At 72.0% G+C, this 57,671-nt stretch carries 46 protein-coding genes and 1 pseudogene (2 of these 47 only partly in view); 34 read left to right on the forward strand and 13 right to left on the reverse strand.

The window, feature by feature from the left end; translation table 11 throughout:
- Positions 1–770, forward strand: partial view of a penicillin-binding transpeptidase domain-containing protein gene (locus O0S08_RS20875; RefSeq protein WP_269040959.1) — the 3' portion only. Its footprint begins 130 nt before the window's first position; only the last 770 of its 900 coding nucleotides appear in the window; its start codon lies beyond the left edge, outside the window; it ends in the stop codon at positions 768–770.
- 124 nt (positions 771–894) lie between these two features.
- Here O0S08_RS20875 and O0S08_RS20880 read toward each other — a convergent pair whose 3' ends face one another.
- Genes O0S08_RS20880 through hxsA4 form a run of 3 tightly spaced genes read right to left on the reverse strand, consistent with a single transcriptional unit; the run spans position 895 to position 3,088 of the window.
- Positions 895–1,776 carry a hypothetical protein gene (locus O0S08_RS20880; protein WP_269040960.1) on the reverse strand — a complete coding sequence of 294 codons (882 nt, stop codon included), beginning with the start codon at positions 1,774–1,776 and terminating at the stop codon, positions 895–897.
- Between the two features lie 27 nt (positions 1,777–1,803).
- Positions 1,804–2,856, reverse strand: coding sequence for a radical SAM protein HxsC4 (hxsC4, locus tag O0S08_RS20885; RefSeq protein WP_269040961.1), 1,053 nt, complete (start codon positions 2,854–2,856; stop codon positions 1,804–1,806).
- Positions 2,825–3,088 carry a His-Xaa-Ser repeat protein HxsA4 gene (gene hxsA4 / locus O0S08_RS20890; RefSeq protein WP_100792712.1) on the reverse strand — a complete coding sequence of 88 codons (264 nt, stop codon included), beginning with the start codon at positions 3,086–3,088 and terminating at the stop codon, positions 2,825–2,827. Before hxsA4 ends, hxsC4 begins: the two co-directional genes overlap by 32 nt.
- A gap of 168 nt (positions 3,089–3,256) precedes the next feature.
- On the opposite strand from hxsA4, the gene O0S08_RS20895 reads away from it, so the two are divergent.
- From O0S08_RS20895 to O0S08_RS20905, 3 genes are all read left to right on the forward strand, one after another.
- Positions 3,257–4,177 (forward strand): hypothetical protein, encoded by a 921-nt coding sequence (locus tag O0S08_RS20895; RefSeq protein ID WP_269040962.1) that lies wholly within the window; start codon positions 3,257–3,259, stop codon positions 4,175–4,177.
- A 222-nt stretch (positions 4,178–4,399) separates the two neighbouring features.
- On the forward strand, positions 4,400–5,110 hold the full coding sequence (locus tag O0S08_RS20900; RefSeq protein ID WP_269040963.1) for an OmpA family protein: 711 nt from the start codon (positions 4,400–4,402) through the stop codon (positions 5,108–5,110).
- Between the two features lie 15 nt (positions 5,111–5,125).
- Positions 5,126–5,512, forward strand: a complete 387-nt coding sequence (locus O0S08_RS20905; RefSeq protein ID WP_269040964.1) for a hypothetical protein — start codon at positions 5,126–5,128, stop codon at positions 5,510–5,512.
- Positions 5,513–5,672: 160 nt separating this feature from the next.
- Here O0S08_RS20905 and O0S08_RS20910 read toward each other — a convergent pair whose 3' ends face one another.
- The 3 genes from O0S08_RS20910 to O0S08_RS20920 form a co-directional block, all read right to left on the reverse strand.
- A complete protein-coding gene (locus O0S08_RS20910; protein ID WP_269040965.1) occupies positions 5,673–8,933 on the reverse strand; it encodes an error-prone DNA polymerase in 3,261 nt (1,086 codons plus the stop codon).
- 10 nt (positions 8,934–8,943) lie between these two features.
- Complete coding sequence (locus O0S08_RS20915; RefSeq protein ID WP_269040966.1) at positions 8,944–10,575, reverse strand: Y-family DNA polymerase; 1,632 nt, start codon at positions 10,573–10,575, stop codon at positions 8,944–8,946.
- 476 nt (positions 10,576–11,051) lie between these two features.
- Entirely contained in the window at positions 11,052–11,801 is a 750-nt protein-coding gene (locus O0S08_RS20920; RefSeq protein ID WP_269040967.1) for a hypothetical protein, read from the reverse strand.
- 187 nt (positions 11,802–11,988) lie between these two features.
- On the opposite strand from O0S08_RS20920, the gene O0S08_RS20925 reads away from it, so the two are divergent.
- Together O0S08_RS20925 and O0S08_RS20930 are read left to right on the forward strand one after the other, a co-directional pair.
- Positions 11,989–12,900 carry a cation diffusion facilitator family transporter gene (locus O0S08_RS20925; RefSeq protein WP_269040968.1) on the forward strand — a complete coding sequence of 304 codons (912 nt, stop codon included), beginning with the start codon at positions 11,989–11,991 and terminating at the stop codon, positions 12,898–12,900.
- A gap of 1,242 nt (positions 12,901–14,142) precedes the next feature.
- A complete protein-coding gene (locus O0S08_RS20930) occupies positions 14,143–14,799 on the forward strand; it encodes a peroxiredoxin (protein ID WP_269040969.1) in 657 nt (218 codons plus the stop codon).
- Positions 14,800–14,898: 99 nt separating this feature from the next.
- Here the strand turns inward: O0S08_RS20930 and O0S08_RS20935 are convergent, their stop codons facing one another.
- Positions 14,899–16,047, reverse strand: a complete 1,149-nt coding sequence (locus O0S08_RS20935) for a DUF3570 domain-containing protein (RefSeq protein WP_269040970.1) — start codon at positions 16,045–16,047, stop codon at positions 14,899–14,901.
- Positions 16,032–16,256, reverse strand: coding sequence for a DUF4266 domain-containing protein (locus O0S08_RS20940; protein ID WP_269040971.1), 225 nt, complete (start codon positions 16,254–16,256; stop codon positions 16,032–16,034). The genes O0S08_RS20935 and O0S08_RS20940 overlap by 16 nt, the downstream gene beginning before the upstream one ends.
- A gap of 110 nt (positions 16,257–16,366) precedes the next feature.
- On the opposite strand from O0S08_RS20940, the gene cmk reads away from it, so the two are divergent.
- From cmk to O0S08_RS21045, 22 genes and pseudogenes are all read left to right on the forward strand, one after another.
- Complete coding sequence (gene cmk, locus O0S08_RS20945; RefSeq protein WP_269040972.1) at positions 16,367–17,077, forward strand: (d)CMP kinase; 711 nt, start codon at positions 16,367–16,369, stop codon at positions 17,075–17,077.
- A gap of 115 nt (positions 17,078–17,192) precedes the next feature.
- A complete protein-coding gene (locus O0S08_RS20950; RefSeq protein WP_269040973.1) occupies positions 17,193–18,905 on the forward strand; it encodes a 30S ribosomal protein S1 in 1,713 nt (570 codons plus the stop codon).
- Positions 18,906–19,105: 200 nt separating this feature from the next.
- Positions 19,106–19,633, forward strand: a complete 528-nt coding sequence (ribH, locus tag O0S08_RS20955; protein WP_276082610.1) for a 6,7-dimethyl-8-ribityllumazine synthase — start codon at positions 19,106–19,108, stop codon at positions 19,631–19,633.
- Positions 19,626–20,117 (forward strand): transcription antitermination protein NusB, encoded by a 492-nt coding sequence (locus O0S08_RS20960; RefSeq protein WP_269040974.1) that lies wholly within the window; start codon positions 19,626–19,628, stop codon positions 20,115–20,117. Before ribH ends, O0S08_RS20960 begins: the two co-directional genes overlap by 8 nt.
- 253 nt (positions 20,118–20,370) lie before the next feature.
- Entirely contained in the window at positions 20,371–20,754 is a 384-nt protein-coding gene (locus tag O0S08_RS20965) for a response regulator (protein WP_269040975.1), read from the forward strand.
- A pseudogene (locus O0S08_RS51290) lies at positions 20,751–21,848 on the forward strand (Hpt domain-containing protein); the annotation flags it as partial. The gene O0S08_RS20965 and the pseudogene O0S08_RS51290, both read left to right, overlap by 4 nt.
- Before the next feature lie 331 nt (positions 21,849–22,179).
- On the forward strand, positions 22,180–22,938 hold the full coding sequence (locus O0S08_RS51085; protein WP_276082611.1) for a chemotaxis protein CheA: 759 nt from the start codon (positions 22,180–22,182) through the stop codon (positions 22,936–22,938).
- Positions 22,928–23,494: a chemotaxis protein CheW gene (locus O0S08_RS20975; RefSeq protein WP_269040976.1), complete on the forward strand. Its 567-nt coding sequence runs from the start codon at positions 22,928–22,930 to the stop codon at positions 23,492–23,494. The genes O0S08_RS51085 and O0S08_RS20975 overlap by 11 nt, the downstream gene beginning before the upstream one ends.
- Complete coding sequence (locus tag O0S08_RS20980) at positions 23,491–24,108, forward strand: chemotaxis protein CheW (protein ID WP_269040977.1); 618 nt, start codon at positions 23,491–23,493, stop codon at positions 24,106–24,108. Before O0S08_RS20975 ends, O0S08_RS20980 begins: the two co-directional genes overlap by 4 nt.
- A 6-nt stretch (positions 24,109–24,114) precedes the next feature.
- Positions 24,115–24,837 (forward strand): response regulator transcription factor, encoded by a 723-nt coding sequence (locus tag O0S08_RS20985; RefSeq protein WP_269040978.1) that lies wholly within the window; start codon positions 24,115–24,117, stop codon positions 24,835–24,837.
- Entirely contained in the window at positions 24,834–26,870 is a 2,037-nt protein-coding gene (locus O0S08_RS20990) for a HEAT repeat domain-containing protein (protein ID WP_269040979.1), read from the forward strand. The genes O0S08_RS20985 and O0S08_RS20990 overlap by 4 nt, the downstream gene beginning before the upstream one ends.
- On the forward strand, positions 26,867–27,724 hold the full coding sequence (locus O0S08_RS20995; RefSeq protein ID WP_269040980.1) for a CheR family methyltransferase: 858 nt from the start codon (positions 26,867–26,869) through the stop codon (positions 27,722–27,724). Before O0S08_RS20990 ends, O0S08_RS20995 begins: the two co-directional genes overlap by 4 nt.
- Positions 27,725–27,734: 10 nt before the next feature.
- On the forward strand, positions 27,735–28,853 hold the full coding sequence (gene cheB, locus O0S08_RS21000; protein ID WP_269040981.1) for a chemotaxis-specific protein-glutamate methyltransferase CheB: 1,119 nt from the start codon (positions 27,735–27,737) through the stop codon (positions 28,851–28,853).
- 133 nt (positions 28,854–28,986) lie between these two features.
- Complete coding sequence (locus tag O0S08_RS21005) at positions 28,987–29,814, forward strand: GAF domain-containing protein (RefSeq protein WP_269040982.1); 828 nt, start codon at positions 28,987–28,989, stop codon at positions 29,812–29,814.
- A complete protein-coding gene (locus O0S08_RS21010) occupies positions 29,811–30,212 on the forward strand; it encodes a response regulator (protein ID WP_096334277.1) in 402 nt (133 codons plus the stop codon). The genes O0S08_RS21005 and O0S08_RS21010 overlap by 4 nt, the downstream gene beginning before the upstream one ends.
- On the forward strand, positions 30,209–31,204 hold the full coding sequence (gene xerD / locus O0S08_RS21015) for a site-specific tyrosine recombinase XerD (protein ID WP_269040983.1): 996 nt from the start codon (positions 30,209–30,211) through the stop codon (positions 31,202–31,204). Before O0S08_RS21010 ends, xerD begins: the two co-directional genes overlap by 4 nt.
- Positions 31,205–31,621: 417 nt before the next feature.
- Complete coding sequence (locus O0S08_RS21020; RefSeq protein WP_269040984.1) at positions 31,622–32,356, forward strand: site-2 protease family protein; 735 nt, start codon at positions 31,622–31,624, stop codon at positions 32,354–32,356.
- Positions 32,357–32,385: 29 nt separating this feature from the next.
- Entirely contained in the window at positions 32,386–36,243 is a 3,858-nt protein-coding gene (locus O0S08_RS21025) for a segregation/condensation protein A (RefSeq protein WP_269040985.1), read from the forward strand.
- A 163-nt stretch (positions 36,244–36,406) separates the two neighbouring features.
- Entirely contained in the window at positions 36,407–39,448 is a 3,042-nt protein-coding gene (scpB, locus tag O0S08_RS21030) for an SMC-Scp complex subunit ScpB (protein WP_269040986.1), read from the forward strand.
- Positions 39,449–40,459: 1,011 nt separating this feature from the next.
- A complete protein-coding gene (locus tag O0S08_RS21035; RefSeq protein WP_269040987.1) occupies positions 40,460–41,410 on the forward strand; it encodes a pseudouridine synthase in 951 nt (316 codons plus the stop codon).
- A 67-nt stretch (positions 41,411–41,477) separates the two neighbouring features.
- Positions 41,478–41,783: a 30S ribosomal protein S14 gene (gene rpsN, locus O0S08_RS21040; RefSeq protein ID WP_269040988.1), complete on the forward strand. Its 306-nt coding sequence runs from the start codon at positions 41,478–41,480 to the stop codon at positions 41,781–41,783.
- A gap of 25 nt (positions 41,784–41,808) precedes the next feature.
- Positions 41,809–42,159 (forward strand): type B 50S ribosomal protein L31, encoded by a 351-nt coding sequence (locus tag O0S08_RS21045; protein WP_269040989.1) that lies wholly within the window; start codon positions 41,809–41,811, stop codon positions 42,157–42,159.
- 451 nt (positions 42,160–42,610) lie between these two features.
- Here the strand turns inward: O0S08_RS21045 and O0S08_RS21050 are convergent, their stop codons facing one another.
- Complete coding sequence (locus O0S08_RS21050; RefSeq protein ID WP_269040990.1) at positions 42,611–43,591, reverse strand: beta-ketoacyl-ACP synthase III; 981 nt, start codon at positions 43,589–43,591, stop codon at positions 42,611–42,613.
- A 162-nt stretch (positions 43,592–43,753) separates the two neighbouring features.
- On the opposite strand from O0S08_RS21050, the gene O0S08_RS21055 reads away from it, so the two are divergent.
- The 5 genes from O0S08_RS21055 to O0S08_RS21075 all read left to right on the forward strand — a co-directional run bounded on the left by O0S08_RS21055 (position 43,754) and on the right by O0S08_RS21075 (position 49,768).
- Positions 43,754–45,442 (forward strand): tetratricopeptide repeat protein, encoded by a 1,689-nt coding sequence (locus O0S08_RS21055; protein ID WP_269040991.1) that lies wholly within the window; start codon positions 43,754–43,756, stop codon positions 45,440–45,442.
- 73 nt (positions 45,443–45,515) lie between these two features.
- A complete protein-coding gene (locus O0S08_RS21060) occupies positions 45,516–46,748 on the forward strand; it encodes an FHA domain-containing serine/threonine-protein kinase (RefSeq protein WP_269040992.1) in 1,233 nt (410 codons plus the stop codon).
- A 131-nt stretch (positions 46,749–46,879) separates the two neighbouring features.
- A complete protein-coding gene (locus tag O0S08_RS21065; protein WP_269040993.1) occupies positions 46,880–48,823 on the forward strand; it encodes a hypothetical protein in 1,944 nt (647 codons plus the stop codon).
- 164 nt (positions 48,824–48,987) lie between these two features.
- Entirely contained in the window at positions 48,988–49,407 is a 420-nt protein-coding gene (locus O0S08_RS21070) for a hypothetical protein (RefSeq protein ID WP_269040994.1), read from the forward strand.
- 7 nt (positions 49,408–49,414) lie between these two features.
- Positions 49,415–49,768, forward strand: a complete 354-nt coding sequence (locus O0S08_RS21075; protein ID WP_269040995.1) for a hypothetical protein — start codon at positions 49,415–49,417, stop codon at positions 49,766–49,768.
- A gap of 89 nt (positions 49,769–49,857) precedes the next feature.
- On the opposite strand, the gene O0S08_RS21080 is transcribed toward O0S08_RS21075, so the two are convergent.
- From O0S08_RS21080 to tilS, 3 genes are all read right to left on the reverse strand, one after another.
- Positions 49,858–50,943, reverse strand: a complete 1,086-nt coding sequence (locus O0S08_RS21080) for a hypothetical protein (protein ID WP_269040996.1) — start codon at positions 50,941–50,943, stop codon at positions 49,858–49,860.
- A 178-nt stretch (positions 50,944–51,121) separates the two neighbouring features.
- Positions 51,122–53,041: an ATP-dependent zinc metalloprotease FtsH gene (ftsH, locus tag O0S08_RS21085; protein WP_276082612.1), complete on the reverse strand. Its 1,920-nt coding sequence runs from the start codon at positions 53,039–53,041 to the stop codon at positions 51,122–51,124.
- Positions 53,042–53,171: 130 nt separating this feature from the next.
- Positions 53,172–54,200: a tRNA lysidine(34) synthetase TilS gene (gene tilS, locus O0S08_RS21090; protein WP_269040997.1), complete on the reverse strand. Its 1,029-nt coding sequence runs from the start codon at positions 54,198–54,200 to the stop codon at positions 53,172–53,174.
- Between the two features lie 29 nt (positions 54,201–54,229).
- Here tilS and O0S08_RS21095 point away from each other — a divergent pair, with 29 nt between their 5' ends.
- Entirely contained in the window at positions 54,230–55,975 is a 1,746-nt protein-coding gene (locus O0S08_RS21095) for a DUF6178 family protein (RefSeq protein WP_269040998.1), read from the forward strand.
- Between the two features lie 418 nt (positions 55,976–56,393).
- Here the strand turns inward: O0S08_RS21095 and O0S08_RS21100 are convergent, their stop codons facing one another.
- Positions 56,394–57,671 carry the 3' portion of a S1C family serine protease gene (locus O0S08_RS21100; protein WP_269040999.1) on the reverse strand. The gene runs 243 nt beyond the window's last position, so only the last 1,278 of its 1,521 coding nucleotides appear in the window; its start codon lies off the right edge, out of view; it ends in the stop codon at positions 56,394–56,396.

The raw sequence follows: 57,671 nt of genomic DNA on the forward strand, positions 1-57,671 counted from the left end.
CGGTGCCGCCGGTGGTGGAGCGCGTCGACGGGTCGGGGCGGGAGCTGTTCGCGGCGGCGCAGGTCGAGGGGGTGTTCGTCCTGCGCTCGCTGGCGACGGGCGAGCAGATCGTGACGGACGCGGCGCTCGCAGGGATCGGCGAGTTGCCGGCGTCGACGTTCAAGATCCCGAACGCGCTCATCGCCCTGGAGCGCGGAGTGCTGGCGGGGGCCGACGCGACGCTGAAGTGGGACGGCGTCGAGCGCGGGGGCTCGCCCGAGTGGAACCGCGATCACTCTCTGGCGTCGGCGCTGCGCGACTCGACGGTGTGGTTCTTCCAGGAGGTCGCGCGCCGGATCGGGCCGGAGGCGATGCAGGCGTCGCTGCGGGCGTTCGCCTACGGGAACGCGGACATCGGCGGGGGCATCGACAGCTTCTGGCTGAAGGGGCAGCTGCGGATCTCGCCGCGCGAGCAGGTCGAGTTCATGAGCCGGCTGCACCGCCGCGAGCTGCCGGTGGCGCGCGAGCACATGGCGCTGGTCGAGCACATGCTGACGCGGGCGCAAGCGCCCGGCTGGTCGTGGCGCGGCAAGACGGGGCTGACCGACCACGAGGGCCGGGCCGTCGGCTGGCTGGTCGGGCTGGCGGAACGCAGCGGCACGACCTGGGCCTACGCGCTGATGCTGCGCGCGCCGGAGACCGAGGTGGAGCGCCTGATCCCCCTGCGCGCCGAGCTGGCGCGGGCGCTGCTCGTCCGCCACGGCGCGCTGCCGCCGGAGGCAGCGCGGTAATCTATGGTTCTTGGGGCATGCGCTTCAGAGCATGTCCTTGCGGGCAGAATACAAACCGTCGACGGATGTTACCTTGGACATGTTCCTTGGGTCATGTCCTTGTGGGCATCCCATGTCGCCGGGCTCACGGAGCGCGAGGCGGGCGGGTGATATGGAAGCGGGGGCAGGTGTCGGCGTCGTTCCACAGCCACGCGCCGGGGCCGGCGGCGGACTCGCGCAGGCGGTCGTCGACGGCCCGCCACAGCTGATCGAGGTTCGCGGCCAGCAGGCAGGTCGGGGCGAACTGCGACGGGTCGACGAGGTCGCGCCAGATCTGCTGGCAGTAGGCGAGCAGGTCGTTCTCGTAGAAGCGGGCCAGCGGGGCCGGGACGAGCGGGCCGCGGTGCCAGCGGCGCAGGCCGCCGGCGAGCGCGCGGCCGAGGTCGAGGAGGAGGGCGCGCGGGACCAGGTGCGTGAGCAGCAGGTGCTTGGTCAGGTCGTGCTGGACGCCGAAGAAGTGGTAGTCGCGGCCGGCTCGCACCCGCCGCGGCTCGGGCACGCGCAGGCGGGCGGCCGCGTCGAGGGCGGCGTAGTAGACGCCGGCGCCGAGGGCGATCGGGACCTCGCCGCGTAGGTTGCCTTCGAGCCATGTCCGTTTGTTCATGGCGGAATAGGCAGCCCGGTAGTAGCGCGGCCTGGGGCCGAGCGCGGGCACCCGAGTGGTCAGGCTGGCGGGACCGGGGACGCCGTCGATGAAGCCGCGCGCGTCCCAGGTGAAGCCGAGCTGCCGCAAGTAGGCGCGCACGGCCGGGTGGCCGCCGAGGACGTCGACGCGGCCGACCACGACGGCGTGCGCGGGGATGTCGTGGGCGGGGAAGCGGAGCAGGAGGCCGTGGGCGTCGCGGGCGAGCGCCGGCGCGACGCCGAAGCGGCGGTGATAGGCGGCGCAGAACGGGCGCAGCAGGGCAGCCTCGGCGTCCGGACCCGCCGGCTCGGGCAGCGGCGCGGTGGCGGCGTCGAGGAGCATGCGCGACTCCGAAGCGGCGAGCGAGCGTCAGGGCACCGGGACGAATTCGTCCCAACCGTAGCGGCGGAGGTAGTTGCCCCACACGCCCTCGCACACGCGATCGTAGCGGCAGCCGCCGCACTCGGGCCGCTTGTGGCGGGCGCTGTCGTCGAGGTCCGCGCGGCGCACTGCGACGAGGCCACCGTCAGGGCCGGAGCGGCGCTCGGCCAGCCGCTCGGCGGGGATGAGGTCGGTGTGCACGGCCACCGGCGGCTCGAAGTGGACGTAGTCCTCGACGTACCCGCGGTTGTGATCGGGCAGGCGCGTGGTGGTGCACAGCGGGATGTCGACGAAGAACGCCTGCACCTGGCGCTCGCGCGCGGCGGCCGTGCGCAGGAAGGCCTCGGCGGCCGCGGCGATCTCGGTGTAGGTGGGGAACAGCTGGTCGAAGAAGGTGTTGGCGCGGCCGTTCGCCTGCATGACGTTGAAGACGACCTGGTCGACGCCGCGCTCGCGCAAGAACCCGTAGATGTCGTGGAGGTGCGGCAGGTTGCGCTTGGTGACGACGGTGCTGGTGTGCAGGGCGACGCCGAGGCGCTTGTAGCGGGCGATGGTGGCGATGCCGCCGACCGTCTGCTCGAAGCTGCCGGGCGTGCGGGTGAGGCCGTCGTGCAGCTTGGCGGTGTGGCCGTGGATGCTGACGTAGACCTTGTTGAGCCCGGCGGCCAGGAGGAGGCGCGCGTAGCGGTCGTAGCTGAGCGCGCGGCCGTTGGTCATCATGCTGATCTGGCGCGCACCTGCCTCTTTGGCCATCTTCACCCAGACGGGCAGCCGCTGGTTGGTGGTCGGCTCGCCGGAGGTGAAGCACACCTCCTCGAAGGCGTCGTGCTGGCCGAGGATCCAGCGCACGGTCTCGTCGGTGGTGGCGGAGTTGACGACGTAGCGGCCGTCGCGGTCCTCCTCCATGCAAAAGATGCAATTGTTGTTGCACACCGCGCCGGTCAGGATATGCACCCGCGGCGCCTTGCCGGCGATCCGCGCCTCGATCGCGCCGCCGGCGGGCGAGCGTTCACCAGGAGCCGTGGGAGCCGTGGGATCCATGCGAGCCGTGGGAGCCGTGCGAACCGTGGGAGCCGTGCGAACCGTGCGAGCCGTGCGACGCGTGGCCCGGATCGCCGGGCGCGAAGGTTGCCGCGGCGACGAGGTCGCCGCTCGGCACGCCCGTCTCGGCGTACTCCAGCGCCTTGTCCGAGATCTCACGATGTTCGGGTCCAAGCACGGCGCTGGCCTTCTTGCGAAAGGAGACGAGCTCGTCAGGATCAGGGGCGGCCATGGCTGCACCATAGCCGAACCTCCGTGCGCCTCGCAGCACGAACCAGTGAGCTCGCGCGGGGCCGGTGCGAAGCGGCGGTAGCACCAACCGAAACGGCTCCAGATGCGGCATCGCCGACAACTTGACACCGGCAGGTCCCCCCCGTAGCGTCCCAGAAAGGCTCTTCGCATGCAGATTCGGGTACTCTCTCTCGCGCTCCTGGTCGCCGCGGGCTTGATGTCCGGCTGCAGTGACGATTTCCAGCTGCCCAACAGCTCGGGCGTGCCGACGGCCCCCGACAACAGCTCGTCGACGACCGGCGAGACGCCGACGACTTCCACGAGCTCGGAAGGGACGACGGTCGCGGACACCACGACGACCGATCCCACGGTCCAGCCGACGAGCTCGACGACCGACCCGTCGGGCGGCGGCATGTGCAATCTCTACGACCAGGACTGCCCTGGCGACCAGAAGTGCACGGCCTACGCCAGCCCCAACACGTTCATCCCCGAGGGCATCAAGTGCGTGCCGGTGCCGGACAACCCGAAGTCCGCGGGCGAGCCGTGCAGCGTCGGCGGGGAGGGCCTCGGCGACGACAACTGCGCGCTCGGGACGGTCTGCCTCGACCTCGACTACGACGGGACGGGCTTCTGCCTGCCGTACTGCACCGGTGACTCGCAGAACCCGATGTGCGAGGGCAGCGACACCACCTGCGTGAAGCTGTTCTTCGGCTACGACTTCGGCAATTGCTTCAAGCAGTGCGATCCGCTGCTGCAGAACTGCGCCGAGGGCGAGGGCTGTTACATGGACGCGATCAAGGTCGGCAACACGAACTTCGTGTGCCTGCCGGTCGTGCAGGGCGGGGCAGAGGCGACCTTTCAGGACACATGCATCGGCTGGTCGTCGTGCGCGCCGGGCTTCGCCTGCGTGTTCGACTCGTTCGTGCCCGACTGCAGCTTCGCGTACTGCTGCACGCCCTGGTGCGACCTGTCCGAGGGCGACGCGTCGTGCGAGGCGCTCGACGAGAAGATGTCGTGCATCGCCTGGTACAGCGAGGGTCAGGCGCCGCCGGGGTTCGAGAACGTCGGGGTCTGCGGGATCCCGGAGTAGCCGTCCGGTCGAAATCGGGCGGAGTGCGCGCATTTTACGCTGAGAATTCAGCGTTTCGGCCTGGAAAAGCCCGAACGCGACGAATTCCGGGTTTTCGCGCGATCGTTGGCGAATTGGCGTGAGTCGGTAAAGCTGCCGTAAACTCACCGCCCGGGCCGTCCCGGCGGTGTATCAAAGCCGCCGGGGGCCACTGCGGCCCCCACGGAGGAGACTCAGATGCCAATGTCTCGGACAACTCGCCTCACCCTGCCGATGCTGCTCGCGCTGTTCGCGACGCAGCTCGCCGCCTGCGCGCCGACCGTGTTCGACGACGCGACGGCGCTGGCCGTAGTCGGGGATCCGCCGCCGCTGCCGCCGCCGCCGCCGCCGCCGCCACCACCCCCCGAGCCGGAGCCGGAGCCGCCCAAGCGCGTGGTGGTCGAGGACAACAAGATCTCGATCAACGAGAAGATCCAGTTCGACCTCGACAAGGCGACGATCCGCCCCGAATCGGACGGCCTGATGGCGGAGATCATCTCGGTCATCAAGGAGAACCCGCACATCAAGAAGATCGCCATCGAGGGCCACACCTCGAGCGAGGGCACCGACAAGCACAACCTCAAGCTGTCGGACCAGCGCGCCAAGGCGGTCATGGACTATCTCGTGAAGAAGGGCGAGCTGCCCAAGGAGATGTTCACGGCCAAGGGCTACGGCGAGACGCGCCTCATCGCCGACGAGTCGACGGAGGAGGGCAAGGAGAAGAACCGCCGCGTCGAGTTCAACATCGTCGAGCAGGACGTGACGAAGAAGAAGGTCGAGATCGACCCGAAGACCGGCCAGAAGAAGGTCGTCGAGGAGTCGACGTCGACCCTCGAGAACCCGTCGCCCGAGACGCCGAGCGATGGGGCCGCTGCGCCCGCGCCCGCGCCCGAGCCGGCCAAGGCCACCAAGTAGAAGGGAGCCACGAACATGCGCACTTCCACGATCCTCAGCTCCCTGTTCGTCGCCGCGATGGCCGTCGGTTGCTCCGGCGTCAAGCGCGACGCCGAGACCTACCGCGCCGACACCCGCTCGCTGCTCGAGACCAAGAACAGCGCGGTGAAGGCGTGCTACGACCAGCAGCTCGTCGACGACCAGAGCGTCAGCGGCGAGGTCCTGGTCCGCTTCAAGGTCGAGAAGAAGACCGGCCGGCTGTTCGAAGTCGCCGTCGACCCGGCCGGCACCCAGGCCCCCGAGTCCCTGCAGAACTGCATCGTCCGCGCCATCGACGGCCTGGTGCTCGACCCGGTCGACCGCCGCGAGGGCGTCGCCTCGTACAAGTACACCTTCAAGGCCAACCCGCCCCAGCAGCTCTGAGCGCCGTTCAGAGCGGATTTTCGCGGCCGTCGGGGCGTGCCCCGGCGGCCGCGTCGCGAGCGGGCTCGGTGGACGGAGCTCGCCAGGTTGTCTTATTGGACATGTCATGGAAGACATGCCCCTTGCATAAGGTCGCAAGGGACATGTCTAAATATCCATGTCAGCCGAGGGCGCCGCGGGGATCCCACAGGGCGTCGGCGATCAGGTGCAGCACGCCCTGCTCGCGCTGCAGGCGGCCGCTGACGCCGAGGATCTGGGCGGTGCGGCCGATCAGGCCGTAGCGCTCCCACACGCTGGCCCAGACGACGATGCTGAGCATGCCGGTCTCGTCCTCGAGGGTGTAGAAGGTGACGCCGCCGGCGGTCGGCGGGCGCTGGCGGCAGGTGACGGCGCCGACGTAGTCGACCGCGCTGCCGTTCGGCAGGCGAGCGACGGCGGCGGCGCCCTGGATGCCGAGCCGGCGCAGGGCCGGGCGCCACTCGGACAGCGGGTGGCCGCGCGTGCTGTGGTGCGTGCGGCGGTAGTCCCAGAGGACGGCCTCGCCGGCGGTCAGCGGGGTGAACAGCGTCTGCTGGGCCGGCGACGGGGCCGCCTCGGGCAGCGGCAGGGCGTCGCCGCGGGCGGCCGCGAGGCCGCGGACGCGCCAGATCGCGGCGCGGCGATCGAGGCCGAAGCCGACCAGCGCGCCGGCCTCGGCCAGGGCGTGCAGCGCGGCGGCCGACAGGCGGGTGCGGCGGGCGAACTCGTCGAGGCTGGCGTAAGGGCCAGGTGCGCCCTCGAGCGCGGCCCGGTCGAGCACGCCGAGGCCCTTGACGTAGCGCAGGCCCATGCGCAGCGCGGGCGATGAGCTGTCCTCCGGGTCATGCTCCAAAGTACAGTCCCAGGCGCTCTTGCGGACGTCGATCGGGCGGACCTCGACGTGGTGGCGCTGGGCGTCGGCGACCAGAGTGGACGGGTGATAGAAGCCCATCGGCTGGGCGTTGAGCAGGGAGCAGGTGAAGGCCGCGGGGTAGTGGCGGCGCAGCCAGGCGGTGGCGTAGGCGATCAGGGCGAACGAGGCGGCGTGGCTCTCGGGGAAGCCGTACTCGCCGAAGCCGCGGATCTGGGCGAACACCCGCTCGGCGAACTCGCGGTCGATGCCCTTCCTGGCCATGCGCTCGACGATCCGGTCGTGGTGCGGCTCGATGCGTCCGGGGCTGCGCCAGGCGGCCATGTCGCGGCGCAGCTGGTCGGCCTCGCCGGGGGTGTAGTCGGCGGCGAGCATGGCGAGGCGCATGACCTGCTCCTGGAACAGCGGCACGCCGAGGGTCTTGGCGAGCACGCGCTCGAGGCTCGGGTGCGGGTAGACGGTCGGCTCCTCGCCGCTGCGCCGCCGCAGGTAGGGGTGGACCATGTCGCCCTGGATCGGGCCGGGGCGGACGATGGCGACCTCGATGACGAGGTCGTAGAAGGTCCGCGGGCGCAGCCGCGGCAGCATCGCCATCTGCGCGCGGCTCTCGATCTGGAACACGCCGACGGTGTCGGCCTCGCACAGCATGTCGTAGGTCGCGGGGTCCTCGGCGGGGATGGTGGCCATCGACAGCTCGCGGCCGTGGTGGACGCGGATGAGCTCGAGGGCGCGGCGGACCTGCGCCAGCGCGCCGAGGCCGAGCAGGTCGACCTTGAACAGGCCGAGGTCCTCGACGTCGTTCTTGTCCCACTGCACGATGGTGCGCCCGACCATCGCCGCCGGCTCGATCGGACACAACGTGTCCACGGGGTCCTGTCCCAAGAGGAAGCCGCCGGGGTGGGTGGCTGCGTGGCGCGGGAAGTCGAGGAGCTCGCGCGAGAGGCGGAGCAGGTGGCCGTGGAGCGGGATGTCGGGGTCGATGCCGGCGGCCTTCAGCATGTCGACGTCGAACTCGGAGCCCCAGGCGCTCTGCAGCTTGGCGGCGCGGTCGAGCAGGTCGGGCGAGGCGCCGAGGGCCTTGCCGACGTCGCGGAGCGCCGAGCGCGGGCGGTAGCGGATGAACATCGCCACCATGGCGGCGTTGCGCCGGCCGTAGCGCTGGTAGACGTGCTGGATGACCTCCTCGCGCCGCTCGTGCTCGATGTCGAGGTCGATGTCGGGCGGCTCGGCGCGCTCGCGGCTGATGAAGCGCTCGAACAGCAGGTCCATGCGCACGGGGTCGATCGCGGTGATGCCGAGGCAGAAGCAGACGGCCGAATTGGCGGCGCTGCCGCGGCCCTGGCACAAGATCTGCTGCGAGCGGCAGAACTGCACCAGCTCCCACATGGTCAGGAAGTAGCCGCCGTAGTCGAGCTCGTCGATGAGGGCGAGCTCGCGGTCGAGCTGGGCGGCCATGGCCGGCGGGACCTCGCCGCGGTAGCGCTCGCGGGCGCCGCGGAAGGTCAGCTCGCGCAGCCACGCCGAGCCGGAGGTGCCGTCGGGCAGCTCGCCGCCGGGGTAGCGATAGCGCAGCTCGGCCAGCGAGAAGGTGCAGCGCTCGGCGACCTCGAGCGTGCGCGCGAGCGCGGCCGGGTCGTCGCGGAACAGCGCGGCCAGCTGGGCCGGCGACTTGAGGTCGTGCTCGGCGTTGGCCCGCAGCTGCGCGCCGGCCTGGGCCAGGCTGACGTTGCGGCGGACGCAGGTCAGGACGTCCTGCAGCGGGCGGCGGGCGACGTCGTGGTAGAGCACCTCGGTGCCGGCGACGACCGGGACCTCCAGGCGCTCGGCGACGGCGCGCAGGCGGGCCTCGAGCGGGGCCTCGGCCGCCACGCGGTGGCGGGCGACGAGGGCGTAGAGGCGGCCGGCGAACGACTCGCGCAGGGCCGGCAGCATGTCGGGGTCGAGCGCGAGGGCGACGAGCTCGCGGCCGTGCTCGGGCAGGTCGGCGAGGCGGACCCGACTGTGTCCCTTGGGACAGGACATGCGCCCGCGCGACAGCAGGCGGCACAGGTCGGCGTAGGCGGCCCGGGTCGGCGCGAACAGCAGCAGCGGGCGCCCGGGCGGCGGGGCGACGGGACGGGGCCGCTGGGCCGGGCGGCCGCGGCGATCCTGCTTGGGGGCCGGGGTTTTCTGCTGGCCTTTTGTACCTGTCGCCGAGGACATGCCCTTACGAGCATGCTCTTTTGAACCTTCTCGTTCGAACATGTCATGATGGACATGTTCTTCGGGATCGTCGGGGGCGGCCTCGGGGGCGACGCCGAGCAGGTCGTCGGGGTCGCCGATGGTGACCTGGGCGCCGCAGAGGACGGGGAAGCCCAGCTTCTGCGCGGCGACGTGGGCGCGCACGAGGCCGTAGACGCCGTCGCGGTCGGTCAGGGCGAGGGCCTGGAGGCCGTGGGCGTGGGCGGTCGAGACCAGCTCGTCGGGGTGCGAGGCGCCCTCGAGGAAGGAGAAGTTGCTCTTGACCCACAGAGCGGCGGCGCGGGCGGTCATCGGCGCGCTCTCAGTCGAGGATCCCGTGGATGTACCAGCGGTCGCGCGGGCGGTCGTAGAACAGCCAGGCGATGTCGCCGTGGGAAGTCTCGGCGAAGTAGTAGTCGCGCTCGACCTCGCGGGCCCACCAGCCGCCGCTCACCCGGTACGGCCCGGCCATGCGCACGACGGCGCCGCGGACCAGGCCGCTGGCGGCCAGCCAGTGCTCGTCAGCCTCGTCGCGGCGCGGCAGCGGGACCGGGCGCGGGAGCAGCCGCCGACACAGCGGCGGGGCGGCCAGGGCCTCGTGATGGTTGGCCGGAAGGTCATGGACGATCGGACATGTCACTTCGGACACGGGCTCCCAGGCGAAGCTGGCCTCGGGGAGGTGGGCGGAGCGGAGCGCGGCGCGGGTGACGGCCTGCTCGCCGAAGGCGGCGCGGACGCGGGCGAGGGCGCGGGCGGCGGCGGCGAGGTCGCGACCCCGACCGCGCAGGAGGGCCAGCTGCTCGGCGCGGGCGCGGGCGCCGAGGCCGACGAGGACGGCCCGCTTGACCGGCGCGGCGAGGGTGAGGCCGTCGAGGCGCAGGCGCAGGAGGTCGAGCAGCTGCAGCAGATCGTCGGGTTCGGCCTGCAGCGGGGCGGCCGGCTCGACGGTGGTGACTGCGGGGTCCTCGTGGTCGAGCTCGAGGGTGAGGCGGAGCTCGACGAGGGCGTCGCCGCCGGTGCAGACCTGACGCAAGAGACAGGCGAGGGGCTCCTTGAGCGCGAACAGCAGCCGCTCGCGGTCGTCGTCGGGCGGGTCGATCTCGAGCGCGACCTCGGGCGGATCTTCGGGCTGCGAGGGCCGCAGCGGGGCGTGCTCGCGGCCGGAGGCGCGGGCGTGGAGGGCGGCGGCGGCGCTGCCGAGGCGGGTCCGCACGTCGGCCGCGGGCAGGGCGAGGAAGCCGCCGAGGGTGGAGATCCCGAGCTTTTCGAGGGTGTCCTGAAGGACAGGCGAGAGGTCGAGCGCGGCGAGCGGGACCGCGCCGACGCGGGCGGCCTCCTCGGCCGGACTGGCGAGCACGAGCGGGGCGGTCAGCGAGCCGTGGCGGGCCAGGGCGAGGGTGTGGAAGCGGGTGAAGCCGACGGCGACGCCGGCGGCGTAACCGAGCGCCTCGAGGTCGCGCCGCAGGGCGCCGGCCCAGGTCGGGAGATCGCCCTGCAGCCGCTCGAGGCCGGACGGATCGAGCCAGAAGGCGCCGCGCGGATCGAGGCACGGCTCGACCCGCGGGGAGCGGCGCAGGAGGGCGCGCAGCAGCTCGTCGGCGGCCTCTTCGAGGATGTCCTCGGGGACAGGTTCTGCGTGGAGCTCGGGCACGAGGCTGCGAGCCGCGGCGCAGCGCATGCCGCGAGCGACGCCGCGGCGCCGCGCGGCCTGGCTGGCCCACAGGACCTCGGCCTGCGGCCCCTCGCGGCGGAGCACCGCCACCGGCGCGCCGCGCAGCTCGGGCCGCCGCCGCAGCAGGACCTGCAGCGGAAAGGCGGGCAGGTGCGCGCAGGCGAGGCGCGCGGGCGGAGCCGGAAGGAGGCTGTCCTCGGGGACATGTTCACGGGCGCGCGCGAGCCCGCCGCCCGCAGGCGGAGCGTCGAGGAAGAGCGCGGGCTGAGGGGGACGAGCCATGAGCGAGGCGCGAGCGACGAGGGCGCGCGAGGCGGAGGCAGCGAGGCGATTGCGAGAGGGCGAGGGCGGAGGCGGGGACGGCAGGCGAGGACGAGGTGCGAGCGAGATGCTGCGCGAACGTGAGCGGGTCCCGAGAGGGCGAGGCGATTGCGAGAGCGCGAGGGGCCGACGAGGCGGCGCGAGGCGAGACGAGGTGCGAGCGAGATGCGGCGCGAACGTGAGCGAGTCTCGAGCGGGCGCGAGGTGGCGAGGCGAGGCGATTGCGAGAGCGCGAGGGGGGCCGACGAGGCGGCGCGAGACGAGACGAGGTGCGAGCGAGATGAGGCGCGAACGTGAGCGAGAGGGCGCGACGACGAGGTGTGGAAGGAGAGCGGCGACGCGAGGCGAGGGCGAGGGCGGCGCGAACGAGTGCGCGAGAGCGAACGCTGGCAGCGCGAGCACGCGCGGAGCGCGGCGAGATCGCGAGGCCTCGCGCGTCAGGCCAGGCCCCAGGGGCCGCGGCGGAGCTCGCTGGCGGCGAGGCGCGGCGCGGCGCCCTTGTGCTTGAGGACGTCGGGGCGAACGGCGAACAGGCCGGCGGCGCGGCGCTCGCGACGGGGCTGGAGGCGCAGGCCGACCATCGGCCCGAGGGAGTCGCGGCGGGCCGAGCCGCGGGTCAGGAGGACGACGCGGCAGCCGTGCGCGCGCGCGAGGCCGGCCAGTCGAGCTTGCCAGGCGCTGCCGTACAGTCCGCGAGGACAGGTCCGAACGGGCATGCTCTCGGGGACAGGTCGATCGGCCGCCGGGATCTTGTCGCTCGCGTCCGCGCGGGGCGGCGGGGGGGCGCTGAGGTCGAGGACGCACAGGCCGTAGCCGCCCGAGCGCAGCAGCAGCTCGGCGGCGCGAGCGATGCCGGCGGGGCCGCGATCTTCGGGGATGTGGACGACGATCAGGGAGTCGAGGTCGACGCCGGAGTCGGCCAGATCGGGCGGGAACAGCGGGCCGCCGGCGGGCTGGATCCACACCGTGGTCTCGCCCTCGAGCTGAGCCTGACGGACGAGCGCGACGGCGGTGGTGAGGCGAGCGCCCGCGGCCCCGCCGGACACCTCGATCAGCTTGCCGGGCGCGGCCAGGGTGACGAAGGAGGCGGGCGAGGCGACGCTCTCGGCCGCCGCGGAAGCTGTCCCTTCGGCCAGCTCATCACCCGTCATCACCTCTTCGACCCCCCGCAACGCCACGACCGTCATGCGACAAAGTTACTGAACATCCAATCAGAATCAAAGAAATTTGTGTGTTCTGCATTACGCTCGGAACTGACCTGCGCGGATCGGAGCACTGCGCGAGGATGCGCAGCGCGGATGTGCTCGCGCGTACGATCTGCTCGAAGAGACAGGTGGAAAAGCGCGCGCGGCTGCGTGGTAAAACCGGCGGCCGATGGCAGGAGACAGCTCGACCGCGCACATCATCCAGTCGCTCGTCGCCAACTTGCTGATCGCAGTGGCGAAGGGCGTGGCGGCGGTGATCACGGGTTCGGGCGCGATGCTCGCCGAGACGCTGCACTCGCTGGCAGACTGCGGGAACCAGCTGCTGCTGTTGCTCGGCGTGCGCATGAGCCGGCGACCGCCGAACGAGAAGCATCCGCTCGGCCACGGCCGCTCGCTCTACTTCTGGTCGTTCATGGTGGCGCTGCTGCTGTTCTCGGGCGGCGGTGTGTTCTCGCTGTACGAGGGCATCCACAAGCTCGGCCACACGGACGAGGTGGAGAGCGTCGAGGTCGCTCTGGCGGTGCTGGCGCTGTCGCTGGCGATCGAGGGCTGGGCGACGCTGAAGAACATCGCCGAGATGAACAAGCGCCGCCGCGGCAAGCCGTTCTTCCAGTACCTGCGCGACAGCAAGGACTCCGACCTGGTGGTGGTGTTCGGCGAGAACGCGGCCGCGTGCCTCGGCCTCATCTTCGCGCTGCTGGCCCTGCTGCTGGCGAGCGTGACCGGCGATCCGCGCTGGGACGCGATCGGGACGCTGGCGATCGGCGCGGTCCTGATCGGCGTGGCGGTGTTCCTCGCCATCGAGGTGAAGTCGCTGCTGGTCGGCGAGGCCGCCGACCCCGAGATCGCGGCGGCCGCGGCGGCGCTCGCGGTCGAAGATCCGAAGATCACGCGGGTGCTGCGGCTCATCACGGTGCAGCAAGGCCCCGGCGAGGTGCTGGTCGCCGTCAAGCTCGGCTTCGCCGACGGGATGATGATCGAGCAGGTGGCCGGGACGATCAACGACTTCGAGGGGCGCCTGCGCGGCCGCTGCCCCGAAGTGAAGTGGTGCTTCGTCGAGCCGGACATCCCGCGCACGTGAGGCGCCGAGTGTCGGCTTCCTCGGGCTCCGGGTCGTTCCGGGCCTTCACCGGGGTTCTCTTGAGATAGAGACGGCGACCGAGGGGGCTAGGAACGGTCCACGCGGTCGAGGGGGCGGACGGGGCGCCGCGTCTTCGGGTCACTCGCGGTCGGTGTCGAAGACGAGGCGCCGGGCGAACTCTCCCTCGACGAGGGCCGCGGCGGCCTCGGCCAGCTGGGCGACGCGGTCGCTGCGATCGCCGGGCGCCAGGTCGCGGATCCGGTCGAGCAGGGCGCGATAGGCCGCGAGCAGCGACTCGCGCGTCTCGGCAAGGCTGTCCGGAGGGGCAGATGAAGCGGATGGCAGGGTGTCCGAAGAGGCAGGTGCGGTGAGGGGCGGGGTGTCCGAAGAGGCAGGTGAGGCGAGGGGCGGGGTGTCCGAAGGGTCAGGTGATGCGTGAAGCGAGGTGTCCGAAGAGACAGACGAAGAGAACGAGTTTGAGGCGGCGGGTGACGCGGCGTGGAGCGGGGTGTCCGAAAGGGCAGGCGACGAGGCCGAGGGTGAGGTGGCCGGAGGGGCAGGCGCGGGCGACGAGGCGGGAATTGAAGTGTCCGAAGGGATCGGTGAGGTCTCGCGGTTCGAAAGGACAGGCGAGGCCTCGGTGAGCGAATGGGGAGGTGATGGCTCGGTGTCCGAAGGGGCAGGCTCGGTCCCGGTGTCCGAAGGGGCAGGTGGTCCGGCTGCGTCCGGCGTGGCGCGGGTCGGCGGGCGGGAAGCTGGCGGCTCGCTCGCTGGCGAGGAGGTCGGGGCGGGCGGCAGCGGGGCGGCGGGCGCAGGGATGGGGTCCGTCGTCTTCAGCTCGTCGTCGTGCATCCCAGGCCTCCGAGTTGCGGGACGCGCCGCTCGCGGGCCCGGTCGCGGCGCGACCGTCGAGCCCAGCGGCGGCCGGCTGCGTGTCCGCGGCGACCAGCGTTCCCGGCGGGGGCGAGGGTGTCAACGTTCGATCGGGCGCGTGCGGACGCCGTCGCGAACGCGCGGCGCGGGCCCGGCTGCCGGGAGATGTCTCAAGAGACAGGTCATGCGGGCGCGGAGCGCTGGCGGCGGAGCCGGACGCGCCGCGGGCGGTCGCGGACGAGTTCGGTCGCGGGCGGGCGGCAACCGGACGCCGACGGGGGTCCGCGGGCGGTTTTCGCCCGCGGCGGCGTCGGCTATAGTTCGCGCGCGTCGCAGGCAGCCCGTGGCTGGCGGCGCAAGGAGAGTCCCATGTCTGAAGCGGTTTCTGGCGCGATCCCTCGCATCGGCGAAGTGGCCCCCGATTTCGTGGCCGAGACGACGCAGGGCGTCATCAAGTTCTCGGAGTGGCAAGGCGGCAAGTGGGTGGTGCTATTTTCGCACCCGGCCGACTTCACGCCGGTTTGCACGACCGAGCTCGCCGAGTTCGCGCGACGCAACGACGAGTTCGCCAAGCGCGACGCCAAGCTCATCGGCCTGTCGATCGACTCGATCCACAGCCACATGGCGTGGCTGCAGAACATCAAGGAGCGGCTCGGGGTCGAGATCCCCTATCCGCTGATCGCCGACATCGACATGAAGGTGGCGCAGAAGTTCGGCATGCTCCACCCCGAGGCCAGCAGCACGGCCACGGTGCGCGCGGTGTTCTTCATCAACCCCGACCGCAAGGTGCAGGCGCTCGTCTACTACCCGCTGACGAACGGCCGCAACATCGACGAGGTGATCCGCCTGCTCGACAGCCTGCAGACCTCGTCCAAGCACTCGGTGGCGACGCCCGCCAACTGGCGCCCGGGTGACAAGGTCATCATCCCGCCGCCGCGCAACGTCGAGGCGTTGCAGCAGCGGATGGCCCGCACCGACATGGAACACGTCGACTTCTACCTCGGCTTCAAGCAGCTCGAGAAGTAGGCGACGCGCCGGGGCGGCCCGCTCCCCGGCTTCGCGCTTCCTCGCATTCTCTTCTTCTCTTGGAAGATGAAGAGAAGGCGCGGAGGCGCGAGCAACTCGTCAGAACGGGACCGAGAAGGCGAGGCTGCCGAGGCGGGCGTACGGCCCGAAGCGGTAGCCCTCCGAGTAGAAGACGTGGTTGTAGGTGGCCTGCACCCACGCGCCCTTGAGCCAGTGAAGGCCGCGCACCTTGGCCAGGCCGTCGAGCTCGATCGTCAGCTCGACGCCGGGGGTGTGCGAGTGGAACTTGGTCATCTTCGGATCGGCGGTGCGATAGATGGTGTCGCTGCCGTAGTTGCCGTCGGCGCGCCAGAAGTAGGCGCCGGTCTGGGTGTAGAAGCGGTAGCGCAGGCGCAGGAGGACGCGCCGCAGGAAGCGGACGTGGGCCCGGAACTCGGGGGCGTGGGCGAGGATGCCCCAGTCGTCGGCGTAGAAGCGGTAGCGGCCCTCGAGCACGAGCGGGGTCTTGGGCACCGCGTAGCGCAGGAAGCCGCTCAGGGCGAGGCGCCGGCGCAGGCGCGGGTGCGACTCGTCGAGGCCGTCGCGGACCTTGCGGTACGGGTTGTCCTGCGGACCCTTGGAGAGGATGCCCTCCGCGAGCACGCCGCCGAGCAGCCGACGCGTGAGGGCGTGGGTGTAGCCGATGCCGAGGTAGTGGACCTGCAGGAGGTTGGACGGCCGGCCACCTGTCCCCGGGGACATCTCCTCGATGTTCATCTTGCCGCCGGTCCACGGGATCGCTCGACCGCCGTACAGCTGCAGCACGGAGTCGAGGTTGGCCATGTACTGCAGGCTGACGGTGCCGGCGCGGCCGAACACGTCGCGCGCGCCGCCGAGGCCGAAGCTGCGCGAGACCCAGTCGCTCTCGGTCGAGTAGCGGAAGAAGCCGCCGAACGACCACTCCTTGAGCCGGGCGGCGGCCCGCAGGGTGCCCTCGTGGCGGAACTCGGTGAAGAGGTAGTCGCCGCCGGTGACGGCCGCCGCGCCAGCGCCGATCGAGGCCGAGGTGACCGCGTCGAGCAGGTACTCGGCGCCGATGGTGAAGCGCTCGTCGGGCAGATCCTTCTCGACGTAGACGACCGGCGCGAGCACCCGCGTGGAGGTCTCGCGGTAGTAGTTGCCGCGCACGGTGACACGATCCTCGGCCGCGAGGTCGCGGGCGACGAGGAGCGAGACGAAGCAGGCGAAGACGACTAGCCGCAGCCGCATCCGCCACCTGCGGCGCCGTGTCCGCCGAACCCGCCCTCGCGCGCCGACTCGACGTGCGACTGGAACTTCTCTTCCATGCCTTCGGCGGCGGGGTTCATCTCGGGACGGCTCAGGACCTCACGCTCGGATGGGCGAACTGTGGCGCAACCGGCCGGGACAGCGACGGTGGCGAGGACGAGGGCGACGAGGCGCGCGGGTCCGGCGAACATCGGCCCGACCTTAGCCGCAGAAATCTCGCAACAGCAAGGCCCCGCGGTTCCGGCGTCGAACGCCGCCGACCCTTGTCAGCGCGGCGCGCCTGGTCTATCCCCCCGTGCGAATGGGCCTCCTGATCGTCATCGACGGGCCTGCGGGCGCGGGAAAGAGCACGGTCGCGCGCCGCGTGGCGCAGCACTTCGGACTGCCGGTGCTCGACACCGGCGCCATCTACCGCACGCTGGCGCTGGCGGCCCGCGAGCGCGGGATCGCCTGGAGCGACGAGCCCGGGCTGGTGGCGCTGGCCGCGGGCTTGCCGATCCGCTTCGAGGCGGCGACGGAAGCCGGCGGCCCGCGGGTGCTCTACGACGGGCGAGACGTCACGCAGGCGATCCGGACGCCGGAGATCTCCGAGGGCTCGTCGCAGGTGTCGGCGCTGCCGGCGGTCAGGGCGAGCCTGCTGGAGATCCAGCGCCGCCTCGGCCGGGACGGCTGCGTGGCCGAAGGTCGCGACCTCGGGACGGTGGTGTTCCCCGATGCACCGCACAAGTTCTTCCTCACGGCCAGCGACGCCGTCCGCGCCGCCCGACGTCAGGCCGAGCTCGAGGGCGCCGCACTGGCGGACGTCCTGCGCGACCTCAACCGGCGTGACGAACGCGATCGGTCCCGGGCCACAGCCCCCATGACCCGGGCGGAGGACGCCGTTCTCGTCGATTCCAGCGACCTCGACGCCGACGCGGTGGTGGCCGCCATCGTCGACACGGTCACGTCCAGGCTCTCAGGGCCCGGCGGGGCCGCCGGCGGGCCGGTTGACGGGTCGCCGAAAAGCGCCTAGCTTCCCCCCGCTCGCGTAGGCCAGGGTGGCGTGCGTCGTGCGTGACCGCCAGGTCACGTCACGAGGCCCAAACACTCAAGAGCCAGCGCGGGTTGGAAGGAACTTTCACCCCAACATGCAAGAGCAACACAACCTGCGCGCCGAGGGAGACGACGACTTCGCGGCGCTCTTCGAGAAGAACACCCAGGAAAATCCAGAGATTCGTGAAGGCACGATCGTCCTGGGGACCATCGTCGATGTGATCGGCGAGTACGCAGTCGTCGACGTCGGTTGCAAGGCCGAGGGCCAGGTGCCGCTGCGCGAGTTCGCCGAGGAGGACGGCACGATCAACGTCCGCGTCGGCGACAAGATCGAGGTCCTTCTCGAGGCACAAGAGGACAACAACGGCCTCGTGGTCCTGTCGAAGGACAAGGCCCGCAAGCGCAAGGTGTGGGACGAGATCCAGTCGGCGTGCGAGGCCGAGGGTCTGGTCCGCGGCACCATCCAGGCGCGCGTGAAGGGCGGCCTCGCGGTGCTGCTGCAGGGCGGCGTGAAGGCGTTCTTGCCGGGGAGCCAGGTCGATCTGCGGCCCGTCCGCAACCTCGACACCTTCATCGGCAAGGACTTCGACTTCAAGATCATCAAGTTCAACAAGAAGCGCGGCAACATCGTGCTGTCGCGCCGGGTGCTGCTCGAGGCGGAGCGCGCCAACCTCAAGAGCGACACGCTCAACCGGCTGCAAGAGGGCGAGATCGTCGAGGGCGTGGTCAAGAACCTCACCGACTACGGCGCCTTCATCGACCTCGGCGGCATCGACGGCCTGCTCCACATCACGGACATGTCGTGGGGCCGCGTCAACCACCCGAGCGAGCTGTTCCAGGTCGGCGACAAGGTCCGCGTCAAGGTCCTCAAGTTCAACTCGGACTCGGAGCGCGTCAGCCTCGGCCTCAAGCAGATCACCGCGGACCCGTGGGTCAACGCCGAGCAGCGTTACATCCCCGGCACCGTGGTCGAGGGCAAGGTCGTCAGCATCAAGGACTACGGCGCCTTCATCGAGCTCGAGGAGGGCATCGAGGGCCTGGTCCACGTGTCCGAGATGTCCTGGACGCGCCAGATCAAGAACCCGAAGCAGATCCTCAAGATCGGCGATCAGGTCCGCGCGGTGGTCCTCGACATCGACGTGTCGCAGAACCGCATCTCCCTCGGCATGAAGCAGCTCGAGGAGAACCCGTACGACAAGGTGCTCGAGACCTACCCGCCGGGCACCATCGTCGAGGGCGTGGTCCGCAACATCGCCGACTTCGGCGTGTTCGTCGAGCTCGAGCCCGGCATCGACGGCCTCGTGCACATCACGGACCTCAGCTGGACGCAGCGGGTCCGCCACCCGAGCGAGCTGTTCAAGAAGGGCGACCGCGTCCGCGCGATGGTCCTGAACATCGACAACTCGGGCGAGAAGCCGAAGATCAGCCTCGGCCTCAAGCAGCTCGCGCAGGACCCGTGGGACCGGATCCCGTACGACTACCCGATCGGCAAGATCATCGAGGTCAAGATCCTCAAGCTGACCGACTTCGGCGCGTTCGCCGAGCTCGAGCCCGGCATCGAGGGCCTCATCCACATCTCGGAGATCAGCGAGGAGCGCATCGAGGACCCCCGCTCGGTGCTCGAGCCGAACCAGCGCGTGCGCGCGGAGCTCATCCAGATGGATCCGGGCGAGCGCAAGATCGGCCTGTCGATCAAGAGCGCCAAGCGCCAGGACGAGCTCGCCGACGCCCAGGGCTACGCCAACGCCAGCGAGGCCGGCGCGACCCTCGGCGACGTGTTCGCCAACAAGTTCCGCGACCGCACGTAGTCGCGGGCCCGCATCGCGGGACGTGAGCTCGCGGGCGCCGACCACCGTAGGGTGGTGGCGCCGGCGAGCACGACATCGAAGGCTCCGTCTGAATCCGCGGTCTCCGCGGGCGCAGCGGGGCCTTCGCTGCTTGTGTGCGCTGCCTGCAGCGTGCGCGACGGCGCTTGATCGCTCCACGAAGTCGGGGTAAGCCGCCGGACATGGCCGAGGTTCTGGCGAAGGTGCAGACGATCGAGGGCACGCTCGACGCGGCGGGGCTGCGGCTGGCCATCGTCGTCAGCCGGTTCAACAACTTCATCACCGACCGCTTGCTCGAGGGGGCCGTCGACGCGCTGGTGCGCTCCGGGGCTCGTCCCGAGGACATCACCGTGGTGCGCTGCCCGGGCGCGTTCGAGATCCCGATGGTCGTCGGCCAGGTGCTGTCGGCCAAGAGCTACGACGCGGTGATCACTCTCGGCTGCCTGATCCGCGGCGACACCGTGCACTTCGATCTGATCGCCGCCGAGTGCACGCGCGGCGTGTCGCAGATGGCGCTCGCGTTCGAGGTGCCGGTGACGTTCGGCGTGCTGACGACCGACACGCTCGAGCAGGCGATCCATCGCGCGGGCGCCAAGGCCGGCAACAAGGGCGCGGAGGCGGCGATGGCGGCGGTCGAGCAGGTCCGCCTGTACCGCGAGATCGCGGCGCGCGGGGCGGCCGACGCCCAGACCGAGGCCTCCGGTGGCTGACGCGAAGCAGCGGCACCCGCACCGGGCGCACGGGCGAGAGGTGGCGTTGCTGGCGCTGTGTCACCTCGAGTCGTATCGCCCCGACGAGCGCGCGCGGGCGCTCGAGCTGTTCTGGGCCCACGTGCCGGCCGAGGCCGGCGACGGCGGCCAGGAGCTGCGCGGCTGGTTGGGCGATCCCAAGGTCGTCGAGTTTGCGCGCCGTCTGCTGGCGGCGAGCAGCGAGCGCGCGGCGGAGATCGACGCGGCCATCGAGGCGACGTCGCGCTCGTGGCGGCTGGCGCGGATGGACCGCGTCGACCGCAACGTGCTGCGCCTGGTCGGCGCGGAGAGCCTCGGCCTGTCCGAAACACCACGTGCGGTGATCGTCTCCGAGGCGGTCCGCATGGCGGCCCGCTACGGCAGCGAGCGCAGCGCGCCGTTCGTCAACGGCGTCGCGCAGGCGCTGGCGGCCAAGCTGCGCGGCGAGACCCGCGAAGAGGCGTAGTCGAAGCCGTTCCGCAGCGCGGCCGGAGCCGTCAGCGGCGTAGTTGGCGGACGGTCAGCAGCGTGGGACGGTGAGCGGCGTGGCTGGACGGCGATGGGGTTGCCGGTCCGAGGCGCGGCGCGGGGACCTGCGGTGACGCGGCGGGACAGGTCTGCGCGCGCGCCGGCCGTACAGTTGTCCGCGCGGTGTCTGCGCAATTCCTGCCCCATCGCGGTGTTAAGGGGGACGGGCGTCCGGGCGTATACTGGCCGAGATGCCGATCCGCGCTCTGGTCGTCGATGACTCCGCGGCGATGAGGACCTTCGTCAGCTCGGTCCTGGAGTCGACCGGTGAGTTCGACGTCGACGAGGTGGGGCATGGGTTCGAGGCCATACGCCTGTTGCCTCGAGGCGACTACGCCCTGTTCGTGTTCGACGTGAACATGCCCGACTTCAACGGGATCGAGCTGATCCGGGCCGTGCGCGAGCAGGCCCGCTACTCGCGGACGCCGCTGGTGGTGATGACCACCGAGGGCCGCCTCGGCGACGTCGAGCGCGCGCGCCAGGCCGGAGCGCAGGTGGTGATCACCAAGCCGTTCACCCCCGCGGGCCTGCTCGAGGCGGTCGCACAGGCGCGGGCGCTCGGAGGCGGGGATTGACGAGCATCGACCAGAACGCCGCCGAGTTCATCGCCGAGGCGCAGGAGATCATCGAGACCTTCTCGCGCACGCTGCTCGAGCTCGAGGCGCAGTCGCGCGGGAGCGGGCCGGAGCCCGACCTGATCAACGCGGCGTTCCGGGCGATCCACTCCCTCAAGGGCCTCGCCGGTCTGTTCGGGGCGGCGGCCATCGGCGGGCTGGCCCACAGCCTCGAGAACACCCTCGACAGCCTGCGCCTCGGCAAGCTCGACCTGTCGCGCCCGGTGCTCGACGTGCTGTTCGAGGCGATCGAGGTGTTCGGCCGCCTGCTCGCGCCGCAGGGCGAGGAGGGCGGCGGCGAGGTCGACACCGAGCCGGTGCTGACGCGGCTGCGCCAGCTCGGCGAGCGCGAGGCGGAGTCGACTGGCCCTCAGGACAGCCTCGAGTGGGTCGGCGAGAACATCCTCAGCGTGCTCACGGAGTACGAGGAGCACCGGCTGCGCGAGAACATCAAGGCCGGGCGCAACCTGTACCGCGTCCACGCCAAGTTCGACATCATGCAGATCGATGTCGGCCTCGAGCAGCTGAAGGACAAGATGAAGGGCTACGGGGAGGTCATCACCTACCTCCCCAGCGCCGACGGCTCGTCCGACGACGCGATCGAGCTCGACATCCTGCTCGGCTCGAAGGGCAGCCTCGGCGAGATCAACGGGGCGCTGGCCAACCCCGACGTCACGGTCCACCGGCTCACGCCCGCGGGTGATGCCCCCGCGCCGCCGCCGACGCCCGGTCGCCAGGCGCCTCCGCCGGCGGCGGCCAAGCCTGCTCCTCCGGTCATGTCCGAAGGGACATCCAGGCGCGCCGAGCCGCCGCCGCGGACGGGGCCGACGCCGTCGCGCACCGTGGTGACGACCACGGAGGAGCCGGACCCCACCAGCGCGGCGTCGAGCGAGGCGAGCCTCCGCAGCCTGAGCCAGACGGTCCGGGTCGACCTGCGCCGGCTCGACGTGCTGATGAACCTGGTCGGCGAGCTGGGCCTGGTCCAGGCCAACCTGACCGGGGTGCTCGACGAGCTGCGCCAGCTCGATCACAGCGCCGACGTGTCGCGCGAGCTGCGGGTCCAGATCCGCGACATGCACCGCAAGCTGGCGCTGCTGCAGCAGGGCATCCTCGACGTCCGCATGGTCCCGATCGGCCAGGTGTTCGACAAGCTGGCCCGCGTGGTCCGCAAGCTGAGCCGCGACCTCGACAAGGAGATCCGCCTGGTCATCTCGGGCGCGGAGACGGTGCTCGACAAATTGATCGTCGAGGAGCTGTCCGACCCGCTGATGCACATGATCCGCAACTGCATCGACCACGGCATCGAGCCGGCGTCCGAGCGCGTGGCCATGGGCAAGCTGCCGGGCGGGGAGGATCGAGCTGCGCGCGTTCCAGAAGGGCAACCGCGTGGTCATCGAGGTCGAGGACGACGGCCGCGGGATGGACTGGATGAGGATCCGCGACGTCGCGGTCCGCCGCGGGCTCATCAACGCCGAGGAGGCGGCCTCGCTGACGCCCGGCGAGGCGGTCAACCTGATCTTCCAGCCGGGCTTCAGCACCCGCGACGCGGCGACGGAGCTGTCGGGCCGCGGCGTCGGCATGGACATCGTCAAGACCAACATCGCCCGCCTGTCCGGCATGATCGACGTCAACACCGACCTCGGCCGCGGGACGATCTTCTCGATCACGCTGCCGGTGACCCTGGCGATCATCCAGGCGCTGGTCATCCAGTCGGCCGGGCACACGTTCTGCATCCCGCTCAACTCGGTGCTCGAGTCGATCATGGTCGAGACCCGCGAGATCGGGACCGTGGAGGGCCACGAGGTCATCACCCTCGGCGGCCGCACGCTGCCGCTGTTGCAGCTGTCGCGCCTGTTCGGCCTGAAGCCGCTGCACAAGAACTACCGCGACCCGAACCGCCTCTACGTGGTGGTGGTCGGGCTGGCGCAGCACCGCGTCGGACTGGTGGTCGACGAGCTGCTCGGCCAGCAGGACGTGGTGATCAAGCCGCTCGGCAGCGCCGTCCGCAACGTGCCCGGCATCGCCGGCGCGACCGAGCTCGGGGCCAACCGCACGGTGCTGCTGCTCGACGTCGGCCGGCTCGTCGACGAGGGCGTGCGCCAGTCGGACGCGGCCTACCAGATCGGAGGCGGGCATGTCCGGTGAGCGCGAGGACCTGTGGCAGGCCTTGCTGCGCAGCGGCGAGGCGGTGGTCACCGACGAGGACTACGAGCACGGCTACAAGCGCGAGGTCCGGCAGGACCTGCAGCAGTACGTGACGTTCCGCGTCAGCGGCGAGGTCTACGGGCTGGCGATCCACGAGATCGAGGAGATCAGCAAGGTCTTCCAGACGACCCATGTGCCGCGCACGGCCGACTTCTTGCTCGGGATCGGCAACGTCCGCGGCCGCATCATGCCGGTGATCGACCTGGCTCGCCGGCTGCGCCTGCGACCAGTGGAGCGCGGCCGGGCGGCCCGCGTGCTGATCGTGCACTTCAACGAGGAGCCCTACGGGCTGGTGGTCGACGAGGTCATGGACGTGATCCGGATCCCGCCCGAGGCGATGGAGGACAAGCCCGGCGGCCTGACGGGGGCGCGCGCCGAGTACATCCGCGCGCTCGGTCGCAACGGCAAGGAGCTGATCATCATCCTCCACCTGCCGGCGCTCCTCGACGCCAAGGACTTCGTCAAGACGACGATCTTCGAGGAGGGTCGCGCGTGACCGACCTCCGCGACGCTCGAGACGGCCGCGGCAACGCGGGCGAGGAGGACCTCAAGGTCGCCGGCTTCTACGTCGGCCCCGGCCTCTACGGCATCGAGATCATGCGGATCAAGGAGGTCATCCAGGCCCGCCCGTACCCGATCCGCCCGGTGCCGTACGCGCCGGCGATCGTCGAGGGCGTGATCCAGCTGCGCGGGGTGGTCATCCCGGTGGTCGACCTGCGCCGCCGCTTCGGCGCGCCGATCGACCCGGCCATCGACCATCTCAACAAGCTGATCATCGTCAGCGTCGCCGGCCGGATCGCGGGGCTCAAGGTCGACCGCGTGCTCGGCGAGCTGCGAGTGCCCGCGGGCGGCCTGCGACCGGCGCCGTCGATGCTGCGGCCCGAGCTCGATCGCAGCGCCGACGGCAACATCTTCAGCGGCGTGTCGCGCGCCCATCGGCACCGCGACACCTCGGAGAGTCGACGGCAGCCGCTGATCGGCCCCGATCGCCGGGCGCAGGCGCCGACGGCGGGGCACGGCCACTTCGCGGCGGCGGACGACCGCCACGCGGGCGAAGACATGGTGTTCGTGATCAACCTCGATGCGCTGCTGCGCACGGGGGGGAGGTAGCGCGGGGTGAGCGAGGCGCAGGCGAGGCTCAAGATCCTGGTCGCCCACGAGCGACTGGCGCTCGGGCAAGCGATCGGCCGCGTGTTGGCGGCGCAAGGGTTCGCGGCGGTCACCGTGACCGACACGGCGGCGGCGGAACAGGCGATGCGCGCCGACATGTTCGCGGCGCTGGTGCTCGACGTGGCGCTGCCGGGCGGCAAGGCGTGCCACGAGCTGATCCAGCTGGCGAAGTTCGAGCTGCCGGCGCCGATCCCCGCGGTCGTGCTGGTGGCGTCGGTGTTCCGCAAGACCAGCTACAAGCGGCGGCCGACCCAGCTCTACGGCGCGGACGACTACGTCGAGATCCACCGCCTCGGCGATCAGTTGCCCGGCAAGCTGTGGCACCTGCTCGGCGGCGATCCGGCGGCGATGCCCGGGCTCGTCGAGGCCGAGGCGGTGCTGTCGACGATCCAGGACGAGGGCGATCAGCGGCTGTTCGAGCAGCGCGGACGCACGCTGCGGCTGTCGGAGCTGATCGTCGCCGACCTGATCCTCTACGCCGGCGACCGCGTGCTCGCGGCCACGACCCAGGCCGAGGCGCGCGCGCTGCTGGCCAGCGACCTCGACGCGGCGCGCCAGCTGTTCCGGCAGATCAACCCGGTCCCCCTGGCGCCGGGCGTCGACCCGATCGGCGCCGCCTTCGACGACATGATGCGGATGTTCAACCTCGATCCCGGGGAGCCCCGATGAACGCGCTTCGCTCCGATCTCGCGCGCTGCCTCGAATTCTTCGGGAGTGAACGCTGGCGCGAGCGCAAGGACGCGGCCCGCGACCTGTTGGCCGCGGTCCGCGAGCAACCACCCGCGCCCGATCAGCTGGCGATCCTCGTCGAACAGCTGCTCGACGGCCTGGTGACGCCCGACTCGGTGGCGCGCCGCTCGGTGTGCCACGAGGTGCTGACGGGCATCGGTCCGTCGGTGGTGCCGGCGATCCGTCGCCGGCTCCGCGTCGGCGGGGCCGGGGCGCGCATGGTCGTCGACCTGCTCGGCGACGTCGGCGGGTCCGACGACGTGCCGCTGCTGGCGGCGATCCTCGGCGCGCCCGGCGACGACAACGTGCGCGCGTCGGCGGCGGCGGCCCTCGGGGTGCTCGGCGGGGCCGAGGCCGAGCGCGCGCTGACGAATGTCCTTTCGGACAGCTCGGAGATGCTGCGGATGTTCGCCCTCGACGCGCTGGCCCGCCTCGGCGTGGTGATGGCGCCGGCGCGGCTGCGGTCGCTGCTCGCCGATCCGGTGACGCGGCGGGCGGCGGTGGCGGTGCTCGGGCACAGCGGCGATCCGGGCGCGGCGGCGCAACTGGTGCAGTTCCTCGGCGACGCGATGCCGGGCGTGCGCGCGGTCGCGGCGGTCGCGGTGGTGCGCTTGCACGCGACCCTGTCGATGCGCGGCGATCCAATGGCGGTGGCGGCGGCGCTGGCCGCCGGCGACGGCGAGCCGCTGCGCCAGCGGATCCGCGAGCTCGTCGAGCACCGCCAGCTCGAGGTCAAGCTGGCGGCGCTGGCCCTGGCCGGGGCGCTCGGCGACGTGCGCAGCCTGTCGCATGTCCTGCGGGCCATGTCGGATCCGGAGCTGCGCGAGCGCGCGGTCGAGTTCGCAGCCGGGCTCGGCCCGGCCGCGGTGCCTGTCCTCGTGGACATGGTCGAACAGACAGCCCCGGAGGCGCTCGGCGATCTGTTCCTGCTGGTGAGCGGCCTCGGGCTGGCGGGCGCGCACCCGCGGCTGATCGAGGCGTTGACGACGGCGCTGGCCGGCCCCGACGCCCACGCGGCCTGCATGGCCGCGACGGCGCTCGGCAAGGTCGGCGGGGTCGAGGTGATCGCGCCGCTGGCCCAGGCCCTCGCGCTCGAGGGGCCGGCGGGCGAGGCTGCGGCGGTGGCGTTCGCGGCGGTGGCCGGGCGAGCGCTCGGTTCGCGCCACGCTCGCGTGGCGCCGCACCTGCCGGCGGACGGCGACGGCGGGGCGCTGGTGCGCAACGTCTGTCGGGCGTTCGGGCTGCTCGGCCGCGGCGGCGACGTCGGGTTCGTGGCGCCGCTGATCGCCCGGCTCGGCGATCGCGACGTCGGGGTCCGTCTGCTGGCCGCGCGCGCGCTGGGCCAGATCGGCGGCGAACACGAGGGCGCGGCGGCGCTGGCCCTGGCGCTGCAGGACGAGGACGCGGGGGTGCGGGCGGCGGCGTGCCGCAGCCTGGGTCAGCTCGGAGCGGCCGAGTCGGCGCCGGCGCTGCTCGCCGCGTCGCGCGATCCGAGCTCGTCGGTGCGGGCCGCGGCCGTGCAGGCGCTGGTGGGGCTCGACAACCCGATCGCGCTGGCGCGGCTGCGCGAGGTGGTGCTGGCCGACAACGCGCCGGCGGTGGTGATCCAGGCGATCGCGGGGCTGAGCCGGTCGGGGACGGATCAGGATCTGGTGATGCTGATGAGCCTGTGCCGCGCGCCCGACCACGAGATCGTGAAGGCGGCGGCGCGCGGGCTGGCGGGCTGCCGCGGGCACCGGGCGACGGCGGCGGTGCTCGGGCTGCTCGAGCACCCGCGCTGGGACGTCCGCTGGGCCGCCGCGGAGGCGCTCGGCGAGCGCGGCGACACGACCGCGTTGCCGCCGCTGCGGCGCGTGCACGCGGTCGAGCCCGATCCGCTGGTGCGCAAGGTGCTGGCGGGCGCGGTGGCGCGGCTCGAGGTGCACGCGGCCGAGCAGGCGGCGAGCGACGGAGAGGGAGAGCCGACGGCGTGAACGGGCGGACTCCCGGCGGGATCGAGCCCCCGGTGCGCGTGCGCATCACGCCGGAGGAGTCGCGGCTGCTGGCCGAGCTGATCCTCGACCACTGCGGCGTGCTGCTCGGCGGCGACGCCGGGTTCCTGCTCGAGCGTCGGCTGGCCTCGCGGCTCGACCACCTGTCGCTCGGCTCCTACCTCGAGTACTACCACTACTTGAGCTACGACCTCGGCGGGTCGGCCGAGCTGCTCGAGTGCATCGAGCGGGTCACGACCCACGAGACCTACCTGTTCCGCGAGCAGTTCCAGCTCGACGCGTTCCAGCGCGAGATCCTGCCGGCCCTGCTCGGGGGGCGGGGGGCGGGGGCGCCGGTCGTGTGGAGCGCCGGCTGCTCGACCGGCGAGGAGGCGTACACCATCGCCTCGCTGCTGGCCGAGAACGCCCGCCCGGGGTCGCGGGTGATCGGCAGCGACATCAGCCTTCGCGGGGTCCGGACGGCGGAGCTCGGGATCTACGGTCCGAGCAGTTTTCGCACGACCCCCGAGGAGCGGCGGGAGCGCTGGTTCGAGCCGCTCCCGAGCGGGCAGTGGCGGGCCATCGAGCCTCTGCGGCGGATGTGCACCTTCGTCCACCTGAACCTCCTCGACACCGCCCGTTATTGCGAGCTCGGCGCCATCGACACGATTTTCTGTCGCAACGTCCTGATGTATTTATCGAGCCAGGCGAGGCGGCGCGTGGTCGAAGGGTTCTACGACGCGCTCGTGCCGGGAGGCTACCTGTTGCTGGGACACTCCGAGAGCCTGATCAGCGTGCCGGGTCGCTTCGATCTCGTGAACCTCAGCAACGACCTCGTGTATCGCAAGCCGGGTTAGAGGAACTGCGATGGACGGTCACAAGCTCCGCGCCCTGGTAGTCGACGACTCGGCCTACAACCGGCAGACGATCGCCGCGATGCTCGAGCTCGATCCGGGCGTCGAGGTCATCGGCCGCGCCTCCAACGGCAAGGAGGCGCTGCGCATGGTCTTCGATCTCCAGCCCGACGTCATCACCCTCGACCTCGAGATGCCGGAGATGGACGGCTTCGCGTTCCTGCGGGTGTTGATGGCCAAGAAGCCGCTGCCGGTGATCGTCGTCAGCGGCCACGCCGAACGCGACCATGTGTTCCGCGCGCTCGAGCTCGGGGCGCTCGACTTCATCGCCAAGCCGGGCCGCCACATCGGCCCCGACCTGCGCACGATCCAGGAGGACCTGCTGGCCAAGCTGCGCGTGGTCCGGCGGCTCAGCGTGGTCCGCCTGCTGCAGCGCGCGCAGCATCTGGCCGAGCAACGCGGCGAGCGGACCACGCTCGAGGTGCCCGCGTTCGACAGCGGCCGCTACGAGCCGCAGAAGCGCCGCGGGCCGCCGCTCGGGGTGCTGGGGATTGCGGCCTCGACCGGCGGGCCGCCCGCGCTGCAGCAGCTGCTGTGCGCGCTGCCGGCGACGCTGCCGATCGCCATCCTCGTGGCCCAGCACATGCCGGCGCGCTTCACCCGGGCGTTCGCGGCGCGGCTCGACAAGATCTGCTCGTTCCAGGTGTGCGAGGCGACCGACCAGCAAGAATTGCAGTCGGGCATCGTGTACATCGCTCCCGGCGCGGCGAACCTCGAGGTCGACACCGGGTCGACCGGGCCGCGGGTGCGGGTGCGGGCGCCGCGGGGCGGGGCGACCATCGTCCCGTCGGGGGACCTGCTGTTCAAGACGGTGTCCGATCTGTTCGGGCCGCGCTTCTGCGCCTTGATCTTGACCGGCATGGGCAGCGACGGGCGCGAGGGGGCCGAGCTGGCCAAGCGGCTGGGCGCGACCGTGCTGGCCGAAGATCCGAACACGGCGGTGATGCCGGGCATGCCGGCGGCCGCGATCGACGCCGGGGTGGTCGACGCCGTGCTGTCGCTCGAGGAGCTGCCGGTGGCGATCCAGCGGTTTGCAGACGCCTGCCGGCCGCGGGTGGAGCCGGTTCCGTAGGGCCCCGGGCCGGCCCGAGGCCGGGCGCGGACGGCCTGCGACCCCGGCGCTGCAGTTCGTCATGCGAAATCACCCCCAGAGGCTGTCGCCTGGGGGCGCCCGTCCGGGTCCAAGGCATGATATCTTCGCCCCGATGCGTGCGCAGGACGCCGGCCAGGGGGACCTTCACGACAAGACCCGCGCGGCTCTTCACGAATTCTTCGGACGCGGGGAGGCCTTCGTCCGCCAGCTCATCGCCGAGAACGAACGCCTGCGCAGCGAACTCAACGAGGCGCAGCCGGATCGTCCGGCGCGGCCCGAGCTGACGCCGGGGTCGGTGATGGAAGGCTTGCTCGGCCGCATCGTCGAGCTCGAAAAGGCGCGCGGGGCCGCAGCAGACGCGGGAATTCCGGCGCCGCCCGGCGAGCTGGCGCGTCTGCGCGAGCGGCTGGTCCAGCTCGAGGACGAGAACTACCACCTCGCGTCGATGTACGTGGCGGGGCTGCAGTTCCACGCGTCGCGGACGATCGGCGACGTGCTGCAGACCACGACCGAGATCCTGCTCAACTTCATCGGCGTCGGGGCCTTCACTCTGTACCTCGTCGACGAGGAGCGGCGCGTGCTGTTCCCGATCGCGCGCGAGGGCGGAGAGATGAACGAACTCGTCGAGATCGAGATGGACGAGGCGAGCCCCGCGGCGCAGATGGTGCAGCGCGGACGACCGTGGACTCGCGGAGATCCCGCATACGCGTCCGACGACGTGATCATGTATCTTCCGTTGGTCAGCGGGCGGCGTCTCGTCGCTGTCCTGCGCCTCGAAGCCTTTCTGGCGCAAAAGCCCGGTTTCGAGGACAATGACTACAGCCTCCTTTCTATGATCTCCGAACACGCCGGCATCGCCATCGAGTCGGCGTGGATCCGGGCCCACGCCAAAGCGGTCGCGCTGCAGCGGCAGGCCGTAGAACACCTCCTCGGAGCATGACCCAGGACACCCAAACTCGCCGGCTCAACGCGTTGGTGGTCGAAGACAGCCCGCCGATGCGTAAGATGATCGTGTTCGCGTTGTCGCGGATCCGGGAGCTCAGCGTGGTCGAGGCCGACGACGGCGTCGACGCGCTCCGCCGCCTGTCGGGCACCAAGTTCGACATCATCATCACCGACATCAACATGCCCATCCTCGACGGGCTGAAGCTCGTCAAGCGCCTACGCGCCGACGAGACCTACCAGGACGTGCCGATCATCATCATCACGACCGAAGGGGCCGCCGAGGACCGGCAGCGCGCGCTGGCGCTGGGCGCCAACGCGTACATCACCAAGCCCATCCAGGCGCCCGCGGTCATCAAGCTGGTGCGCGAGATCCTCGGCCTGGAGGAGCGTTGAGCCCAGGCCGCCGCGCCGGGCCCCGCGGGGCTCGCGGCGAGGCGGCCGGTGCTGGTCGTTCGAACAGGTCCGAAGGGACAGGTCCGAAGCGACAGGCGAAAGGCTCGCTGGCAGCGGCGATCGAGGCGTACCTCGAGCACCTGAAGGTCGAGCGGCGGCTGCGGCCCAACTCGCTGCTGGCGTACACGGGCGACCTCGAGGCGTTCGCGGCCCACGCGGAGGCGTCCGGGGTGGCGGCGCTGGCGGCCATCACTCCGGCGCTGCTGCTGCGCTTCGCGGTCGGGCTGGCGCAGGCGGGGCTGTCGCCGCGCAGCCAGTCGCGGCGGCTGACGGCGGTGCGCGGGCTGTTTCGCTTCCTCCGCGAAGAGGGGCAGCTCGACGTCGATCCGGCGCAGGCGCTGCGGCTGCCGAAGTTGCCGAAGCGGTTGCCGGAGCTGCTGAGCCGCGGCGAGGTCGAGGGGCTGCTGGCCGCGCCGGGGCAAGACGGCCCGCTGGGGCTGCGCGACACGGCGCTGCTCGAGCTGCTCTATGCGACAGGTTGCCGGATCTCCGAGGCCCTCGACCTGACCCTCGACCGCCTCTACCTCGACCAGGCGATCGTCCGCCTCACCGGCAAGGGCGACAAGCAGCGGCTGGTGCCGCTCGGGTCGCCGGCGATCGCGGCGCTGCAAGCGTGGCTGACGAGCGGGCGACCGGAGCTGACGCGCGGCTCGGTGCGCTGGGTGTTCGTCAACCATCGCGGCGGGCGGCTGTCCCGCCAGGGCTTCTTCCTCAAGCTGCGAGAGTACGCGCTGGCGATCGGGATCACGCGCCCGATCTCGCCGCACAAGCTGCGGCACAGCTTCGCCACGCACCTGCTCGAGGGCGGCGCCGACCTGCGCGCGGTGCAGGCGCTGCTCGGTCACGCGGACATCGCGACGACGGAAATTTATACCCACGTGACGCGCGACCACCTGCGCGAGCGCCACAAGCGGCACCACCCGCGGGCGTAGCGGACGCGTGCGCGGTCGGGGCGCGGCGTCCGGGAGGGCACCAGCCGCGGCATGGGGGCCCGAGTGGCCCCGCGGCGAGGGAGTCACTCTTCGACGCCTGGCAGGTGTGCGGGGCGCATCGGCGCTCGCCGGCGAGGCGAAGCGCCGCTGGAGTCATCGCACGGGAGTTCAGGGCGCACGTGCCGGGGTGCCGCTGCCGCCGTCGATCGGAGCGCGGTCGCCTGGCGCGAGAGACATGGCGGGTGGGGCATGACCGATGGGACATGTGACCTGCGTCGGCGGGCGCGGACCGGGTCGCGGAGGCTGGAATTTGCGCCGGCTCACGTCGCCCGGGGGCCGAGTCTGCGAGCGCGGGGGCCCGAGGTTTGACTCGGGCCCCCGCGGGCGGTAATTTTTCCCGGTCCCGCTCGTCTCGCCGTGGATCGCGCCTTCTCCCAAATCGCCGTGCTCGGCCTGCTCGGCGTCCAGGCCGCCGATGTCCGGCGCATGCTCGTCTACGTCGTCTGCCTGGTCCTGGCCACGGCGGTCCACGAGTTCGCCCACGCGTACGCAGCCGACCGCCTCGGCGACCCGACCCCCGGGCGCGAGGGTCGCCTGACCTTGAACCCGCTCGCGCACGCCGACCCGATCGGCACCATCGCGCTGCCGCTGTTCGCCGGCCTGACGCGGGCGCCGCTGTTCGGCTGGGGCCGGCCGGTCAACACCCAGCCGCGCTACTACAGCCGCAAGATCAGCATGCGCGGCGGGATGGCGCTGGTCGCGTTCGCGGGCCCGCTGTCGAACGTGCTCCAGGCGCTGCTGGTGGCGCTGCTCGCCTGGGGCATGGTGGCGGGCGGCATCAGCCCGGAGGCCCACGCCAGCGTGTTCGGCGTGCTCGGCCTGTTCTTCATCATGAACATCACGCTGGCGGTGTTGAACCTGCTGCCGGTGCACCCGCTCGACGGCGGCAAGGTGCTGGCGTGGCTGCTCCCGTCGCGCGCGCAGGCGGTCGACGACTTCCTGGCGAAGTGGGGCTGGGCGATCCTGCTGGCGCTGCTGCTGTCCCCCGCGCTCGGCATCCTCTTCGAGCCGGTGCTGCTGCTCGCGTACAAGACCATGGCGCTCATCGACGGCCGCTGGCTCACCGCCTACGCCGGGCTTTTGGGGCGCTGAAGCGCGGCGTGAGCGAGCGGGAGCGGGCGATGGAGCAGGGAAGCACGGGCCTCGGCGAGGGTGCCCCTCGCGCGCGCGAGCGCAAGGGTCCGTCGAGCCCGATCTACTCGGTCGAGCTCGAGGTCTTCGAGGGCCCGCTCGACCTGCTGCTGCACCTCGTGCGCAAGCACGAGCTCGACATCCTCGACATCCCGATCTCGTTCGTCGCCGAGAAGTACCTCGCGTACCTCGACGTGATGCGCCAGCTCGACCTCGAGATCGCCGGCGACTACCTGGTGATGGCCGCGACGCTGGCGTACCTCAAGAGCCGCGAGCTGCTGCCGCCGGAGCCGCGCGCGGGCGAGGCGGGCCAGAGCGAGGAGGAGGAGGGCGAGGACCCGCGCGAGGCGCTGATCCGCCGGCTCGTCGAGTACGAGCGGTTCAAGCAGGCCGCGGCCGAGCTCGACTCGCTGCCGGTGTCGGGTCGCGACGTGTTCGCCCGCGGCGCCGAGCTGGTGATGCCGCCGATCGACCCCGGGCTCGCGCCGGTGTCGCTGTTCAACCTCGCGGAGGCGTACTACCGCGTGCTCACGCGCGCGAAGGTGAAGTCGACGCACGAGGTCCAGATCGAGGCGGTGACGGTGGCCCAGCGGATCAAGCAGCTGGCGCTGATCCTCGAGGAGAAGCCGCACTTCGAGTTCGAGGAGCTGTTCCTGAACCGCACCTGGAACAGCGAGCGCGAGCTGCGGGCGATGATGGTGGTGACGCTGATGTCGATCCTCGAGATGGTGAAGCTCGGGGTCGCCGGCGTGCAGCAGCCGCACGAGAGCCCGACGATCCGGATCTACCGCCGCGCCTCGGCCGAGCAGACGCAGGCGGCGCTGGCCGACTACGACGAGGACGCCAGCTTCGGCGCGCCGAAGCCGAAAGCCGGCGAAGAGGGCGCGCCCCCGCCGGCGCGCGAGGGCAAGCCGCCGCGCACGGAGGCCGAGCTCGACGCGGTCGAGGAGGCGGCGCTGCTCGCCGAGGCGCTGGCGTCGGTGCAAGAGCCCGAGGAGCCCGTCGTCGGCTACGCCGACGAGGGCGAGGACGTGGCGGCGAACGACCCCGCCTCCGAGTACGACGACGAGGCCCGCCCGGCGCCGCGCGTCCGCCGAGCCGAGGGCCGGCCGACGCGGCAGGGTCGGGATGTCCTCGAGGACAGGGACGAGGAGATCGAGGACTTCCGCGACGGGCGGCTGGTGATCGTCGAGGGGACGAGCGCCGAGGTGCCGCGGGAGGAGGACGGCCGGACGCGACGGGGCAGGCTCGCAGAAGCGGCAGCGGGGTCGAGCCCGGTGGCCGACGCGGAGCAGGATGTCCCTTCGGACAGCTCGGCGGGCGACGGCTCGGCTGGCGAAGGCTCGGCGGGCCTCCCCGAGCCAGCAGCGGCAGGGCTCCAGGCGGACGCGGGTGTCGAGGGGGACGCGTGGGCTGCCGGTGCGAGCAGGCCCGTGGAAGATGAGGCGGAGACGGCGGACGCGGCGACGCGCGAGGCCGAGCTGGCGGACGAGGCCCTGAGCGGCAGCGCGCCGGGGGGCGAAGATGTCCGCGGGGACACGTCGAAGGATGACGAGGACGACGCGCTCGTCGGGGTCGGGACCGCGGAGGAGGCGGGAGCGGACGGCGACGGACCTCCGGCCGCAGAGGACCTCGGGGGCGATGCTGCGGAGGCGGTCGAGGCTGTCGAGCGTGGGCCGAGCGGAGAAGATGTCTCCGGGGACATGTCGGCGGAGAGCTTCGAAGCGGGCAGGGTCGACGCGAGGAGCGACGCCGAGGAGCCGGTCGCTGCCGAGCGCGGGCCGAGCGAAGAAGATGTCTCCGGGGACACGTCGGCGGAGAGCTTCGAAGCGGACGGGATCGACACAGGGAGCGACGCCGATGAGCCGATTGCTGTCGAGCGCGGGCCGAGCGAAGAAGATGTCTCTGGGGACACGCCGGCGGAGAGCTTCGAAGCGGGCGGGGTCGACACGGGGAGCGACGCCGAGGAGCCGGTTGCTGTCGAGCGTGAGCCGAGCGAAGAAGATGTCTCTGGGGACACGTCGGCGGAGAGCGCCGACAATGACGGCTACGGTTCGAAGCGGCGGGCCGAGGCGACGTGGGAAGTCGACACGGCGAGCGATGCAGTCGAGGTCACGGCTGGACCCGTCGTCGACGATGCCGTTGCGGACACGTCTGTAGCGGGTGCTGCTGCGCAGAGCGAGGATGCCCTCGGGGACACATCGCCGGATGGCGGTCTCGATGCGTCGGGAGCCGCCGAGGAGGTGCGAGCGGTCGAAGGGGTGAGCGTCGGCCCGGCGGACGCCTTCGACACCTCGAGTGATGTCCCGGTGGTCATGCCGGACTCGTCGGGCGAGGCGCACGAGGCAGAAGTCGCGGTCGAGGAAGTGCCGACGAGCGAGGATGTCCCTGGGGACCTATCGACGGAGCATTCTGAGGATGGCGGCGTCGTTGCGTCGCCGAAGCCGGCCGAGGCGCAAGCGGTCCGCTCGTGGAGCGAGCTCGACGAGGCGGAAGTCCCGGTCGCGGAAGAGCCGACGAGCGAAGATGTCCTCGGAGACACGTCGGTGGGGAGCGTCCAGATCGACGTTTTTGCGTCGCCGAGCACGGAGGTGGCACGAGATGCCGAGACGGCGAGCGATGTGTCGGAGCCGGAGTGCGCAGACGCGATCGACGACGCACTGCGGGGCGAGGATGTCCGCGGAGACACGTCGGAGGTGCAGGGCCTCGAGGATGCCTCGTCGAGCAAGGGGCAGGCGCGCGCGGAATCCGAGTGGGCGAGCGAGCCCGACGCAACGTCGGACGCGGAGCCGTGCGCCGAGGCGTGGAGGCCGGAGGATGTCCTCGAGGTCACGTCGGCGCAGGTGCGCCAGGACGTCGATGTGACTGCGCGCGAAGACGAGGCCGACGCGAGCCCTCGTCCCAGCGAAGCGCTGGAGGAGCTCGGCGAAGCGTCGGGCCGCGGGGATGTCCATGAGGACACATTGGCGGAGAGCTCGGCGCCCGGCGGCGGGGATGTTTGGTCGCGGGCGATCGAGACGACGAGCCTGAGTGCCGGGGTGCGGGAGAGCGCTGTTGTCCCGCCCGGTACCTGGGGCGTGGACGACCAGGACGATGGTGTCGGGGGGCCGCAGGGCGCGGACGAGTCGCAGGCTGGCGCCGGTAGCGACGTCGAGACTTCGGCGGAAGGCATCACGGCGTCGGGGGACGAGGAGCGGCCGGACGCAGTTGCGGGGAGCGAAGAAGTCCTCGAGGACATGCAGGACGCCGCGGAGAGCGAAGAAGTCCTCGAGGACATGCAGGAGGCCGCGGCCGGGAGCGAAGATGTCCCCGAGGACATGCAGGAGGCAGTCGCCGGGAGCGAAGAAATTCTCGGGGACATGCAGGAGGCAGCCGCCGAGAGCGAAGATGTCCCCGAGGACATGCAGGGCGCAGGGGCCGGAAGCGAAGATGTCCCCGAGGACATGCAGGAGGCGGCTGCGGGGAGCGAAGAAATTCCCGAGGACATGCAGGAGGCGGCCGCGAGGAGCGAAGAAGTCCCCGAGGACATGCAGGACGCAGCCGCGGAGAGCGGAGATGTCCCCGAGGACATGCAGGTCGCGGACATGCAGGAGGCGGCCAAGGGGCGCGAAGAAGTCCTTGAGGACATGCGAGAGGCGGCCGCGGAGAGTGAAGATGTCTCCGAGGACATCCAGGCTCTTCGCCGAGCCGACGTCGACGCGGGGGCCGGAGATGCGGGCAGCGGCGGTGAACCTGTCCATTCGGACAGTGACGAGGACGCGGCCGGCGGGTTATTCCTCAACACGGGCGAGGGCCTCGGCGCGCGCGAGCTCGGCGAGGTCGACGACGATGAGGATGACGCGCAGTGACGGCGGCCGTGACAGGGGGTAGGACATGGTAAAGCCGCGCAAGACGGGCCTGAAGGCCCCGCCGCGGGTACACGCGGGCGAGAGCGTGCCGGCCGTCGGTCCCGAGACGCCCGAGTCGACCGACACGACGGCGGAGCCCGAGCGCGACGAGGCCGCGAGCGCGGTGGACGAGGCTGCGGCAGCGACTTCGGTCGAGGACGCCGGCGACGCGCCGCTCGAGGAGAGCAGCGGGGGTCTTCCGGAGGATGCGTCGAGCAGTGAGGCCGCGGAGTCCGGCGACACGAAGCCGGCCGAGGCAGAGAGCGGATCGCGGTCGCGTGCTTCGCGTCGCGGCCGGACCGGGGCCCGCAGCAAGAGCAGCGGCGACGAGGGCGGCTCTACGGACGCCGAGGCGCCGCGCGCTCGCACGGGACGTCGCAGCCGCGGAGCGGGACGCGCGAGCGGTCAGCGCGGGCCGGCGGGCGGCGAAGCGGAGGCGGGCGTCGAGGCTGGCGGCGAGCCGGGGGAGGCCGACAGGGGCGTCGAGGCTGGCGGCGAGTTGGGAGATGTTGGCGGGGGCGTCGGAGCCGGCGGCGAGCTGGGGGATGCCGACAGAGGCGCCGGGGCCGGCAGCGAGCCGGGCGAGCCGGGGGAACTGGGGACCGACGGGCGAGATGCGGCGGGAGGCGACGCGGAGCACGAGGCGAGCGACGAGCAGAGCGCCGACTCTGCTCTGTACGAGCGAGGCGAGGCTCCCGCGGCTGATTCCCAGCCGGTAGCGAGCGAAGTCCCCGGGCTGTCCGATGAGACAGGTGGAAGGGCCGAGAGCGGCGCCGAAGCGTCGGAGGCGGACGAGCGCGCCGGCGCCGAGGGGCAGGGTGATGCTCCGGCGGACGGAACGCCGAGCGGCGCGGAGAATCTGCCCGAGGGAGCAGGTCCGGAGGATCCGATCACGGCAGCGCTGGCTGCTGCTTCGGCGCCGCGGGCGGCCACCCCGGGCGTGGTGCTGAGTGACGAGCTGCCGATCGATCCGGACGACGACCTGCGCGGGATCGAGGGCGAGGCCTCGGCGCGCCTGGTGTCGATCCTCGAGAGCCTCCTGTTTTCGGCGGCGAAGCCGCTGTCGGTCAAGGACCTGCGCAAGGTGCTGCAGGAGACCAGTCAGCGGCAGATCCAGCTGGCGCTGCGGCACTTGATGGACGTGACGAGCACGCGGGGGATCGTGCTCGCGCAGGTCGCGGGCGGGTTCCAGTTCCGCACGCACCCCGAGAACGCGGTGTGGGTGCAGAAGATGCTGCAGGCCAAGCCGGCGAAGCTGAGCCGGACTCAGATCGAGACGCTGGCGATCGTGGCCTACCGACAACCGGTCACGCGGCCCGAGATCGACGACATCCGCGGCGTCGACAGTGGCGCGGTGCTGAAGTCGCTGCTCGAGCGCGAGCTGATCCAGATCGTCGGCAAGAAGGACGAGCCGGGGCGTCCGTTGCTGTACGGGACGACCGTCCGGTTCCTCGAGTTCTTCAACCTCCGCGGGCTGCGCGACCTGCCCACCCTGCGTGACTTCCGTGACCTGTCGGAGGAGTCGAAGGCGACCGTGCGCGAGCGTCTCGGCGACCTCCAGATCGCCGAGGCGCTCGGGCAGGAGGTGCTCGGCTTCACCGGTCCTGACGGACAGGGTGCTTCGGACATGTCCCTGGAGGCAGGAGCGGCGGCGCCGGGCGAGGGCGCAGCGGAGGGCGGCGAGGCGTCGCAGGCGAGCGAGGCGGGGGCATCCGGCGCTGCCGACGGCGCGGGGCGAGCCGTGTCGGAGCCGAGCGGCGAGGCCACGGACGGTGCGGCGGCATCGGACGGCGCGGCATCGGAGGCGCGGAGCGAGGCGAGTGCGGGGGACGGCGAATCTGCTGATGTGAGGGGCGAGGGCGAGGCAGTGGACGGCGAGGGACCGCGGGCAGAGGAGGAGGCCGAGCGGACCGATGGGGCCGGGGATCACGAGGAGGCGGCGAGCGACGCGGACGTCGAGTCGAATTCGGATATCGTGGACGACCGCGACGAGAGCGCTCTGCGTGTAGCGGAGGACGAGTCGGAGCGGGGCGAGGCCCGGGCGGACGCTGAGGGCGCTGCGTTGGCAGCGGACGCCGAATCGCGCGCGGACGTCGCGGACGCCCGCGCGACGCGTGACGTGAACGACGAGTCTGCGCAGGATTCGGGCGCGGCAGCGGACGACGCGGACGAGGGGGCGGAAGCGAATGTCGCGGACGCCGCGGATGAGCGAGGCGCCACGCTGGATGGGGACGACGTGCTCGGTCGGGACGAGGGCGAGGCGGCGGACGAAGTCGCGGCGATGGATGCCGACGAGGAGTCGCATGCGGACGACGCGGACGAGTCGGGTGACCACGAGGCCGCCGCGAGCGACGATGGATCGGACGACGAGGCGGCGAGCGACGAGGGCGAGGACGACGACGAGGCGGCGAGCGACGCGGCCGAGGACGACGACGAGGTCACGAGCGACGATGGAGCGGACGACGACGACGCTGCCGCGAGCGACGAGGTAGCGAGCGACGATGGAGCGGACGACGACGACGCTGCCGCGAGCGATGAAGAAGCGGACGACGAAGAAGCCGAGGCGAGCGACGACGGGGCGGACGACGAAGAAGCCGCGGCGAGCGATGATCGCGCGGACGACGTCGAGGACGCGCACGATGGGGCTGATGACGCGTCGGACCCGGAAGATGTCGATGAAGCCGCGCCGAGCGACGATGCTCGCCGGGTGAGCTTCGACGTCGACGAGGACGTACGCGAGTGGGGCGACGAGGCGTCGGGCGCGGAGGACGTCGCCGACGACGGACGCGGGAACGACGGCGAATTCGTCACCCGCGATGAGGATGCGGGCGAGATGGACGGGCAGTTCGACGCGGCGGATTCGGGCGCCTTCGACGAGGTTGCCGAGCGTGACGCGGATGTCGAGGCTGTCCTCGAAGACATGTCCGACGAGGACGCGGCGGAGCGCGACGGCGAGGCCGACGACGGGCGCGAGAGCGCCGACGACGACGACGCAGGAGCCGACGGTGAAACGGCCGGCAAGCGGTGGGACGAAGATGACGGCGGGCGCGCGCTGGCAGCGGCCGACGAGCCCTCCTACGGGCGCGAGGACGCGACGACCGGGCGATCGACGCCGCAACGGCCGCGGCGCGAGCCGGCGGCCGGGGACGATGAACACGAGGATTGAGCCGCGAGGCGGCGCAGAGGAGCAGCGAGCATGAAGCGAACGACCAACCAGGGCAGGGCCGGCGGACCGAAGGCCGCCACGCGGTCGCAGGGCGCCCGGAATCAGGGCAAGGCGCAGGGCCGTCGAGACACGTCCGCGGCCGCTCGTCCGGCGAGCAAGGGCGGGACGCGGGCGCGTCCGGCCGGCGCGTCGGGGCGGGGTCGGCCCGGCGAGGCCGGCTCTGTCACGCGGGACAGAGGGGCGGACGGCGCGGAGACGAGGGGCGGTCCGGGTGGCCGAAAAGGCAGGTCCGAAGCGCCAGGTCGCGGAGAGCATGTCCGCGGAGGCAGGTCGTTCGGGACGACCGGAGGGTCTCGCGGCGCGGGCGCGCGAGTCGGCGCCCCCGGGCGCGGACGGGCCGACAGGGCGGCGGCGGACCACGACGGCGGGGAGCCCGCCCGAGCGGATCGGTCGCACGCCGGTCGCGCGGGCAAGGCGGTCCGCGAGTCCGGTGGCGGGCGGGCTGTCCGCGAGCCCGGTGGCAGGCGGGCTGCCCGCACGGACAGGTCGCAGGGCGCCGCTCGCGGAAAAGGGGCGGTGCGCGATGAGGGCAGGCGGGACCGAGAGGTCCTCGCGGACCTGGAAGATGTCCGGGAGGACAGGCCGCGCGCCGGCGCCGGCGAGCGATCTGCCCCAAAGGGCAGGTCGGGAGCGGCTGCTCGCGACGGCAAGTCGCCCGCCCGTGGAGCGGGGCGGGGCGCGGGGGTGAAGCGCGGGGGCGCGGCTGTCCGCGGGGACAGGTCGGAAGCGGCAGGGCGCGGGAGCGCGGCTGTCCGCGGGGCCAGGTCGAGCGGGGCTGCTGTCCGCGGGGACAGATCGGAAGCGGCGGGGCGCGGGAGCGCGGCCGTCCGCGGGGACAGGTCGGGCGGGCGCGGCGGGAAGGCCGGCGCGACCGGCACCGCGCGCGGCGGGAAGGCCCGCGGGTCGGCTGTTCCGAAGGACAGTTCGGCGCCGCGCGGTCTCACCGACGCGGTGGCGCTGCGGCGCGCCGAACGGGCGGCCGCGACGCGGACCGGCGCGAAGGCCCCGGCGAAGGCGAAGGCGAAGGGGAGCGCGGCGGCGCCGGAGATCCTGCGACCGCCGACGGTGCGGCTGCAGAAGGCGCTGGCGGCGGCCGGCGTGACCTCGCGGCGCAAGGCCGAGGAGCTGATCGCGGCCGGAGCGATCAAGGTGAACGGCAAGCGGGTCACGGAGCTGGGCACGAAGGTCGACCCCGACCGCGACGTGATCGAGGTCCGGGGCAGCCGCGTGCAGCTGGAGAAGAAGGTGTACTTCCTGCTGAACAAGCCCGACGGCGTGGTCTGCTCGGCCGAGGGCCCGAAAGACGGCGAGGGGCGCCCGACGGTGCTGTCGCTGTTCCCGGAGCTGGCGCAGCGGATCTACCCGGTCGGTCGCCTCGACTTTCACACCCGCGGGGCGCTCATCCTGACCAACGACGGCGATCTCGCGGCGGCGCTGACCCACCCGCGGCACGAGATCCCGAAGACCTACCACGTGAAGTTTCAGGGCAAGCTCACGGAGGCCGAGCTCGGCACCCTGGCCAACGGGGTCACGCTCGAGGACGGGACGGTCACTCGCCCGGCGGCCGAGGTCAGCGTGATCAAGGATACCGCGACCAACAGCTGGGTGCAGATCACGCTGCGACAGGGCCTGAACCGGCAGATTCGCCGCATGGGCGAGGCTATCGGCAGACCGGTCCTGAAGCTCATCCGCGTCGCCATCGGCGATGTCACGGCGGATGGGCTGGCAGATGGTGAGTTTCGTCCGCTGACCCCCACCGAGGTCTACGACCTGATGGCCGCCGCGTCGCCGGCCGCGCATCCGGGCGCCAAGGCCCGCGCCCGCCATGGAGGCGAGGATTCGACCCCCGCTGCGGGCGGACGGGCGCGTTCCCGGCTTGCGCCGGGGAAGCGGGCGGGGTAGTGTCCGCGCCCCGCTCGTCGTTCAGGACCCGCAGGGGTCGTGAAGACAATTTCCGCCAGGACTTCGTATGGCCAAGAACTCTCAAGTTTTGCGCGACAAGAAGCGCGACAAGCTGATCAGCAAGTACGCTGCCCGCCGCGGCGAGCTGCGCGACAAGCTCAAGGACCCGAACATCGATCTCGACGACAAGCTCGCGATCTCGGCGCAGCTCACCAAGCTGCCCCTGAACTCGTGCCCGACCCGCAAGACCCGGCGCTGCATGCTGACGGGCCGCTCCAAGGCGGTCTATCGCAAGTTCGGCCTGTGCCGGAACATGCTCCGCGAGCTCGCCCTCAAGGGCGAACTGCCGGGCGTGACCAAGTCGAGCTGGTGAACTCGTCGCTCGCCGCAGGAGAGTCATGAAGTCCGGAATCCATCCCAGCTACCGCAAGGTCCTGTTCGTCGACGCCGCCTCGGGTGACGAGTGGGTGTCCTACTCGACGATGACCGGCAGCGACACGCGCTCGCACAAGGGAGAGGACCTCCCGGTCGTCCGCGTCGACATCTCGTCGTTCAGCCATCCGTTCTGGACCGGCCAATCGCGCGAGGTCGACACCGAGGGCCGCATGGACCGCTTCCGCCGCCGCTACGGCGTCAAGGGCGGCGCTGCTGCGGCCGCCGCGAAGCCGGCCGCCGCTGCCGCTCCGGCGCCCGCCAAGGTCGAGGCCGCTGCGCCCGCCAAGGCCGCCGGCAAGGCGAAGAAGAAGTGAGTCCCACGCCGGACCCCGCGGTCCGGCGACCGAACTCCACGCGCGTCACGACTTCCGGGTCGTGATGCGCTTTTGCTTTGGGTCCGATGCAGCGCGTCGTCGCGTCGACCGGCTACGCCGGCACGACGCGTCGACCGGCTACGCCGGCACGACGCGTCGACCGGCTACGCCGCACCTCGCGGCGAAGCGGCGCCGCTCGCCGTGCCGCGGATCCGAGCGCTCGTCCACGGACGACTCGTCGACCGGCTACGCGGGCACCTCGCCGCGAAGCAGCGCCGCTCGCTCCGCCGGGCGCCTCGGATCCGGGCGCTCGTCCACGGCGAGAGCTCCCGAGCGCTGTCTTTCGGCGCATGTCCTTGAGGACATGGTCTGACTCGCCGATGGCGAGCGAGTCACATGTCTCGAAGGCCAGGTTGTGCGGCGGTCTTCGGCGCCGAGGCGGCGCCCGCGATCACACGCGCAGGACCTGGGCGGCCCAGGTGAAGCCGGTGCCGAAGGCGGTCATGGCGACGATGTCTCCGTCGCGCACGCGACCGGCGGCGCGGGCCTCGTCGAGCGCGACGGGGATCGTCGCGGCCGACATGTTGCCGTAGCGATCGACGATCGACACCATCTTCGCCGGGGCGATCGTCGTGCGGGCCCGTGTGGCCTCCATGATGCGCGTGTTGGCCTGGTGCGGGATGAGCAGCGTCACGTCTTCGGGGGCCACGCCGGCGCGCTTCAAAGCCTCGATCGCGCCCTCGCTCATGGCGGTGACGGCGTGCTTGAAGACGGTGTTGCCCTCCATGTGCACGGTGTGGGCCCTGGCCGCGACGCTCTCGGCGCTGGCCGGTTGACGCGAGCCGCCGGCGGGCTGGTAGAGCACCCGGGCGAGGGTTCCGTCGGCGCCCCAGGCCGAGCCGAGCAGGCCGCGATCTTCTTCGCAGGCCGTGAGGATCGCCGCACCGGCGCCATCACCGAACAGCACGCAGGTGCTGCGGTCCTCCCAGTTGACGACCTTGCTCATCACCTCGGCGCCGACGACGGCGGCGGTGCGGGCGCCCCCGCCGGCGATCAGGCTGGCCGCGAGCTCCATGCCGTACAGCCATCCGGAGCAGCCGGCGCTGACGTCGAAGGCCGCGGGCCCGCGCAGGCCGAGCTTGTGCTGCACCCAACACGCGGTCGACGGGAACAGGGTATCGGGGGTCGACGTGGCGACGATCAGGACGTCGATCGCGTCGGGCCCCATGCCGGCGGCGCTGCACGCCGACATCAGCGCTTCGGCGGCGAGGTCGGAGGTCGCGACTTCGGGAGCCGCGATCCGGCGCTCACGAATTCCCGTCCGCTCGACGATCCACTGATCCGTGGTGTCGATCATCGTCTCGAGCTCGGCGTTCGTCAGCACGCGCGGCGGCAAGGCGCGCGCAGTGGCGAGGATCTTGAACCGGCGCATGCGTCACCTGCTAGCTCACCCTGCGACTGCACGGCAATCGACAAGGATGTGCGGCAGCGCCGGCCGCGGCACGATGGAGCCAACACACGTCGTTTTGCACGCAATTGCCGGGACATGCTCCCGGGCTGGTACAGTACCGGGGCCATTTTGCCCCTCGCCCGTATGCGCTCCACGTTCATTGCCTGCGCAACTCTCCTGGCGGCCTCGACCTTCGTCGCGTGCGCCTCGTCGCTCGACAAGGCCCGGGTCGCCCGTAACGCCAACGATGACGTCAGGGCCGAGCAGTACCTGCGTAAGTCGATGGCGAGCGATCCCGAGGACCGCGCGGCGGCGCAGCGTGAATTGGCGTCGCTCAAGTTCGCCCAAGCCCAGGCCAAGGCCAAGCAAGATCCCGCGGCCGCCGAGCAGCTCGTGCGCGAGAGCTTGACGCTGGCCCCGGGCGACGAGAAGGCCGTCGATCTCCTCGGTCGCGTCATCCACGCGCAGGGCCGCCTCGACGAGGCGATCCAGGTGCTCGGCGAGGGCGACGGCAAGAACTGCGACATGTGCAAGCGCTACCTCTCGGTGCTGCTGCTCGAGCGCGCCGGCAAGCGCGAGGCGGCCAAGGACTTCGAGGGCGCGCGCGCCGATTACTCGCGGGCCACCGAGCTCATCCCCGACGCCACCACGGCGCTGGCGGTCGCGCGCAGCAGCGAACAGCTCGGCGATCTCGAGGGCATGACGCGCGCCATCGAGAAGGCGGTGCCGCTGATCCGCCCCGAGGACACCGCGGCCCAGACGGAATTCCTCGGCTTCCGCGAGCGAACCGTGCTGGCGGCGGCGAGCCGCGGAGACGTCGCCACCTGCGATCGCTGGCTCAACTTCTTCCCCCCGGGCGCGGGCGGGGACGGCTGGTACGTGTTGCAGCTGCGCGTCGCGCAGGAGCTGTACCGCCAGAAGAAGGTCGACGTCGCCATCACGCGCGCGCGGACCATGCTCGGCTCGACGCACACCGACACGCTGCCGGCCAACCGCAAGACCGAGTTCCAGCGGTTCCTCGCCGACATCTATCGTCTGCAGGGCGTCGGCTACCTGCGCGAAGGCAAGCTCGCCGAGGCCGACGACAACTTCCGGCTGGCGATGGAGTTCCTGCCGGGCGACGACAAGATCAAGCTGCTGCGGGCGCTGGCGATCGGCGGCAACCACGAGACCGAGAAGGCGATCCAGGTGGTGAAGGCGCTGCCGAAGGAGACCAAGGGGCACGCGGAGGTGCTGGCGATCCTCGAGAGCATGCAGGTCGCCGATCGCCTGGCCGAGGGCGACGTCGAGGGAGCGAAGGCCGCGCTCGCGCGCGCGCAGGCGGCCAGCGCGGAGACGCCCGAGGTCCACGTGGCGATGGCCGAGATGCTCGTCATCACCCCGGCTGCGGGCGTCAACAAGGGCATCGTCCGCCAGCTCAAGAAGAGCGGGATCATCAAGTACCCGAACGACGAGGTCAACCGCTACGGCGAGGCGCTGTCGGAGCTGGCGTGGGCGCGCGAACAAGCGCGCGGGCTCGGCGAGGGCTACCTGTTCCGCGGGCCGGGGATCGACGCGCGCATGGCCAACCTCGACCGTCAGCTGCGGGCCTTCTACCCGTTCCCGGTCGAGTTCAACGCCGACAGCACGGCGATCCTGAAGATCCGCTTCAAGAGCGGCGCGGCCGGCGAGGTCGGGGTCAAGACCGGCAGCGAGCAGACGATCCTCGTGCCCGCGGGCAGCGAGGGCGCCGAGTTGACCGTGCGCGACCCGGGCCTGACGTACTTCCGGATCAACGGCAAGGTCTCCAGCTTCGTCACCGAGCCCTACACCCGGGTGACGATCGACCTGTGACGCCGCTGAGCCCGCCGTCGTCCGGCGCCGATCGCCGCTGCACGACCCGCGGGGCCTGATAGACTCGCCGGCGATGCAGTCCTGTCCCTATCGCAAGATCCGTCCGCTGGGCGAGGGGTCGATGGGGGACGTGCACCTGTGCGTCGACGTGCAGCAGCGCCGCCTGGTCGTGGTCAAGTGGCTGCGGGCCGAGCTGCACGAGGGCAGTCAGGCGGCGGTCCGGTTCCGACGCGAGGCCGAGCTGATGGCGGGGGCCAACTTCCCCGGCGTCATCAAGGTCGAGGAGTGGGGCCTCGACGAGTTCGGTCGCACGTGGATGGCGATGGAGTTCGTCGACGGCCTCATGCCGTCGGCGGTGGTCGGGCCCGGTGATTGTTGGTCGGTGCACCGGCTGCTCGCCGGCGTCGGCCAGGGCCTCGACGACCTCCACGGCCTCGGCGTGGTCCACCGCGACCTCAAGCCCGAGAACGTGCTCCTGCGCAGCTCGGTCGACGGCTGGGAGCCGGTGATCATCGACCTCGGGATCGCCAAGTGGCTGGCGCAGGAGACCGCGACCGCGAGCGGCTCGGTGTTCGGCACGCCGCACTACATGAGCCCGGAGCAGTGCCGCGACACCAAGCACGTCGGTCCGGCGACCGACCGCTACGCCGTTGCGGTCATCATCTTCGAGCTGCTGGCGGGGCGCCGGCCGTTCGAGGGCCGCACGATCCCCGAGCTGCTGCGGCAGCACCTCGAGTCGCCGGTGCCGGAGCTGCAGATCCCCAAGCGCGTGCGCTCCGGGGCGATCCGCGACACCGCGGCCAAGGCGACGTATCCGTCGCCCAACCTCGACGCGTTCATGCGCAAGGCGATGGCCAAGGAGCCGCGGCTGCGGTTCGGCAGCGGGAAAGAGATGGCGACGGAGTTCGAGCGCGCGGCCAAGGCCGACGGGCTGTGGGAGATCCCTGACCCTTCGGACATGACGCCGCTGTTCCCGGCGCTGACCCACCCGATGGCCGAGATCATCATCGACGGCGAGTCGCGCCAGCGCTTCGACGTGCGCCACGGGCCGCTGGTGCTCGGGCGTCACGAGTCGTGCCAGGTGGTGCTCGGCTCGCCGCGGCTCAGCCGCCTGCACGCGTGCGTGTACCTGCACCGCGGGCGGGTGTGGGCCGCCGATCTGCACAGCCAGAATGGCACTCTGTTCCAGGGCCGCGCGCTCCAGCCGGGCGTGCCGATGCCGTTCCCGCCGGGCGGCCAGACCGCCGTGTTCACGCTCTACAACCGCAACATCGCCGTCCGCCTGTGCACCACCACGGGGCCGTGAGGCCCGAGGTCATGGCGAGCGACGCGGACGACGGAGGCGTTGCGAGGGCCGCGGCGGGCGAGGGCGGAGGATGTTCTTCGGGACATGTCTCGGAGAGCCGGGGGTCCGGGGCGGCGCGGGAAGCGGGCGATGTGGCCGCAGGTCCTTTGGGGCATGTCCTGACGGACCGGCGGACCGGGGGGGCGTGGAACGCGGGCGACCAGGTCAGTCCTTTGGGGCATGTCCCGACGGACAGCCAGGACGTCGATCCCCTGGTGTCGCCGGCGGCCGGGCGCCTCGCCAGGGCGCTGCTGTACGGACCGGCGCTGGCGTGGACGCTCGCGGCGGCGGCCGGGCTCGCGTGGGCGGGCGCGCGGGCGGACGCGTGGGGACCGGCGCCTCGCCGCGGCGCGGCCGTGGTCGGCTCCGAGGCGTGTCGCGCGTGCCATCCGACCCAGCACGCCAGCTGGTCGGCGACCTACCACCGCACGATGACGCAGCGCGCCGAGGGCGAGGCCGTGCTGGCGCCGTTCGCCGGCGAGCACGTCGACCACCTCGGCTTCCGCGCGACCATGACGCGCAGCGCCGAGGGTCGCCCGCACGTGCGCGTGGCGCCGCTCGACGACGAGGGCCGCGAGGCGGGGGAGCCGCTGCTCGACGTCGACGTCGTCATGACCGTCGGCAGCCACCGCTACCAGCAATACCTGGCGCGGCTCGACCGCGGCGGCGGACCGGGCGAGGTGTGGCGCCTGCCGGTGGCCTGGCACGTCGCCACGGCGCGGTGGATCCCGATGAACGCGGCGTTCCTCGAGCCGGAGGGCGCGCGCGGGGACGCCGAGGCGTACCTGCGCCACCTCAGCCGCTGGAACGACAACTGCGTGCTGTGCCACAACACCGAGCCGCGGCCGGGGATGTCGCAAGAGACAGGTGATGCGCCGCGCTTCGACACCACCGTGGGCGAGCTCGGGATCGCCTGCGAGGCCTGCCACGGGCCGGCGGGCGCGCACCTGCAGCGGCACGCAGATCCGTTCCGGCGGCTGCTGGCCGGCGGGGCGGGGGACGGATCGATCGCGCACCCCGGGCGGCTGGTGACGCGCGACGAGAGCGGGGTGTGCGGGCGCTGCCACGGCAACCGGATCAGCGCCGACGTCGCCGCGGTGCTGCGCGAGGGCGACGGGTTCTTGCCCGGCACCGACCTCGCCGCGGTGTCGCGCCCGATCTTCCGCGAGGCGACGGTGGGCGGCGAGGCGCTGTTCGCCGAGCGCTTCTGGCCCGACGGGACGCCGCGCCTGTCGGCCTACGAGTACCAGGGCCTGCTGCTGTCGCCCTGCCACCAGGACGGCGGCTCGGGCGGGCTCGGCTGCGACGACTGCCACGCGATGCACGGCGACCGCCCCGACATGCAGGTCCGGGCCGATCGCTCGGGTTCGCGGGCGTGTACTTCGTGCCATGTCCTCGAGGACCTGTCCGGAGGAACACTGCACGGCGGACATGGCGAAACAGTCACGTGCCAGGGCTGCCACACGCCGCGGATCACCTACGGCCTGCTCGAGGGGATGATCGGCCACCGGATCGCGGTGCCGCGGCCGCAGGCGTGGGTCGGGCGCCACGACCAGCCGGACGCGTGCACACAGTGCCACGTCGACCGCAGCCGGACGTGGGCCGCCGAGGCCCTGCCGCGGCTCGGGTTCCCGGCGCCCGGTCCGCTGCCGCCGGCGGCGCCCGACGAGGCGTGGGGCTCGCGCGTGCAGCTAGACCTGGTCGGCGGCGATCCGCTGCAGCGGGTGCTGGCGATCCACGCGCTGACGCGGCCCGAGGTGCCGGTCGCGGCGGGACCGCGGCGGGCCTGGATCACCGACGCCCTCGACGACGAGTACCCCGCGGTCCGCTGGTTCGCCTGGCGAGCGCTGCGGCAGCTGGCGGAGCCGGACCAGCTCGCGCAGGTCGACGCCTACGACCCGCACGCCGACGCCGAGCGCCGGCTCCTTGCCGCCGACGCCCTGCGCGCGGCGTTCGGCGGCGGGCCGTTCACGCCGGAGCAACGCGAGGCCCTCGAGGCCAGGCGCGAGCGCACGGTGCTGTGGATCGGCGAGTGAGAAATCGACCCGGGTAGCGCGTTCGCGGCCCGACGCGCGCACGGGGGTTCGGAGAGAGTCGGGACTCGTTTGCGGCGAGCGAGGCGCGACGGGGCGGCGCGCCGGTCCATGGCCCGGCGACGGAAGATTTGGCGGGCGAGCGGTCCTGGGGCTAGATTCGCCCCGTGCGCGCCGAACGGCACCACCGGCTCTCGCTCGCGTTGCTGGCGATCTTCCTGGCCTCGGGACTGTGGCTCGAGGCGATGATCGGCCTGCGCGCGGGCGGCTGGGTCGACGACCCGCTGCGACGCGAGTTCCTCCGCCTCGGCCACGCGCACGGCGGGATCCTCGCGCTGGTCAACCTGGCGATCGCCTGGTCGATCGGACAGCTCGCCACCCCCGAGGTGTGGGCCGCGAAGATCCGCGTGGCGGCGCTGCTCGGCGCGCTGCTCGTCGGCGCGGGTTTCATGGCCGGCGGGCTCACCCACGGGCCGACCGACCCGGGGCCGCCGATTCTCGTGGTGCCGGCAGGGGCGTTGCTGACGCTCGCGGCGGTGGTAGCGACGGCGATGGTGCGGCCGACCGATCGTGCGCCGGGGAGCTGAGCCCGTCGTGAGCGAGGACGGCTACGAGCGCGAGCCGCTCATCCTGAATCCGTGGCCTCGCTGGGTCGGTGATGCGCACGGCAGCTGGGCGAGGCGCTTCACCTTCGTGTTCGTCGCGCCGGTCGCAGCGGAGGCGCTCGCGGCCGTGGACGTCGATCAGCCGGACCTGACGGTCCGACTGGCGCGCGGCGCGGCGCCTTGCGAGCTCCAGCTGGTGGCGACGACCTGCGCGAACCCGCGGTCGGACGCGGTCTTCTTCTTCCAGTTCCACGACCTCTTCGCGCGGCTCGAACAGATTTTCGGCCGGATCGAGACGATCGAGGGCCAGGCGCGGCAGCTGTGGCGGCCGTTCCGGGAGTGAGGGGACAAGATCATGTCTCCAAGAACATGCGTTAAAAAGCATGCTCTGAGGGACATGTCCCTGGAGACCGCCGCTCGCGTGGGGCGGCTTCAGGGGGGATCGCCGGGCGTCGGGTACTTCGCGCCCTCGACCGTGATCAGGCGGACGCGCTCGGGCGAGCATTGCCGCGGGCAAGCGAGCGGCGACACCTCGCCGCAGCAGGGCAAACCCATGAGCGCGGAGACTTCGCGGGTGACCTCGGCGACTGTGGCGTCGGGCCGGACGCGAAGGGCGGGATCGGACGTGTCGGCCCAGGTGACGGGCAGGGCGGCGAACGGTTGAAAGAGGTCGCCAGTGGCGACGACGAGCCGCAGGGAGTCGTTGCCGAGCGCCACCGCCCGCGCGATGTGCAGGAGCACGGTCCCGGAGGTCGAGGCGTCGGCGAACAGCGCCACGTCGACCGAGTCCGGTTGCGCCAGCATGTCGACGACCTTGTTCCACCACCCCGGTTCGCGGACATCGGCGACGAGTTGCCCGTCGGCGCGGATCTCCCCGTCATGGAGGTACCAGTCGAACGTGCCGCTGGTGATCGAGACGGCGTGCGAGCCCGCGACGCGCGGCAGCTCGAGGCCGGCCGGCATGTCCTTGACGAGCGACCAGCCGGGCCAGGACAGCAGGGCGCGCATCAATCCGCGCGTGGTGTCGGCGGACACGCCCGATTCCCGCAGCCAGGGGTAGAGCGTCCAGGTGATGAGCGTGTGGCCCGAGACCATGCGGCCCTCGTGCGCGGTCAGGACGGCGAGTCGATCGAGGTCGCAGTCTTCGTACAGCTTCGCCTTGAGCTCTCGGCTCAGCCCCAGCGCCGCGAGCTCGCGGCCGGACGGGCACACCTCGCGCCACAGCCGCTCGAACTCCGCGTCCTCGGCGGGCAACGGGTAGATGCGCGGCGGGTCCTGCTGGAGGTCGCGGAGGAAGCCGAGGTGCGACGTCACGGTCAGGGAGGTGGGGGCCGGGCAAGCGCGAAGAATCGCGCGCGCGGCCTCGACCGGGCGCTGCGGGGGCGCGGTGGACTCCAGCTGCGCCACCGCCGTCGCCAGGGCGGCCTCGTCGCACGGTGGACGGTCGGGACCGCAAGCGACGCCGAGCGCAGCGCCGGCGACGAGGCTCAGGAGCGCGCCCGCGGACCTACGTACCATCAAGACACATCCTAGCACGGAGCGCGGGCGCGGCGACACCCGCGCTCGCAGATCGAAGAGCGACCGGAGATGTCGCTTCGGACATGTCGATTTAAACATGCTCGATCGAGCATGTCTCTTCGACCCAGTAAAAACGGCCGGACCCGCAGGGCCCGGCCGTCTCACGCGCCGACGCCGATCAGGACGGCTCGGCGACCAGGCCGCCCGGGGGGACAGGGGCCGGCTTGCGGCTCGGCTCGCTGGCGGGGACCGGCGCGCTGTTGCGGGCGCGGATCGGCGGCAGCGGGCGGCCATCGATGACGGTGGCGACTTCGACGGCCGACAGCACCTCGCGCTCGAACAGGGCGCGGGCCAGGCGCTGGAGCGCTTCGGCCCTGGTGGTGAGGAGCTCCTTGGCGAGCGTGTACTGGCGGGTGACGATGTCGTGGATCGTGCGGTCGATCGCCTGGGCGGTCGACTCCGAGTAGTTGGGCGACTGCTGGATCTCGCGGCCGAGGAAGGGCTGGCTCTCGGCCTTGGTGTAGGCGACCGGGCCGAGCTCGTCGCTCATGCCCCACTCGCACACCATCTTGCGGGCGAGGGCGGTGGCGCGCTCGATGTCGTTGCTGGCGCCGGTGGTCTTCTGGCCGTTGAACGCGATCTCTTCGGCGATCCGGCCGGCCATGAGGATGGCGATCTGGGCCAGGGCCTGCTCGCGGTCGAGGCTGTAGCGGTCCTCCTCGGGCAGCTGCTGGGTGACGCCGAGGGCGCGGCCGCGGGGGATGATCGTGACCTTGTGGATCGGGTCGACGTGCTCCTTGGGCAGGCTCATCGCCACGAGGGTGTGGCCAGCCTCGTGCCACGCGGTGGTCCAGCGCTCCTTCTCGGAGATGATGGCGCTCTTGCGCTCGGAGCCCATCAGGACCTTGTCCTTGGCGCGGTCGAAGTCGTCCTCGTGGACGCGGTCGCGGCCGTTGCGGGCGGCCATCAGCGCGGCCTCGTTGACGAGGTTCTCGAGGTCGGCGCCGGAGAAGCCGGGGGTGCCGCGGGCGATCAGGCTGACGTCGACGGTGTCGTCGACCGGGACCTTGCGGGTGTGGACCTTGAGGATCGCCTCGCGGCCGCGCACGTCGGGCAGACCGACGATGATCCGGCGGTCGAAGCGGCCGGGGCGGAGCAGGGCGGGGTCGAGGACGTCGGGGCGGTTGGTGGCGGCGACGAGGATGACGCCGTCGTTCGACTCGAAGCCGTCCATCTCGACGAGCAGCTGGTTCAAGGTCTGCTCGCGCTCGTCGTGACCGCCGCCGAGGCCGGTGCCGCGGTGGCGACCGACGGCGTCGATCTCGTCGATGAAGATGATGCAGGGGGCGTTCTTCTTGCCCTGCTCGAACAGGTCGCGCACGCGCGAGGCGCCGACGCCGACGAACATCTCGACGAAGTCGGAGCCGCTGATGCTGAAGAACGCGACGCCGGCCTCGCCCGCGATGGCCTTGGCGAGCAGGGTCTTGCCGGTGCCCGGAGGGCCCATCAGCAGCACGCCCTTGGGGATCCGGCCGCCGACGCGCAGGTACTTCCGCGTGTCGCGGAGGAAGTCGATGATCTCCTCGACGTCCTCGCGGGCCTCGTCGACGCCGGCGACGTCCTTGAAGGTGACCTTGTTCTGGTGCTCGTTGAGCAGGCGCGCCTTGCTCTTGCCGAAGTTCATCGCCCGCCCGCCGCCGGCCTGCATCTGGCGCATGAACACGACCATCAGCACGACGATGAAGATCAGCGGGAGGTACATCAGCGCGAACTGCAGCAGCGCGCTGTCCTCCTCCGGCTCGACGCGGTAGTCGATCTGCTTCTCGCTCAGCTTCTGGTACAGGTTCTCGGCGACGGGGCCGGTGGCCTGGTAGGTCTTGCCGTCGAGGTCGTACGAGATGTCGACGTAGCTCGGGTGGACCGCGATCACCATGTTCGAGCTGTGCTTGAGCGACCCCCAGTCGCGGTCGACGGTCTCGACGAACTTCGCGTACGAGATGTTGACCACCTCGTGGCTGGTGTTGAACATGTTGGCCAGCGCGAGCACGCCTACGATCAGGCCGAGCCACACCAGGAGGGTCTTCGTCTGCTGTTTCACGGTGAGAAGGTTCCAGAGCCGCGCCTGGAGCTTTGCGAGCATAGCGGAAGACGGATCGCCCGGCCAGCCGCGGGGGTCCGGATCGCGCACGTTCACCGCTCTGCTCGCCGCCAGGGCCGGCGCACCACGGCTACGAGCCCGGGATCTCCGCGCCGGGAGCGGCTCGCGCGAGCGTGAGACCTTGGCGGTCCAGGCGCACGCGCAGGTCGGGACGCAGGTGCCAAACATGGGGCCGGAGCACCGCTTCCGTGCCCCCGAGCGCTGCGGCGCGCGCCATCACGGCGCGGTCGATGTCCTCGATCACGGCCGCTCGCAGCGCCCGGAGGTCGGCGCCCCCGAGGTCGCAGATCCGGCGCAGGAGCCGGGTCCGCACCGCCCGCGGCAGGCGGTGCAGGTCGTCGGTCGACCAGCACGCGGCCGGGCCTCGCCGGCGCGCGGCCTCCTCGCGCTCCGCCCAGCCGGCGAGCGCCTCCTCCGCGTCGCCCGCGTGTGTGGCGAGACACACGAGCGCCGCCTCGACGCGGGGGTTGTAAGCCCGCAGCTCCGGCAGCACGCGCTCGCGCACCCGCACGCGCGGCTGCTCCTCGTCGAAGTTGGTGGGGTCGTCGAAGTAGGGCAGGTCCATGCGCTCGCACAGCGCCCGGGTGGCCGCGCGCGGCAGCTCCAGCAGCGGCCGCAGCCACGGCGCTTCCCACGGCCGCATCGCCGCCAAGCCCTCGAGGCCGCAGCCGCGGGCCGCGTGCATGAGCAAGGTCTCGGCCTGATCCGTGGCCGTGTGACCCAGCGCGATCGCCTCGCACGCGTGCGCCGATGCGAACGCACACAATGCGGCCCGTCGCGCCTCGCGGGCCCGCGCCGGCAGACCCGAACCTGGCGTCAAGGACAGGCGCGTCGAGATCGAGGGAAGGCCGCGCTGTGCGGCCGATCGCGCGACCGCCGCGGCCTCGTCGGCGGATTCGCGGCGCAAGCCGTGGTCGACGTGGGCGACGATCAGCGCGAGCGCCTCGTCGCGGGCGAGGAGGTGGAGCAGGCCGACGAGCGCGGTCGAGTCGGCGCCGCCGGAGCAGGCGACGAGGAGCCGCCGCGGTGAGCCGGCGGCGCGGAGGCTGCGGCGGACCAGGCCGAGAGCGCTGGCGATGGTCGGGTGGCGGGGTGGCACTCGCGTGCGGCGATGATACCTTCCCGCCGATGACCTCGCCCGCAGAGCTCTCCCGCGCCGGCCAAGACATCGCCAGCGTGCAGCGCGATCCGCTCGCGCTCGAGCAGCGCGACGACCTCGCCGAGTTCGTCCCGCGGCTCCCGCCGACCGCGTTCGTGCAGATCGCCCGCGGGCTGCGCGACGAGGACCGCCTCGACCTGGTGCTGCCGCACGCGTCGCCCGAACAATTGACGGCGCTGCTCGACCTCGACGGCTGGTCGCGCGATCGGATCGCGGTCGACAAGGCGCGAGGGTGGCTGGTGGCGATCGCCGACGCGTATGTGGCGGCCGGCAAGCCGCGCGGGCAGCTGCGCACGCTCATCGACGAGATGGACCCGGAGATGTGGACGATGGCGCTGCTGCCCGGGACGGCGGTCTACGAGCTCGATCCCGACGACGTCGAGCAGCGCGAGCAGGCGCTGGCGGCCGTCGACGAGCTTTACTCGTACGAGACGCCGGAGGGCGGCTTCATCGTCGCGGTGCCCGACAACGAGCTGGGACACATGGTCATCCACGTGCTCGAGCGGGTCTACGCCGACGACCTGCAGACGGGGCGGCAGCTGACGCTGTCGATGCGCGGGGCGCTGACGGCCCAGATCGAGGAAGATTTGCTGCGCTGGCGCAGCGGTCGCCTCGCCGACCTCGGCTTCGTCGACTGGGAAGAGGCGATGAAGCTGTTTCGTCCGCTCGACGCCAAGTCGGCGCGCGAGGTGGCGGCGCCGCCGGCGGCCACCGTGGTCGCGCGCGAGGGCGAGGCGCTGCCGGTGGCGTTCCCGTCGCCGTCGGCGGGGCTGCTCCGCCGGGTGCTCGGCGGCCTGGCTGCGGGCGAGCAGGGCGTGCGGGCGCGCGAGTTCACCTTGCTGGTCAACGAGCTGATGTCGGCCCAGCGCAGCGAGCCGGGCGACGCGAAGGCGCAGGAGCGGGCGTTCCACCAGGCCGAGGCGACGGTCAGCCTCGGCCTCGAGGTGCTGCTCGTCGGCCTCGGTCTGCCGCCGGCGGAGGTCGACGCGTTCCTGGCCGGCAGGATCGCGGCGCTGGGCCTGCGCGGGGTGTTCCGCGTCGGCTACGGGCCGCTGGCGACCCTGCGCAAGACGGCGCTGGCGCTCCACCGCGAGGGCCGGGTGTCGTTGACGAAGATCGGGTCGCTGCTCGATCGCCCGTGGGGCCCCGCGCTCGAGGGCCTGTCGCGGTGGTTGCCCGAGCTGCCGATCGAGACGTCCGGCGCCGGCTTCCGGCCGATCGCGGGCCTGCGCGACGTGGCCCGCGCGACCGAGCTGCTGGCCCAGGCCGGCGCGCTGGCGGCGTTGACGTTCGACCCCCGCGGCTACGCGGTCGACCCGCAGTGGGTCAGCCGCGTCGACGAGCCGGATCGCCTGACGCTCGGCGACCTGGTGCGCACGTCGGCGCTCCGCCGGCAGCTGCCGGGGATGTCCGAAGAGACAGCCGCGGCGTTCGCCCCGGTCGACGCCGACGACCTGGCCTGGGCGGCCGATCACCTGCTGGTGAACGGGCGCCTGGCCCCGGCGCTGGCCGTCGACCTGCGCAAGCGCTGCCTGGCCATCGGCGCGCCCCAGCACGCGGAGGCGTTCGTGTCCGCCGTGCTGCTGCGGCTCGAGGTCGAGCTCGGGGCGCTCGAGCGCGACGAGGCGGGCGAGGTCGATCTGACGCGCGCAGGCGGGGTGATCACGCCGCAGCGGATCGGCGTGTGGCTGAAGACGGGCCTCAGCGCGACCTGAGGCGCGGGGTCCGCCGTTGGCGGCTGTAGGCCGCGCCGCGGCGGTCGGTTAATCACCGGCAGCGGCTCGGCGTGGGGTTCAAGACGGGCCTCAGCGCGACCTGAGGCGCGGCGCACAACGCCAGCGGCGGTAGGGTGCGCGGCGGCTGAGTTGGCCGTTGCGCGGTCTACAGCGGCCCGCTCCGGTGCGAGGGCCGTGAGGCGGACGAACGCGCCGGGGCGCTGCGGGGGAGGCCGCCGGCGTGGTCGCACTCGCGGCGTCTAGGCCCTGATGGCTCGACGTGCAGCGCTCGGACCGCCCGACGTAGTGCTCGAAGAGTCCCCGGGAACATGCGGTGAAGGACATGTTCATGGGATCATGCTCGAGAGGGCACGTTCGAAAGGACATGACCCTTCGAACATGCCCGGACAGCCAGGCGTCAGTCGGGCGAGACGGGGAAGTCGCGGACCCGCAGGGCGCGGCCGTCGGCGAGGACGAAGCCGACCTGGACGGCGGCGAAGCGGCCGATCTGGCGCAGCTCGGTCAGCAGCGGGCCGAGGTCGTCGCGGCTGTCGACGGGGATGCCGGCGATCTCCGACACGCGAGCGTTGCGCAGCAGCTCGCGGCCGCGGGAGCGCGAGATCGGGGCGTCGGGGCGCAGCTCCTTGACGATGGGCTCGCGCCGCGACTCGTCGAGGCGGAGGCCGAGCAGGGCGTCGGCGTCGATCAGGACCTGCTGGTCGGGCGGGGCGGGGGCGACCGGGATGTTGAAGGACAGGCGGTCCTTGCCGCGGACGACGGTGAGGCTCAGGACCTCGCCGGGCAACAGGCCGCGCACGGTGGAGACGAAGTGGTTGGCCAGGCGCAGCTGCGCTTCGGGACCTGTCCCGAAGGAGTCGAAGCGCTGGCCCTGGGCCTCGACGATCAGGTCGTCCTTGCGCAGGCCGGCGGCGTCGGCGGGGCGGCCGGGCAGCACGCGGCTGACGCGGAGGCCGTTCTGGTAGCCGAGGTCGCGGGCGGCGTCGTCGAGCTCGCCGTGCGGGGCGACCTCGGCGCCGACCTGGCCGGAGCGCGCGCCGTGGCCGGCGCGCAGGGCCTCGAGCAGGGCGGCGATGTAATCGATGGGGATGGCGAAGGCGATGCCCTGGGCGCGCTCGAGCGTGGCGGTGGTGATGCCGACGAGCTGGCCGCGGAGGTTGAAGATCGGGCCGCCCGAGTTGCCGAGGTTGATGGCGGCGTCGAGCTGGAGGAGCGGGGTCTGCCGGCTGCGCAGGAGGCCGGTGCGGCCGACCGCGGCGACGATGCCCTGGGCCACGCTGTGCTCGAGGCCGAGCGGGTTGCCGACGGCGAACACGGTCTCGCCGACGCGGAGCTCGTGCGAGCGGCCGCGCGAGGCGAACGCGAACTTCTCGGCGCTGTCGGCCGGGCGCAGGCGGAGGAGGGCGATGTCGCGGTCGCGGTCGGCGACCAGCAGCTCGGCCGGCAGCTCGCGGCCGTCGGCGAAGCGGGCGCGGATCGGCTGGGCGACCGCCGAGGCGTCGGTCACGCCGCCGAGCACGCGCTGCCGCGGGTCGCGGATCTGGCCGGCGACCACGTGGTAGTTGGTGAGGACCAGACCTGTCTCATCGACCAGGACGCCGGCGCCGAGAGCGTCGGTGCCGCTGAGGGTGACGACGGCGTCGCGTGTGCGCTCGACGGCGTCGACCAGGCTGGGGCC

Source organism: Nannocystis punicea (assembly GCF_026965555.1).
GTDB classification, from domain to species: domain Bacteria; phylum Myxococcota_A; class Polyangia; order Nannocystales; family Nannocystaceae; genus Nannocystis; species Nannocystis punicea.

Coding starts and splice junctions, on each gene's coding strand:
- cheB (WP_269040981.1), top strand. CDS start 27,735: ATGGACGGTCACAAGCTCCGCGCCCTGGTAGTCGACGACTCGGCCTAC.
- hxsC4 (WP_269040961.1), bottom strand. CDS start 2,856: ATGGATCCCACGGCTCCCACGGCTCCTGGTGAACGCTCGCCCGCCGGC.
- O0S08_RS21005 (WP_269040982.1), top strand. CDS start 28,987: ATGCGTGCGCAGGACGCCGGCCAGGGGGACCTTCACGACAAGACCCGC.
- O0S08_RS21095 (WP_269040998.1), top strand. CDS start 54,230: ATGACCTCGCCCGCAGAGCTCTCCCGCGCCGGCCAAGACATCGCCAGC.
- O0S08_RS20950 (WP_269040973.1), top strand. CDS start 17,193: ATGCAAGAGCAACACAACCTGCGCGCCGAGGGAGACGACGACTTCGCG.
- O0S08_RS20965 (WP_269040975.1), top strand. CDS start 20,371: ATGCCGATCCGCGCTCTGGTCGTCGATGACTCCGCGGCGATGAGGACC.
- O0S08_RS21055 (WP_269040991.1), top strand. CDS start 43,754: ATGCGCTCCACGTTCATTGCCTGCGCAACTCTCCTGGCGGCCTCGACC.
- O0S08_RS21010 (WP_096334277.1), top strand. CDS start 29,811: ATGACCCAGGACACCCAAACTCGCCGGCTCAACGCGTTGGTGGTCGAA.
- O0S08_RS20990 (WP_269040979.1), top strand. CDS start 24,834: ATGAACGCGCTTCGCTCCGATCTCGCGCGCTGCCTCGAATTCTTCGGG.
- O0S08_RS20910 (WP_269040965.1), bottom strand. CDS start 8,933: ATGACCGCCCGCGCCGCCGCTCTGTGGGTCAAGAGCAACTTCTCCTTC.
- O0S08_RS20925 (WP_269040968.1), top strand. CDS start 11,989: ATGGCAGGAGACAGCTCGACCGCGCACATCATCCAGTCGCTCGTCGCC.
- O0S08_RS20915 (WP_269040966.1), bottom strand. CDS start 10,575: ATGGCTCGTCCCCCTCAGCCCGCGCTCTTCCTCGACGCTCCGCCTGCG.
- O0S08_RS21050 (WP_269040990.1), bottom strand. CDS start 43,591: ATGCGCCGGTTCAAGATCCTCGCCACTGCGCGCGCCTTGCCGCCGCGC.
- O0S08_RS20895 (WP_269040962.1), top strand. CDS start 3,257: ATGCAGATTCGGGTACTCTCTCTCGCGCTCCTGGTCGCCGCGGGCTTG.
- O0S08_RS21025 (WP_269040985.1), top strand. CDS start 32,386: ATGGAGCAGGGAAGCACGGGCCTCGGCGAGGGTGCCCCTCGCGCGCGC.
- O0S08_RS20940 (WP_269040971.1), bottom strand. CDS start 16,256: ATGTTCGCCGGACCCGCGCGCCTCGTCGCCCTCGTCCTCGCCACCGTC.
- O0S08_RS21060 (WP_269040992.1), top strand. CDS start 45,516: ATGCAGTCCTGTCCCTATCGCAAGATCCGTCCGCTGGGCGAGGGGTCG.
- O0S08_RS20880 (WP_269040960.1), bottom strand. CDS start 1,776: ATGCTCCTCGACGCCGCCACCGCGCCGCTGCCCGAGCCGGCGGGTCCG.
- O0S08_RS20905 (WP_269040964.1), top strand. CDS start 5,126: ATGCGCACTTCCACGATCCTCAGCTCCCTGTTCGTCGCCGCGATGGCC.
- O0S08_RS20900 (WP_269040963.1), top strand. CDS start 4,400: ATGTCTCGGACAACTCGCCTCACCCTGCCGATGCTGCTCGCGCTGTTC.
- hxsA4 (WP_100792712.1), bottom strand. CDS start 3,088: ATGGCCGCCCCTGATCCTGACGAGCTCGTCTCCTTTCGCAAGAAGGCC.
- O0S08_RS21080 (WP_269040996.1), bottom strand. CDS start 50,943: ATGGTACGTAGGTCCGCGGGCGCGCTCCTGAGCCTCGTCGCCGGCGCT.
- ribH (WP_276082610.1), top strand. CDS start 19,106: ATGGCCGAGGTTCTGGCGAAGGTGCAGACGATCGAGGGCACGCTCGAC.
- O0S08_RS20975 (WP_269040976.1), top strand. CDS start 22,928: ATGTCCGGTGAGCGCGAGGACCTGTGGCAGGCCTTGCTGCGCAGCGGC.
- O0S08_RS20930 (WP_269040969.1), top strand. CDS start 14,143: ATGTCTGAAGCGGTTTCTGGCGCGATCCCTCGCATCGGCGAAGTGGCC.
- O0S08_RS20935 (WP_269040970.1), bottom strand. CDS start 16,047: ATGCGGCTGCGGCTAGTCGTCTTCGCCTGCTTCGTCTCGCTCCTCGTC.
- O0S08_RS20920 (WP_269040967.1), bottom strand. CDS start 11,801: ATGACGGTCGTGGCGTTGCGGGGGGTCGAAGAGGTGATGACGGGTGAT.
- rpsN (WP_269040988.1), top strand. CDS start 41,478: ATGGCCAAGAACTCTCAAGTTTTGCGCGACAAGAAGCGCGACAAGCTG.
- cmk (WP_269040972.1), top strand. CDS start 16,367: ATGGGCCTCCTGATCGTCATCGACGGGCCTGCGGGCGCGGGAAAGAGC.
- O0S08_RS21045 (WP_269040989.1), top strand. CDS start 41,809: ATGAAGTCCGGAATCCATCCCAGCTACCGCAAGGTCCTGTTCGTCGAC.